This is a genomic window from Cellvibrio sp. PSBB023 (assembly GCF_002007605.1).
In the GTDB taxonomy this organism is placed as follows: Bacteria; Pseudomonadota; Gammaproteobacteria; order Pseudomonadales; family Cellvibrionaceae; genus Cellvibrio.
On sequence record NZ_CP019799.1, the window covers coordinates 403700 to 461370 of the forward strand.

The following is a 57671-nucleotide window of genomic DNA, read 5'->3' on the forward strand; positions in this document are numbered from 1 at the left end:
TTGATAATGCACTGGCGGCCTGGTGTATGAGTAAAAATGCTGACGATATTTTGCAATTACTTGAGCAAGCGCGAGTGCCAGCAGGCCCTATTTATAATGTGAAAGATATGTTTGCCGATCCGCACTTTGTGGCGCGAGGTATGTTTGAGCAAGTGGAAATTAATGGTAAGCCACTGCAACTGCCGGCAATTGCCCCACGGCTTGCGCAAACACCGGGCGCTACCGATTGGCCGGGGGGTGATATCGGCAGTCATACGCAAGAAATTTTACAAACGCTGTTGAATTTTACACCTGAGCATATCGAACATTTAAAAGCGTCCGGTGTGATTTGAGCTAGCTACAAAACCAAAGGTAAATTTATGTTGCTTCAACCGGGGTTGTATCGCCATTACAAAGGCAAGGACTATTTTGTTTTTCAGGTGGCCCATCACAGCGAAACACGCGAGCCGTTGGTTTTTTATCGCTGTTTGTATGGCGATTATTCGTGGTGGGTGCGCCCGCTGGCTATGTTTACCGAAACGGTTGAACTGGCAGGCGAAACCATTCCGCGTTTTCGGTTTGTGCGTGTGTTGGATGAAACAGAATTAACGGCTTTTTTAGCACCACAAGTGGAATATGAACAATCGTGAATAACCCGGATTCAGCAGAATACGCAGCGCCTGTATTTTCGGAGCAAGATAAGCAGTGGATGGAATATGCTTTTCAACTGGCGGCACAGGGTAAAGAATTAGGTGAAGTCCCTGTCGGGGCGGTTATTGTGCTCGATGGCAAGGTGTTGGGAGAGGGCTTTAATCAACCCATAACCCGTCATGATCCCACCGCCCACGCGGAGATTATCGCGCTGCGACAGGCTGCCCAGCAGGTGCAGAATTATCGTTTGGTGGGTGCCAGTATTTACGTCACGCTTGAACCTTGCACCATGTGCGTTGGGGCTTTAGTGCATGCACGTATAGCGCGCTTGGTATTTGGCACCACTGAGCCAAAGGCAGGTGCAGTAGTGAGCAAATCCCAGTTGCTGGACAATGATTATTTCAATCATCGGGTGAGTTATGCGGGTGGTTTAATGGTGAGTGAGTGCCAGCATCAACTAAGTGAATTTTTTGCGGCGCGGCGTGAGCAAAAACGGCAAGAAAAATGGGAGCGGCAGTCACAAGTTTCATCCACCAACAATGGCGGTGATGAGTAAATACTGCGTCCTTAAATGAGTAGGGGCCGCAATGCGGCCCCGTACAGATACTATCCCTTAGTAGAAGTAGTCAATTTGCTCGATATTCCTTTCGATTCCCTGACCGCCTTTCCTCCTGCGCTTGAGCAATCCTTTGATGTCTCCTGACATCGCCTCCTTAACAGGTGGGCGCATCCGTTGACCTTTCCTGGCCAGATCACATCATTGTCTACTTCCTTGATATGATCATTATGCGTTGGCGAAGGCAGTCAGAATAGTCGCTAAACGCCGTATCTTTTGTAGGATATTGACTACAACCTATAACCGAAATCCCTATTGGTCTGCTATTTAATAACTTTATAGCAAGGAATGTAGGCTCTTCCCGGTAACTTCATCCGGTTATCGCGGGCAAACGACTCCAGGAGTTCATCCACAGGGTGCATGATTTCCGGATCGCCATGAAGCTCAAAGTGACCATACTTTTCAATCGCACAAATACCTTCTTCCTTCACGTTACCAGCCACTATGCCGGAAAACGCACGGCGCAGGTTGGCCGCCAATTGGTTCACCGGCTGTTGTTTGTGCAGTTCCAGGTTGCGCATATTCTCGTGCGTGGGAATAAACGGTTGTTGCAAGTCGGGGCTGATTTTGAGTTGCCAGTTAAAATAGTAAGCATCATCACTTTGCTTGCGGAATTCGCGCACTTTCTTGATGCCTTCTTTCATTTCCCGCGCGACAGCTTCCGGGTCATTGACGATTATCTTGTAATGGGATTGCGCTTCCGCACCCAGGGTATCCCCAATAAAACGATCAATATGGGCAAAATAATCGGCTGAGCTTTCCGGGCCAGTGAATACCAATGGGAAAGGAATATTTTTGTTGTCCGGATGCAGGAGGATGCCGAGAATATACAAAATTTCCTCTGTAGTACCTGCGCCGCCGGGGAATACAATAATGCCGTGACCAAGGCGCACAAACGCCTCCAGGCGCTTTTCGATATCCGGCATGATAGTGAGCTGGTTAACAATCGGATTGGGCGCTTCCGCCGCGATGATTCCCGGCTCGGTAATGCCAATATAACGACCATTGGAAATGCGTTGTTTGGCATGGCCGATGGTGGCGCCTTTCATAGGGCCTTTCATGGCGCCGGGGCCGCAGCCGGTACAAATATCCAAACTGCGCAAGCCTAATTGGTAGCCTATTTCTTTAGTGTAATCATATTCAACACGATTGATAGAATGGCCGCCCCAACACACAACCAAATTAGGGTCCAGACCCGGCTTCAATAAATTTGCATTGCGCAACATGTGAAACACTGCGTCAGTAAGCCCCTCTGAACTCTCCAGATTAAATTTGGAGTTGCCATTAATTTCATCGTTGGTGTAAATAACATCACGCAATACAGTGAATAAATGTTCGCTAATACCGCGAATCATTTTGTCGTCAACAAATGCGTTGGCTGGCGCATTTTTTACGGCGAGTTTTATGCCGCGCTCCTGTTGCACAATACTGATTTCAAAGTCTTTGTAGCGCTCCAATAATTCTTTGCCATCATCGAGGTCGTTGCCTGTATTAAGCACGGCGAGTGAACAGTTGCGAAACAACTTATAGAGGCCACTTTGACTGGAATCTAACAGCTTTGCGACTTCCATTTTGGAGAGCACATTCAGTTGATCAATAGGGGAAATCAGTGCATCAACCGTTTTATAGACGCCAGGTTCTATCAAAATCGGATGATTCGGATTAAGGTTGCTCATAGTATTCCTTAGCATCGATGATGCAGTTATTCGTATTCAGTGAGTCTTGTTGAGTGATGTTAGCCGTGTTTCAAGTGTAGTGCTAATTGACAAAGATTGTATTAGTCGCGGCTGTATGCCCAATGAATAATGGATATTATTTTATGTGGTGCATATTTTTTGATCTATTTTTTACAGTGAATGAGTGATCTATGAATTATTTGCCCTGTGTAGAAATTGAAACAGGTGTGCAGCCAGTTTCGGCAAGTGTGATCTGGTTACATGGTTTGGGTGCGGATGGGCATGATTTTGCGCCGCTGGTGCCGGAATTGAATTTACCGGATGCTCTCGCGATTCGTTTTATTTTTCCCCATGCGCCTGCACGTTCCGTCACCGTCAATGGTGGTTATGTTATGCCAGCCTGGTATGACATTCTGGAAATGAATCTGGAGCGAAAAATTGATGAGCAGCAATTATTAGTGAGTGCTGCTGCCATACACGCATTGATTGAACGTGAAGTGGCGCGCGGTATTCGTACGGAACGCATTGTGCTGGCAGGTTTTTCACAGGGTGGGGCGGTGGTATATCAGGCCGGTTTGAGCTTTGCCAAACCCTTGGCTGGGTTGTTGATTATGTCCAGCTATTGCGCAACACAAGCAAGCTTGCAAATAGCAGACGCCAATCACGCCACCCCGATTGTTATTCAGCATGGCAGTGAGGACGGTGTAGTGCCTGAAGTTCTGGGGCAGCGGGCTTATCGTTTTCTCAGCGATCGTGGCTGTCCGGTTACTTATGAATCCTATGTGATGGAGCACAGTCTCTGCGCTCCGCAAATTTTATCTATTTCGCGCTGGTTACAAACATGGCTTGCGCCATAACTATTCTGTTAGGCATGCTGGATCAAAGAGGTAAACACCATCCAGCCAATCAATAATTTCCTGAGCGAAGGGGTTGCTGTGAAATTGTGAGTAACTGTGTCGTAAGGCCAGTTGTTCAGTGTCGCTCAGGTTTTTTAATCCCCGGTCTTGAAATGCCGCTAAATCGCGTGCCAATTGTTGTGCTAGCGCGCTGCCGCATAAATCGTTGCTGATCAGTGTAAAGGCTGATTCGGGTGAGTAGTTCTGCGCTTGTTGATAGGCGAGCGGCAAGCTTGCCAAAGGAATTTGTGACAGCCAGGGTTGGTTCATGGGGTTAACAGCGTGGCCCGCGACATGGCCTTCGAGTTGAGCGTGGGATTGTGTGAATGCACGCAGCTGCAATAAATTGGATTTTACCGCACCGTCGTTCACCGGATAGTTATCCCATAAAAAGGGTTTGCGGCCAATCAGCTCATCAACCAAGAGTAAGTGTTCGCGGGTGTAATCCGGTGAGCATACTTTTTCACCGGTCCAAAATATATCAATCTGCGAATCGAGTTTTTGGGCAAAGGTTTGCCAATAGTTGTCAGGCATCTTGCCAAACACTTTTTCCAATACAGGATCAAAGCTGTAATAAGTGGGGCAAAAAATAATGCGTGACGCTGTGCTAAGTGCTGCCGCCTCATGGGCGATATCTATTTGAATGTCTGCCAGTCCGGGTATATCACCGCGCATATCATCAAACAAAATACAAAGAATATCGGGTTGCAGATTGTTGAGTTGCTGAATCCGTGTTTTTAAGTGCTGCCGTTGGTCGCGTGAGTTGTCCCGATAGATTTCATGGGGGCTAAGTCCTATGCCGAATTGAATACCGGCATCTTTGTAGCTGCCGCGTAGTTCGATCAATTTCTGCTGTGTTGCTGTGGGCCAATCCTGTTGCCATTGCATGCGCAGGTGCTTGTCACTTTTTGGTGCATAGATATAAAAATCATAACCATGTCGTGCGAGAAAGGTGGCGTAGTTTGTGCGATCTTCCCATTGCCATTCGCGACCAAAGAAGCCTTCAATAATGCCCAGTGGCGTTGTGTGTTTTTTATTCGCTTGCATGGGGTATCGGCCTGTTTTTTTGCGGGTGAATAGTTTTTTGCGATAATTTTTTACACATCTTTTTTCGTGGTTGTAACGGATGCGATGCTTACCATTTTTTTACATTCTTGGCTGCGCTGAAAGGACCACAATTTGCAGAGTGCCGCTAGCGAGAGTGCTGCTATGCGAACCACGCGTTTCGCTGCATGGCGCCAGTGGCGTTAATTGACACTCTATGCCCATCTGCCTATCATAGCGACCTTTTTGCGCCGAGCAATTTTACTTGTTTTCGACGGTATTTCACGCAGGTTCAGCGCTATTCTGTGTGGTGCTATCGGCGGATATTTCTTGCGTCTTCTGGCTTTCATATTTGAATTGCTTTTTAACGCCGATCTCTAGGATGACCTGCAAGTTGTTAGGTGAATAGTAGGAAACTTATCTTTTTACGGCAGCGTTAATACTGTGCGCAGCGCGTGCAGCCGGATGGCAAAATCGGTAACGGCAATAATGCGGAAGGTTCCGCCGCCCCAGAGGCAAAACGGGTTTTCCCCTTTGCATCCAACTACTAGAATCGGAACCAGATTAAAAATCAACCGCCTGTATTTTTAGGTGCATCACCTATACAACATAGTTTGTGGAGTAGAAATGACCAAGCCTGACGTGCGTCCTACCGACTTACCTTCCTGGAAAGTGCTTGAAGCCCATGCGGCGCAAATGAAAAGTCGCCACCTGAAAGAATTATTTGCCGCTGACGACCAGCGTTTTGACAAGTTCTCCCTGCAGCTTTCTCCCTTCTTGTTCGATTACTCCAAAAACCTGATTACTGACGAGACCAAAGCCGCCTTGTTAGCCTTGGCACAGGAGTCTGGCGTTGAGAGCTGGCGTACTAAAATGTTCGCCGCTGAACATATCAATGCCACCGAAGATCGCGCCGTTATGCATGTTGCCCTGCGCGATAAATCAGCCAATCCAATGCTCATTGATGGTGCCGATGCTCGCCCGGCAGTAAATGCCGAGTTGGAGCGCATGCGCAAGTTGAGCGAAAAGCTGCGTTCCGGTGTATGGGTGGGTTATACCGGTAAAACCATCACGGATATCGTCAGTATTGGTATTGGTGGCTCCAACCTTGGCCCGCTGATGGTGTGTGAGGCGCTCAAGGCTTACAGCGACAAGCGCTTCAATATGCATTTTGTATCCAATATCGATGGCGTACAGATCGCCGAGGTGTTGGAAGGTTTGAATCCTGAAACAACCTTATTTGTTATTTCCTCCAAAACCTTTACCACCCAGGAAACCATGACCAATGCGCGCACGGCGGAGCAGTGGTTTATGGCGGCGGCGGGCGATAAGGCAGCCATCGCCAAGCATTTTGTGGCGGTGTCAACGAACCGCAAGCTGGTGACCGCATTTGGGATTGCTGAAGAAAATATTTTCGATATGTGGGATTGGGTGGGTGGGCGCTTCTCGCTCTGGTCTGCCATTGGTTTGCCCATAGTCTTGTCCCTTGGTTTTGAGTTGTTCGATGAGCTGCTGCAAGGCGCTTATGAGATGGACCAACACTTCCAAACCGCGCCACTGGCGGAAAATGCACCAGTAATGCTGGCGTTGGTCGGAATCTGGAATCGCAATTTCCTCGGCTATCCAGCCCATGCCCTGTTGCCTTATGACCAATGCTTGCATCGTTTCCCTGCCTATATGCAGCAGGCAGAAATGGAGAGCAATGGCAAGTCAGTCAATTGGGCGGGCGAGCAAATTACCTATGGCAGCGTACCGCTGGTATGGGGCGAGGTGGGTATTAATGGTCAGCATGCCTTCTATCAAATGTTGCATCAGGGGACAGATATTATTCCCGCTGACTTTATCGGTTCCATTGCCCCAACCGTGGCGGTTGAAGGGCATCACGATGCATTGATGGCCAACTTCTTTGCCCAGACCCAGGCGCTGATGTTAGGGATTGATGCGGATCAGGTGCGTCGTGAACTGAGTGCAAAAGGCGTGAGTGCCGAGCGTATTGAAGAGATTGTTGAGCATAAGGTTCATCGCGGTAATCGTCCTAGCAATACCCTGTTATTGAATAAGGTAGATGCACGTTCGCTGGGTGCCTTGATCGCGCTTTATGAGCATAAAATCTTTGTTCAAGGTATTATCTGGCGTATTCATTCCTTTGATCAGTGGGGAGTTGAGTTGGGCAAAGTGCTGGCCGCTGGTATCCAGCCTGAGTTGGATACCAACAAGGCAACCAATGCAGCCCATGATGCGTCTACTCGTAACCTGATCGACTATTACAAGCGCGCCAAGTCAGCCAACTAGACTGAATGCGATAAAAAATACAGACGCGCCGGGCAATGTACCCGGCGCATCCATCTGCAAACCATCCCGTTTGCAATAGGTGCAGCCCCAAGAGCAATGGTATCCACATGACTGAAGTGTTAAGCCTAGATCCAAGATTGGCCGAAATTACCGAGCGTATCATCGCCAGAAGCCGTGATACGCGCGCTGCCTATGTAGCGCGAGTAAACAAATTCCGCAATAAAGGGCCTGCGCGGCACCATTTGGGGTGTGCAAACCTGGCGCATGGTTTTGCTGCCTGTAACAGTGAAGACAAGCAGGCATTGGCGGAAGGCCAGTCGGCTAATCTCGGCGTGGTGAATGCCTACAATGAAATGCTCTCGGCGCACGTGCCTTACGGCGAGTACCTTGAGCCGATTAAAGCGGCTGCAAAAGAGATGGGCATGACGGCGCAAATGGCTGGCGGTGTTCCGGCGATGTGTGACGGTGTGACCCAGGGCTTTCCCGGTATGGAAATGTCGCTATTCAGCCGCGATGTGATCGCGATGAGTACGGCTATTGCCCTGTCGCACGATATGTTCGATGGCGCTATTTGCCTGGGGGTGTGCGATAAAATTGTTCCCGGCTTAATGATAGGTGCACTGTCGTTTGGTCAGTTGCCGATCATTTTTATTCCTGCCGGCCCTATGACGCCGGGCTTGTCCAATGCGGAAAAAGCCAAGGCACGCCAACTGTTTGCTGAAGGTAAAGTGGGTCGTAAAGAGTTGTTGGCCGCAGAAAGTGCCTCCTATCACAGCGCGGGCACCTGTACCTTTTACGGCACTGCTAATACCAACCAGATGTTGATGGAAATCATGGGCATGCATTTGCCCGGTAGCACCTTCATCAACCCCTACACCCCGCTGCGCGATGCATTGACTCGTGCTTCTGTGCACCAACTGGCAAAAATCACGCGTGATACCCCGGTGACTCTGGCAGAAATTGTCACTGAAAAATCGATTGTGAACGGTATTGTCGGACTGATGGCGACGGGTGGCTCAACCAACCATGCCATGCATATAGTTGCTATCGCCCGCGCCGCTGGTGTACAAATTAACTGGCAGGACTTGTCTGATATTTCGGATATAATCCCTCTGTTGTGTCGTATTTATCCTAATGGTCTGGCGGATGTAAACCGCTTCCAGGCTGTAGGTGGCATGGGTTACCTGATTCGCGAGCTGCGCAATGCCGGGCTTTTGCATGATGATGTAAAAACCATTATGGGCGAGGGCGGTTTGGCGGCATACACCAAAGAGCCATTCCTGGAGAATGGTGAGCTGGTATGGCGTGATGCTGTGACCGAGAGTCTGGATGACTCGGTGCTGCGTCCGGTCAGTAAACCCTTTGCCCCTGAAGGTGGTATGAGATTGTTGAAAGGCAACATTGGTCGCTCAGTGATTAAGATCTCTGCGGTTAAGCCGGATCACCGTAAGGTTGTGGCGCCAGCTATTGTGTTCCACAGCCAGGACGAGTTGCAGGCTGCCTTCAAGCGCGGCGATTTGGAAAAAGATTTTATTGCCGTTGTGCGCTTCCAGGGGCCAAAAGCCTGTGGTATGCCCGAGCTGCACAAGCTGACGCCGCCGCTGGGCGTGTTGCAGGATCGTGGGTTCAAGGTGGCCTTGCTGACAGATGGTCGTATGTCAGGTGCCTCTGGTAAGATTCCCGCTGCGATCCATATGACGCCAGAAGCGTTGGATAATGGTCCTATAGGCCTTATTCGCGATGGCGATATGATTGAATTGGACGCTGAAGCTGGCACTTTACAGTTGCTGGTCAGCGAGGAAGAGCTGAGTTCCCGTCAGCCCGCCGAATGTGATTTGTCAGCAGTTCACTATGGTATGGGGCGCGAGTTGTTTGCGCCTCTGCGTGCCACAGTGGGCCTTGCTGAAGAAGGAGCTACTGTATTTAACTGGTAAGTTAAATCCCCGACCCCGAACCTGCCGTTCGGGGTCTTCGTTTTTAGAAAGTAAATCCACTGTCAAGGTTCACAAACAGGATTACCCCTCATGCTCGATGCGTTTGATTTTGTTATTTTTGGAGGCGCTGGCGATCTGGCTCTGCGCAAGTTGATCCCCGGGTTATACCGTGCGCACCGCGAAGGCTCTCTGCCTGCCAATGCGCGTATTATCCCAACTTGCCGCAATACCCAAATGGTCGCTGAGTACAAAGACAAAGTGCGCGCCGCCGCGGAAAAACACTTGAATGCGGACGAGTTTGTCGCAGCCGATTGGGACGAATTTGCCCAGCGTCTTTTTCCTGTGTTCGTTGACATTGGTACAAAAGACGAGCACTGGGATGCCCTGGCGACACTGCTTAACAGCAGTGGCAATAGCCAGCGCGTGTTCTATCTCTCTACGCCGCCGTCAGTATTCAGCATTTGCTGTAAGCATTTGCATGAGACCGGCCTGATTACTACCAATGCCCGTGTAGTAGTTGAAAAACCGCTGGGTTATGACGCGAAGACCGCAGAAGAGATCAACAGCCAAATTGCTGAGTACTTCAATGAAGAAGCGATCTTCCGTATCGATCACTACCTCGGTAAAGAGACGGTACAAAACCTGTTGGCACTGCGTTTTGCCAACGGCATGTTCGAGCATCTGTGGGATGCCAAATCGATTGATCATGTGCAGATCAGCATTTCAGAAACCGTTGGCCTTGAAGGTCGTGCCGGTTTTTATGATGGCGCTGGTGCACTGCGCGATATGGTGCAAAACCATATTTTGCAATTGCTCTGTCTGGTGGCGATGGAGTCACCCAACAAAATGACTGCAGAGCGCATCCGCGCTGAAAAACTCAAAGTGCTGGAAAGCCTGCGCCCCTTAACGGGCAATACCGTTAAGTACAATACCGTGCGCGGTCAATATGTTGCCGGAGAAATGGACGGCAAGATGGTCCCCGGTTATCTTGATGAATTGGGGCAGCCCAGCAACACCGAAACATTTGTTGCTATTCGTGCCTACATCGACAATTCGCGTTGGGCTAACGTGCCGTTTTATCTGCGCACCGGCAAACGCATGAAACAGCGTTTTGCGGAAATCGTGATTCAATATAAAGATGTTGCACACCGCGTGTACCCTGAATCGGCGGGTGCGGCAACGCCGAACCGTTTGATTATTCGTCTCCAACCGGAAGAGAGCATCAAAATTATCATGGTCTCCAAAGATCTGGAGAAGCATGAAACCCATTTGCGCCCTGTTGTGCTCAACCTGAATTTCGCGGACACCTACAAAGATTTCTACTCTGATGCCTACAAGCGTTTGATGTTGGATGCGGCCGCTGGCGATGCCAGTTTGTTTATCCATCGCGCCGAGGTGGATGCAGCATGGTCCTGGATTGATCCTATTATCGAAGCTTGGCAGCGTCCGGAAAATAAACCCCATGGTTATATGGCGGGCAGTTGGGGTCCGCAGGCTTCATCACAGCTGATGGCCAGTGATCGTCGCCGTTGGTTCTCGATTGATGAAGTGCTATCAGGGGCGGATCAGGAATGGTAAGCGAGCGTTTATTTGAAAGTCGCGCAGAGATGATCTCTGCGTTGCAAGCTGAATGTGAAACCGCACTGCGCGATGCCGTTGAAGATCGCGGTGAAGCTACCTTTATGGTATCCGGCGGTAGCACTCCCGAGCCGCTTTACAAGGCATTAAGTGATGCAGATCTGCCGTGGGAATCCATTTACGTAGCGCTGGTTGATGAGCGCTGGGTAGAGTTTGATCACGACAAAAGCAATGAAGCCTTTACTGTCAAACATCTCATCCAGAATAAAGCCGCTGCAGCTAATTTGGTTGGCATGAAAAACTCGGCTGAAACCGCAGCTGAAGGTGTAGATGACTGTGAAAATGCCTATCAACAGCTAGCTCAGCCCTTTGATATCACCATTTTGGGGATGGGGTCTGATGGGCATACAGCGTCATTGTTTCCTCATGCGCAGGGGTTAGACGAAGCATTGAACCCTGAGTCGGAGCAATTGTGTGCCGCGATTATCGCCAAGCAAAGTGAGGTTACCGGCGCTATTACTGAGCGTATGACCCTGACCCTTGCAGGCTTGCTGCGCTCCAAATCGTTGATTTTATTGATTACCGGTGATGAAAAATTGGCTGTATTACGCGCAGCGCAAGCCGGGACGGATATTAAAGAAATGCCTATTCGCGCCGTATTGCAGCAGCAAACCGTGCCGGTTGTTGTCTATTGGGCACCGTGATTGTCGTGGCGTCTTGAAGGGGCCGTTAATTGGCTCCATTAATTGTTGAACTTATTTGAATTTGCGAGGGACATACCAGTGGCTTTAACTATTGATCAAATTGTAAGAATAGCGCCAGTCGTACCCGTTATGGTTGTTGAGCGTATCGAAGATGCTGTGCCATTGGCGACAGCCCTCTACAACGGTGGTTTGAAAGTATTGGAAATTACCCTGCGTACACCCTGCGCCCTGGATGCAATTACCGCCATGGTCGAGGCTTTGCCGGATGATGCGGTAATCGGAGCAGGGACTATTATCACTCCTGCCGATTTGGAAAAAGCGGTAAAAGCCGGCTCTACCTTTTTGGTTAGCCCAGGCACAACCCCGGCATTAATTGAGGCGGCAAAGGCCAGTCCAGTACCTTTGTTGGCGGGCGTTGCTACACCAACAGAAGCGATGAACCTCTATGTGCAGGGTTTCACCCATCAAAAATTCTTCCCTGCGGAAGCGGCGGGTGGTGTACCTATGCTCAAGTCCATTGCCGGACCTTTGCCACAAATTACTTTCTGCCCAACCGGCGGTATTGATTTGGCAAAAGCACCGAGTTATCTGGCTCTGCCTAACGTTCATTGTGTGGGCGGCACCTGGATGGCGCCAAAAGAATTGATGAAAGCGGGTCGTTGGGACGAGATTGAGCGTCTGGCCCGTGAAGCAGCCAGCTTGCCCCGCTAGTTGGCAACGATAAGAATCAAGAACTCACCCTTTTTGTTTTAGTGCCCGCTTCGGCCGGGCAATGCGATTAACTTAGGAGAATGTAATGACTATCAGAGTGGCAATTAACGGTTACGGTCGTATCGGACGCAATGTGCTGCGTGCCTTGTATGAATCAGGAAAGCGCGATCAAATTCAAATCGTTGGTATTAACGATTTGGGCGATGCTCACTTGAATGCTCACCTCACCAAATACGATTCAGTTCATGGTCAATTTAACGGTACCGTGAAGTTTGAAGGCGACACCATGTTTGTGAATGGTGATGCTATCCGCATTACTTCTGAGCGTGATCCAGCCAAATTGCCTTGGGGCGAGCTGAATGTTGATGTGGTGTACGAATGTACCGGTATTTTCACCAGCAAAGAAAAAGCTGGCTTGCATTTGGCTGCTGGCGCCAAGAAAGTCATTATTTCTGCTCCTGGTACTGATGTGGATGCAACCGTAGTATTCGGTGTAAACGACAAGGTCCTGAAAGCAACAGATACCATTATCTCTAACGCGTCTTGCACCACTAACTGCCTGGCTCCGGTTGCTAAAGTATTGAACGATAACTTCACTATCGTTCAAGGTTCTATGACCACCATTCACTCTTACACCAACGACCAAGTACTGTCTGATGTATTCCACAAAGACATCTACCGTGCGCGTTCTGCTACCCAGTCAATGATTCCAACGACTACCGGTGCAGCAAAAGCGGTAGGTTTGGTATTGCCTGAGTTGAAGGGCAAGATGGACGGTATCTCTGTACGTGTTCCTACCATCAATGTGTCATTGGTTGACCTGAACGTGTTGGTAGAGAAAGACGTAAGTGTTGAAGCAATCAACGCGGCGATGAAAAAAGCGGCTGAGACTGAAATGCCTGGCGTATTGGCATTTGTGGATGAACCATTGGTTTCTATCGACTTCAACCACAACCCGCACTCATCAAATTACGATTCATTGCAAACCAAAGTGTACGGCAAGTGGGTCAAGGTATTGGCTTGGTACGATAACGAGTGGGGTTTCTCAAACCGCATGTTGGATAACACCATCGCACTGATGAACGCCAAATAAGAGAATTTGTTATGTTAAGACGTACCAAGATCGTCAGTACGCTGGGCCCGGCTTCCGAGTCACCCGAAGTACTTGAAAAACTTATTCTTGCCGGCGTGAACGTTGTGCGTTTGAATTTCTCCCACGGATCACCGGAAGATCACAAGCGTCGTGCCGAAACCGTCCGTGCATTGGCTGCCAAGCACAACCGTTTTGTTGCTGTTTTAGGGGATTTGCAAGGTCCAAAAATCCGTGTTGCGCGCTTTGCTGAAGGCAAAATCCACCTGAAAGTAGGTGATAAGTTTGTGCTGGATGCAACCCTTGAGCGCGATGCGGGCAATCAGGATCAAGTTGGTATCGACTACAAAGAGCTGCCAAATGATTGTAAGCCCGGTGATGTACTGTTGTTGGATGATGGTCGCGTTGTTCTGCAAGTCGATAAGATTGAAGGTCCGCGTATCTACACTACCACCAAAGTGGCCGGACCTCTGTCGAACAACAAGGGTATTAACCGTCAAGGTGGGGGCTTAACCGCACCTGCACTGACAGAAAAAGATATTGCTGACATCAAAACTGCTGCAGAAATTGATGTGGATTATTTGGCGGTATCCTTCCCTCGCTCCGCTGAAGACATGAACTACGCACGCAAGCTGATGTTGGAAGCTGGTGGTCGCGCTGGTTTGGTATCCAAAGTTGAGCGTGCTGAAGCGGTTGCCGACGACGAAACGCTGGATGACATTATCCGCGCGAGCGATGCGGTAATGGTTGCTCGTGGCGACTTGGGTGTAGAAATTGGCGATGCAGCACTGATCGGTGTACAGAAGCGCATCATCGCCCGTTCTCGCGCTTTGAACAAAGTGGTGATCACGGCGACCCAGATGATGGAGTCCATGATTAACAGTCCATTGCCAACACGCGCTGAAGTCTTCGACGTTGCTAACGCCGTGCTGGATGGTACCGATGCGGTTATGTTATCTGCTGAAACAGCTGCCGGTAGCTTTCCGGTAGAAACGGTAGAGGCAATGGTGCGCATTATCCTGGGTGCGGAAAAGCATCCAACGGCCAGTTTTGACAACTACCGTATGGATCAAGCGTTCAGCACGGTTGATGAATCTATTGCGCTGGCATCTATGTTTACGGCGAACCACCTGGATGGCGTGAAGGCGATTCTGTCATTCACTGAATCCGGTAGTACACCGCGTCTTATGTCTCGCGTGGGTTCACAATTGCCTATTTTCGCGTTTTCCCGCCATGTGGGAACCCAGCGTAAAATGGCCTTGTATCGCGGCGTTCAACCTATTGCCTTTGATACCGACAGCACTCCTTGTGCAGACGATTTTGCGCGCGCAATAGAGCTGCTGAAAACTCAAGGTGTTCTGACGAAAGGTGATCTGGTGATTGTTTCCAGCGGTGATACCAACTTGTTGGGCGGCACCAATACCATGAAGATCCTGCGTGTTGAAGACAAAGCTGTCTAAGTACGTATGATCAAAAAAACGGCAGCTTGGCTGCCGTTTTTTTTGTCTGTTATTTGTTGTGGGTGATGGTTATGAAGCGCTTATGTCTCTTGTTGTTATGTCTGTCATTCTCGAGTTTTCCCGCGTTCGGGCTTGAGCTGCGCGGTAATTGGCAGCAGGGCGGTGTGATTATTGGCAAGGTTCCGGCAGCTAGCCAAATTGAATATCGCGGTAAAAAATTACATTTGTCCAGCGAGGGGGAGTTTGTGTTTGGTCTTGGACGCGATGCAGCCGGCCATGCAAGCCTGATAGTCATTGATAGCAATGGGCAGCGCACTGAGCATAAATTTGCGGTGAAGCAGCGCGACTACAATATCCAGCGGGTGACTGGTGTGCCCCAGCAGACTGTAGAGCCTGATCCCAAGCAAGTTGAGCGTGCTCGCCGTGAAGCGCAAATGGCTGCTGATGCGCGTAAGGGAGATTTGCCTTTGCGCTTTTTTGCCCAATCTTTTGTGTGGCCACTCACCGGCCCGATTACGGGAGTGTACGGTAGCCAGCGTGTTTACAACGGTGTCCCTAATTCGCCGCATTATGGGGTAGATATTGCCCGCCCGGTAGGAACTTTGGTCACGGCTCCAGCGGGAGGTGTGGTGACACTGGTGCACCCGGATATGTTCTTCTCCGGTGGCACATTAATCATTGATCATGGTCATGGTCTGTCTTCCACCTTTATTCACCTGAGTGAGATTTTGGTGAAGCAAGGCGATGAAATAGCCCAGGGGCAAGCGATTGCCAAGGTGGGTAAAACCGGCCGTGCCACTGGCCCGCATCTGGATTGGCGGATGAACTGGTTTGAGGAGCGTGTCGACCCGCAATTATTGGTTGGCGCTATGCCTGCGCACTAGCTGCATTTAAATCCCTAATTGCCGCAATAGCCCATGGGCTCTAGAGACAGGGCTGTAAAAGGCAGTGTAAGATACCGCCCCCTGCTGTCCTAATCGCGACCTAAGATCATGATAGATAAAAAGTTACTCAGTATTTTGGTGTGTCCTGTCAGTAAAGGCGAACTCGAGTATAAGCCTGAGCAACAGGAGTTGATTTGTTGGCAGAGTGGGTTGGCATACCCCATTCGCGATGGTATTCCCGTCATGCTGGAGCATGAAGCGCGCAAGCTGGGCGCGGAAGAAATTGAGCAACATCAGGCCTGATAGCAGGTGCTGATCGTAAAAATTGAACATTTAGTGGACCTATTATGAAGAGCGCTGAGATTCGCGACGCATTTTTAAAGTATTTTGAAAGCAAGGGGCACACGATTGTTGCCAGCAGTTCATTAGTGCCGGCCAATGACCCGACACTTTTGTTTACCAATGCGGGAATGAACCAATTTAAAGATGTGTTTTTGGGCGGTGACAAGCGCAATTACAACCGTGCCGTCAGTTCCCAGCGCTGTGTCCGTGCTGGTGGCAAGCACAATGACCTCGAGAATGTCGGCTATACCGCGCGCCACCACACCTTTTTTGAAATGCTTGGTAACTTCAGTTTTGGCGATTACTTCAAGCGCGATGCCATCAGTTTTGCCTGGGAGTTTCTCACCGCCAAAGACTGGCTAAATATTCCTGCTGAGAAACTCTGGGTAACCGTCTATGCCTCGGACGATGAGGCCTACGATATCTGGCAAAAAGAAATGGGCGTTCCCGCTGAGCGTATTGTGCGTATTGGCGACAATAAAGGCGCCCCCTACGCATCAGACAACTTCTGGGCGATGGGCGATACCGGCCCTTGTGGCCCTTGTACCGAAATTTTCTACGATCACGGTGCAGATATATGGGGTGGGCCACCGGGTTCTCCCGAAGAGGATGGCGACCGTTACATCGAGATCTGGAATAACGTATTCATGCAATTTAACCGTACCGCCGACGGTGTTTTGCATCCCTTGCCAGCACCTTCGGTGGATACCGGGATGGGGCTTGAGCGTATTTCTGCGGTGATGCAGCATGTTCACTCCAACTACGAAATAGATCTGTTCCAGCATCTGTTGAATGCAGCGGCAGAAGCTACAGGCAATCACGACATGGAAAATAAATCCCTGCGCGTGATTGCTGACCACATTCGCTCTTGCTCTTTCCTTATTAGTGACGGTGTTATCCCATCGAATGAAGGGCGCGGTTATGTGCTGCGTCGCATTATTCGTCGCGCCATTCGTCACGGAAATCAGCTGGGCCAAAAACAACCCTTCTTCCATAAGCTGGTAAAAGCCTTGGCAGAAGTGATGGGCGATGCTTACCCTGAATTGCACAAAAACCAGGCACAAATAGAGCGTGTATTGTTGCAAGAAGAAGAGCAATTTGAAAAAACCCTGGACAAGGGTATTGCTGTGCTTGAAGAAGCGCTTGCCAAACTCAGTGGCAAGGAGATCCCGGGCAAAGTAGTGTTCACGCTCTATGATACCTACGGCTTCCCTGTTGACCTGACCGCCGACATTGCCCGTGAGCGTGGATTGACTATCGATCAGGATGGTTATGAGGCCGCCATGGCAGAGCAGCGCGCCCGCGCCCGCGCTGCGGGTAGTTTTAAAGTCGATTACAGTGCAGCAGGCCTTGAATTGCCCGCAACAGAATTTCTCGGCTATAGCAGTCTGGCAGAGCAGGGCAAGATACTTGCGTTGCTGAAAGACGGGAAAAAAGTGGAGCGTTTGGTGGAAGGTGATGATGGCGTTGTCCTGTTGGATCGCACGCCATTCTACGCAGAGTCAGGCGGACAAGCGGGTGATTGCGGTTATCTGGAGCTGGGTGGTAATCGTCTGGAAGTGCGTGATTGTCAGAAACAAGGTGCGGCACATTTGCATCTGGTGCATGTGTTGCAAGGCGCTGTCGCTGTGGGCGACATCCTATCCGCAAAAGTGGATGCCAATGTGCGTCAGGCAACGGCATTAAACCACTCGGCAACCCATCTAATGCATGCTGCCTTACGTAAAGTATTGGGTGAGCATGTCACGCAAAAGGGCTCTTTAGTGGATTCCGAGCGTTTGCGTTTTGATTTCTCTCACTTTGAGGGGGTGACGGCGGATCAGTTAAAAGCCATTGAAACCCTGGTCAATGATCAAATTCGTGCCAACTCAGCTGTTGCGACCGAGCTCTGCGATATGGATGCCGCCAAAGCCAAGGGTGCCATGGCGTTATTTGGCGAAAAGTATGGCGACACTGTGCGTGTCCTGACCATGGGCGAGGGCTTCTCTGTCGAGTTGTGTGGTGGTACGCACGTCAATCGTACCGGTGATATAGGCCTGTTCCGGATAACAACCGAGTCAGGTGTGGCAGCTGGCATTCGTCGTATAGAAGCAGTGACTGGCACCAAGGCATTAGCTTTGTTTGATCAGGTTGAGTCATTGGTAGAAGCGGCGGGCCGCAGCTTGAAGGCAAATCGCGATTCGCTTATTGAAAAGCTTGAGGCACTGGTTGCCCACAATCGCAAATTGGAAAAAGACCTAGCCAGCCTGAAGACCAAATTGGCGACGGCTGGTAGTGGTGATGTGCTATCAAATGCAGTCGAGGTTGCGGGTATAAAAGTACTTGCACTTAACTTGGATGGAGCAGATGCCAAATCCCTGCGTGAGACAGCGGATCAATTCAAAAATAAGCTGGGTTCAGCGGTTGTGCTCTTGGCCGCTGTTGAAGATGGCAAAGTATCGCTGATTGCAGGCGTGACCCAGGATATTACCGCCAAAGTAAAAGCGGGTGACCTGATGGGTTATGTAGCGGGGCAGTTGGGTGGTAAGGGCGGTGGTCGCCCGGATATGGCACAGGGTGGTGGAACTAATGTTGCTGCACTGGATGCTGCTTTGGCCTCAGTTGTGCCATGGGTTAGCAGCCGTCTTGCTTAATACTTGTACGACAATGGATAAGAAGCGTTATAAAACCGTTTTTATCGTCCGTTTGGGTTAACTTTTATCGCAATCTGGTGTTTAATTGGCGCCTTTTTCGTGATTTGGTTAGTAAATATTAGCAATCGTCAATTGATAGAAGGATAGGCTGTAATGAGCTTATTGGTTCAGAAATACGGTGGCACCTCAGTCGGTTCCATTGAGCGTATAGAGCAGGTCGCCGACAAAGTGGCTGGTTTCCGTGCGCAGGGTCATGACATGGTGGTAGTGCTTTCTGCGATGAGTGGAGAGACTAATCGATTAATCGGTTTGGCCCAGCAAGTGCAGGAGACCCCGGACCTACGTGAGTTGGATGTATTGGTCTCAACGGGTGAGCAAGTGACTATTGCACTGCTGTGCATGGCGCTGAAAAAACGCGGTGTTGATGCCCGTTCCTATACCGGGTCACAAGTAAGAATTCTTACTGATAATGCCCATACCAAAGCGCGTATCCAGTCAATTGACGAAAAAAATATGCGTGCAGATCTTCAAGCTGGGCGTGTTGTTGTCGTTGCTGGCTTTCAGGGGGTTGATGAACAAGGCAATATCACCACCTTGGGGCGCGGCGGCTCTGATACAACCGGTGTGGCACTGGCTGCGGCGCTCAAAGCTGATGAATGCCAAATCTATACCGATGTGGATGGCGTATATACAACCGACCCTCGCGTATGCGAGCGTGCACGTCGCCTAGAGAAAATTACCTTTGAAGAAATGCTGGAAATGGCAAGTCAGGGCTCTAAAGTACTGCAAATTCGCTCTGTGGAATTTGCTGGAAAGTACAAGGTGCCACTGCGTGTGCTGCACAGTTTTAAAGAAGGCCCTGGAACCCTGATTACCCTCGACGAGGAAGATTCAACTATGGAACAACCTATTGTTTCCGGTATTGCATTTAACCGTGATGAAGCCAAAGTAACTGTTGCCGGTGTGCCAGATACCCCCGGCGTGGCGGCTAAAATCCTTGCACCTATTGGTGCTGCTAACATCGAAGTAGATGTTATTGTGCAAAACGTATCTGCTGATGGCACTACTGACTTGACCTTCACTGTGCATAAGAACGACATGAGCAAGGCGGTGTCTGTATTGGAAGGCGTAGCCAAAGAAATCGGTGCGCGCGAAGTTCGCAGCGACGATAAAGTCGCTAAAGTATCTATTGTTGGTGTTGGTATGCGTTCTCATGCTGGCGTTGCGTCAAGCATGTTTACGGCCCTTGCAGAAGATCGTATTAATATTCAAATGATCACAACTTCTGAAATTAAAATTTCAGTGATCATTGATGAGCGTTACTTGGAGTTGGCTGTGCGTAGTTTGCACACCGCTTTTGGTTTGGATGCCGAGCCGTCAGAAGGCCGTGTAAGGGGCTAAGTCTTCAATAGCGACGGTTTAGTTAAGGTGTGTGAGCTGCATTGCTGTCTGTGTTACTGCAGATAGAAAAATGTTGGGGTTTTCTTCCCTTTCGTGAAAAGTAGACGATACTTAGATCCAGGCATTCGGTTGTCAGGACGCGACAGGGGGTGTTCGGGGGTCGATGGTGGCAAGGGGTGTCTAAGTCGTACTCTTACAGGATGAGTGAAGGAGATTAAAGATGTTAATTTTGACTCGCCGTATTGGCGAAACCTTAATGGTAGGTGACGAAGTTACCGTTACTGTTTTAGGTGTAAAAGGCAACCAGGTTCGTATTGGTGTCAACGCTCCTAAAGATATTGCGGTCCATCGCGAAGAAATCTATCAGCGTATTCAGCGTGAAAAGCAAAATCAGGAAGAGCAAGACGACTAAGATCTTCTTATTCGGTTTGTTGTTCGGCGCTTTTCAATTACGCGGCGGCATGAGAAATCATCCGCCGCGTAGCTGTTTATGATGATTGGTTTTTTATTGAACGAAGTGTTTTCTCTGTAACTGTGTCGACAAAAAAACATTATTTTGTAGCGTAATTCTTCATTCAAGACTTTGATTTTTAGAGAATTATGGTATTATGCCGCACCTGCTGAGACGGAGCCTGCTTCGCTTCAGCAGACGTGGAGAAGTGGCCGAGTGGCCGAAGGCACTCCCCTGCTAAGGGAGCATACCTCAAAAGGGTATCGGGGGTTCGACTCCCCCCTTCTCCGCCATTGAATTCCAAAAAGCCCAATCGAAAGATTGGGCTTTTTTTCTGTTGCTTAAAAGTTTATCCCGTAGGTTGGTGCTGAGCGCAGCGATGCCCAACGCGATCTTCGACAGCACAAAAATCCCAATAAAAAAGCCGATGTTTTGCATCGGCTTTTTTATTAATCACTGATGATTAAAGATTACAGCGCGCTGATTTTTTGAATCTGCTCGCGTAATTTTTCTACTGCGATTTTGTTTTCTGCAACGCGGTTGCGCTCGTTTGCAACTACTTCTGCCGGTGCCTTTTCCACAAACGCCGCATTGCTCAATTTTGCTTCTGTACGCTCTATATCCTGGACCAATTTATTGCTCTCTTTGGTCAGGCGGGCGATTTCAGCATCTTTATCAATGAGGCCTGCCATAGGCACCAGTATTTCCATTTGACCTACCAGCGCGGTAGCAGACATTGGTTCCGAGTCTCCTGGGTTAAGCCAGGTGACACTTTCCAGCGAAGCTAACTTTTTCAGGAACTGCTGATTGTTATGCAGGCGCTGTTGGTCTTCGCTGGTGCCATTTTTAATCAGCACTGGTAAATCTTTGGCGGGTGATATGTTCATTTCACCGCGAATATTGCGCACGCCTAAAATCACGGATTGTAACCATTCAACATCATTCAATGCCTGTTGGTCGATTTTACTATCGTCCGCTTGCGGGTAGGGGGCGTGCATAATGAAGTCGCCTGTAACACCTGCGAGAGGTTTTATTTTTTGCCAAATTTCTTCAGTGATAAATGGCATCAAGGGATGTGCTAAACGCAGAATGGTTTCCAGTACGCGAATCAGGGTGCGACGAGTCCCTTTCTTTTGCGCTGCTGTTGCATCGGCATTCCAGAGAACGGGTTTGGATAATTCCAAATACCAATCGCAGTATTCGTTCCACACGAATTCATAAATGGCTTGCGATGCCAAATCCAGGCGATAGGTATCCAGGTATTCTGCTGCAGATTTTTCCGCCTGCTGTAATTTGCTAACAATCCAGCGGTCAGCAACGGAGAGTTCAAAATCAGTGGCGCCATCCTGGCCGCAATCCTGCTCATCGCAATGCATCAATACATAGCGGGTAGCATTCCAGATTTTGTTACAGAAGTTGCGATATCCTTCTACTCGGCCCATATCAAACTTGATATCGCGACCGGTTGAGGCTAGCGAGCAGAATGTGAAGCGCAGTGCATCTGTTCCGTAGGCTTGAATGCCTTCAGGAAATTCTTTGCGAGTTTGCTTTTCAATTTTTGCTGCATCTTTTGGATTCATTAGCCCGGTGGTGCGTTTTTGCACCAGGGTTTCCAAATCAATACCATCAATAATGTCCAGTGGGTCGAGCACATTGCCTTTGGATTTCGACATTTTTTGGCCTTGGCCATCGCGCACCAAGCCGTGTACATAAACTGTTTTAAACGGGATCTGTGGTGTGCCGTCTTCATGTTTCACCAAGTGCATGGTGAGCATAATCATACGTGCAACCCAGAAGAAAATAATATCGAAGCCGGTGACTAACAAATCAGTCGGATGGAATTTTTTCAAAAATTCCGTTTGCTCAGGCCAACCGAGTGTTGAGAAAGTCCACAGGCCGGAGCTAAACCATGTGTCTAATACGTCCTCGTCCTGATTTAAGCTAATATCGGCGGCGAGATTGTATTTGCTGCGCACTTCAGCTTCATTGCGGCCGACATAGACCTTGCCGCTTGCGTCATACCAGGCGGGGATGCGGTGCCCCCACCACAGTTGACGACTGATACACCAATCCTGAATGTCGCGCATCCAGGAGAAGTACATATTTTCATATTGTTTGGGCACAAATTGAATGCGCCCATCTTCTACAGCGGCAATCGCTGGCTCGGCTAAAGGCTTGGTGCTTACATACCATTGATCAGTGAGCCATGGCTCAATAACAACGCCCGAGCGATCACCGCGAGGTACTTTCAAACCATGATCGTCAATTTTTTCCAGCAACTCCGCTGCTTCAAATGCGGCAACAATTTGCTTGCGCGCTTCGTAGCGGTCAAGGTTGGCAAATTGTGCGGGTAGGGTTGCCTCTAATTCTGTATTGACGCTGCCATCCAGATTAAAAATTTGTGCAACCGCCAATACTGCAGCGTTTTTATCGAGCACATTAATCAGTGGCAAATTGTGACGCTTGCCGACTTCGTAGTCATTGAAATCATGCGCCGGGGTAATTTTTACACAGCCGGTACCAAAGTCACGATCAACATAATCATCGGCAATGATTGGAATCAAGCGATTAACCAGTGGCAGTAATACAAATTTACCAATTAGCGATTTGTAACGTTCATCTTCCGGATGCACTGCGACAGCACTGTCGCCCAGCATGGTTTCGGGGCGTGTAGTGGCCACAACCAGATAGTTCTGGCCGTCTGCTGTTGTTGCGCCATCTGCAAGCGGGTAGCGCAGGTTCCAGAGTGAGCCTTTTTCATCGTGGTTTTCTACTTCCAGATCGGAAATGGCGGTGTGCAATTTAGGATCCCAGTTGACCAGGCGCTTACCGCGATAGATCAGTCCATCATCAAACAGACGAACAAATGCTTCTTGCACCGCCTTGGATAAGCCATCGTCCATAGTGAAACGCTCGCGGCTCCAGTCTACTGATGATCCCAAGCGGCGGATTTGGCGGGTGATAGTGCCGCCGGATTGTTCTTTCCACTCCCAGACTTTTTCGAGGAACTGTTCGCGGCCCAGATCATGGCGGCTTACACCTTGTGCAGCCAGTTGACGTTCGACCACCATTTGCGTAGCAATCCCGGCATGGTCGGTGCCAACTTGCCATAAGGTGTCGTCACCTTTCATGCGGCGATAGCGGATTAATGCATCCATGACCGCATTATTAAAACCATGGCCCATGTGCAGGCTGCCCGTGACGTTTGGTGGCGGGATCATAATGCAGTAAGGATTGCCTTCGCCGGCTGGTTTAAAGCAGCCTTTTTCTTCCCAGGTTTGATACCACTGGCGTTCAATAGCATGGGGTTCGTAGGTTTTTTCCATAGCGATGATTGGCTCTCTCGGTCTGTCGCTGACGTATAGCATGCCAGCTGAATGGCTAAAAAATTGCTTGTGATTATAGCCGTTTAGGCTATTAAGTCCCACAAAATCGCGGTTTATTTGGCGGAAATGAAAGGTTGGTGCGGTGTAATATGGTGGAGAGAATTCCAAGTGTTGTATGGAGAAAATTATGGCAGGTCTAATGGATTGTGAGCCAATTGATGCCGTCATTTTATGGGTTGATGGTGCAGATCCTGAGCATGCAGCAAAGCTAAATCGCTACCTTCAATCAATAGGTGGTGTGCGACCTGCCGCTGCCGATAAAACGCGCTTTCACAATGCGGGTGAAATCGATTATTGCGTTACTTCCTTGCTGAAATTTGCACCATGGTTGCGCACTATTTACATAGTCACTGACAATCAGCGCCCATTGTTAATGGATAAAATTGAAGGAAGTGTATTTGCTCAAAAAGTTCAGGTTGTCGATCACTCCGTCATCTTTTCCGGTTACGAGGACTGTTTGCCTAGTTTCAATAGTATGGCAATCAGTAGTCTCTTGTGGCGAATTCCCGGTTTGGCAGAGCAGTTCCTATATCTCAATGATGACTTTGTTCTCATTAGGCCTGTTGCTCCCGATGATTTCTTCAGTGATGGTAAGGTTGTTTTGCGCGGACGATGGAAGTTGCTGGACTCAGTTATTCCGGGGAATCGTTTAGTTAAAACGATACGCAAGCTGTTCAGTGCAAGGCAGAAAAAGAGTCGTGTTAGCTTTTGGGGCTTGCAGCAACAGTGCGCTGAGTTGTTGGGATATAGATGGTGTTATTTTCGGCTCCCCCATGTCCCTCACGCATGGAGGCGGTCCAGCTGGGAGCAGATATTTGCACAATTCCCTGAAGCAATGTTGAAAAATATTAATTCCCGGTTGCGCAGTGGGGATCAGTATGTTCCAGAGGGGGTGTCGGCACATTATCATGTGATACATGAGCTTGCTGTGACTCAATCGGTCTGCACTAATTTACAACTAAAGCCATCTATTCAGTCCCTGTGGCGGATCAAAACCAAATTACACAGTACCGAGTGCAATGAGCGCGTCGTTTTTGCTTGTGTGCAGAATATTGAAACAGCGAGCCTGAAAAAGCAACAGCTTATTTTTGCGTGGCTGGATCAGCGAGTGGGTCGGCTGGAAGATTTGCTGACATAAGTCATATATTGGCTTTAGCTCTGTGCGTATCTCGATTGCACGGGTTTTTCTTGCATGGCGCGCGCTAAAGTCTGCTTCAAATTTTGGTGTTCATTACTATTGTCAGTGTTTATTTGCGCCTCTTTTTTCATAAAATACAATGCTTCATTTTATTGTAACCTCATTCATGTAATTACAGTGTTAACAATTCCTTCCTGAATATAACCTTGCAGCGCCAATAGTTTTTCACAGTATTTTTGCAATTCTTTTGCTCGTAGAGTGATTCTATTGTGGCCGTAGGGTTCAGTGGTAATTCTCGGAGTCAGCTATGAAAGTGCTTTTTATAAAGCAATATCTTGATCGATCAGAATTGGATCTGGTGCTGCGTCTACATTCTATGGGAGTCTATATCCGCGTATTAAGTAGCAGTACAACAATGGGTAAAGCGCAGCTTATGGACGCAGGCATTTATATTGAATCCCGGCGCTACAAAAGCAAGATTGCTCCCGGTTTCATATGGCAGGTTCGTCAGTTATTAAATCAGTATAAGTTCGATATTATTCATTCAACCGATGGGAAAGGATTAGCCAACGCTATTTGGGCATCTTATTTCAAAACCGTAAAAATTATTGGTTACCGCGGCACCTTAGCCAAAGTTAGGCCTACAGATCCGAGTTATTGGCTTGGTCTTTTAAATCCGAAAGTCGATCATGTAGTGTGCGTTAACCGTTCGATTTATGACTATATGCACAAGTTTTATCCGGCGGAAAAGTTAACGCTAAATTACAAAGGATATAGTTTGGCCTGGGCAGAAGAGGCGGCTAATGAACAAGTTGAACCTATGGTATTTCCGCCTGGTGCTTTTGTTGTGGGTTATATTGCTACTACCTATGGGCGTCCACATAAGGGATTAGGTGTATTGGTGCAGGCTATGCATTTGTTAAAAAATCCCAACATACACTTATTATTTGTCGGCAGTTACGATAATGAGGTAAAAACCCTGGCAACCCAAGGGGCAGCGGGGGACAGAATACATTTTATTGGCCCTCGTAAAACAGGAGCCAGTTATTTGCGTTATATTGATGCTTTTGTCTTGCCTTCTCTGAGGGATGGATTGCCCAGAGCAGTGAAAGAAGCTATGGCTCAAGCAGTACCCATCATTACGACTAATATCACTGGTCCAACAGAACTGGTTATCCACGAAGAATCCGGTCTTTGGGTCGAACCTGATAATCCCGCTGCGATTGCCCAGGCAATTACTCGCCTTTATGAATCACCGGCACTGTGCAAGCAATTGGGTGATGCAGGGCGGCAGCGGTTGATCGATCATTTTTCTGCTGAAAGCTTTGTTGCAAAAACCTATGCGCTTTATCAGCGCATGGCTGTAGATTCCCCTAATAAATAAATCGGTGCACCAGAAATAGAAGCTGCTGTTAATTCCTTGCCATCGCGGTCAATAATTTTTTCATAATTAATGCTGGCAGGAATAACACTTGTATTGTTGTCCGATCTCCAAGCTACGATAATTTTCCTTTCTTCAGCATCAAACTCCAGTGCATAGACATTGCTTTCTGTGTCGAGCTTACGCACAAATCTAGCCGTACCAATGAGTCGTAACAGTTGTGCCAATGCATAAAATGCTGTGCGTGGCATGAAGTTATTGCGATCATCAACCAGCCCATAACCATGCGCTGACAGGCGCCACCAAAATACTTGTTCGATATGCCCTGAGCACAGGGTAATTAAATAATAACGCAGCATGTAATTAGCATAGTCATCATCATTTTCGCCCGGTTCATCGCGACGCCATTTCGGTGTCTCATAAGGGCAACCAATCGGCGACCAGATTCCTGCGTGTTTTACCGGCCAATTCACTTCCGATACGATGACTTTATCTGAACAGCGGTCTGACCATTGGGCCAAGGCTTTTAATAACGCTGATTTTTCCAGCGTTGAAAATTGACGCCCTTGGGTAGCCTCGGGCGCACCGCGTCTGTCGACATAGAGTAGGTGTGAGAGCGCGGCCAAGGGCTGTGTTTTGGGATGTGTATCCAAGGCGGCAATAACCGGTAAATATTCAAAATCAATGCACGCTGGACCAACGAGGCGAATGTGTGGAAAACGTTGTTGTAATTCCAGTGCTGGCACCATTAATTGTCGATATTCATCACTGCTCCAAATCCCCCATTTCAAACGATTGCTGGCATGGGTAATTTCGATGTGTGCAACCTGATCGCCAAGGCTTTCGATAATTAATGTTAAAAATTGCTTCCATGAATCTGGTTGTAATAGAGCCTGCCGGTCTTGTAGTACGGCAAGCATAACCTCCAGGCCCTTACTGCGAAGTTGCTTCACGAGTGCAATAGTTCGATTCCATTCTGTTGCTGTTTCATGGTGACAAAAGCGAATAAGTACAGGTGGGTTACCCAGTTGCTCAAGCAGTTGCAGTTCGGTTTCTGTGTAATCAGGGTGAGGGTGTAATGCAATACCTATGCGCCCTTTCATTTCAATAGGGGTGGTATAGCTTTGTGTTAAAAGTTGCTGATAGCGTCGATAAATGCCCGGTGCAGCACACACACCTTGCCACACCATTGAAAATAGATAGCGCCACTTGCGATAAGCATGTTTTTCCTGGCGACTGGGCACAATCATAGGTTGGGCTGATTTTTCATCCCACAGCCATATATCCTGAATGGGGGGATAAACAGGCTTGCTAGCGGCGCGCTTTTTATTTTTCCAATGACGTATAGGGTGGCGCCATTTGACGCTGCGTCTATGCCCCCAAAAGCGTTTTCGTGCTTTCTGCTCCAGACTCTCAAAATCCGCTGGAAAATCCTGATGATTGTTGTAGATAGTTTTAAATATTTTTAAATAGGCGCCGGGTAGCGCAATGCGCGCCAAATCAAATGCACGCTGTTTAATTGTGAGCGGTTCACTTGAATATTTAGCCCTGTTTAAATCAATAAATTGTGGCTGAAGCCATGCTCCGGTTTCGCTGCGCGGCAGTAATATATTTTGATTGCCCATGTCACCATGCATAAAGCCTGCGTCGTGCATGGCACGAATCGCCGGTGCGACAATATGAAGTAAGTCGATTAGTGGTGCATTGTTTCTTTGATTGTAGTAAATATCTGACAGTGCATCGCGGAAACTGGTGCCGGGTTCAAATATGCAGAGATAATAACTTTCCATTAAGCGCGTGCCATCCCAGCGCTCTAACCACGCAATGGGAACTGGCGTATTAATTCCGTTGTCTTGCAGGAAGCGCGCTGCATGGAATGAGCGCTCGGCTTTGGATTTATTTTTATGGTCGTATTTATCTTTCCACCAGGATTGCGGCTTAAAAACTTTAATGGCAACGGCGATCTCCCCCTGGTCGGCTATCAATGGATATTTCACTACATAGTCGCCGCCATTAGAGAGTTTTACTGCCTTCTCTGAGCAGCATAGATCTTTCAATGCTGCCAATTGGTCAATAACCACATGCTGATTAAAACGGTTGCTAATTAGGCCTGTAAAACCGGTTATTGCAAGGGTGGAATAGCCTAATGTATTACTCATAATAACCACTCAAACGGTTGCCGAATTTATGTTGCCTGCCAGATGCTGATATAAATTCACATAGGCATGAATATTTCGTTCCAGCGTAAAGCTGGTTGCGTAGTTCTTCATATCTTCCTGCTTTTGTTGATCTTGTTGCATCAGCGGCAAGTGTTCGTGCAGGGTTTTACTAAGGTAATCTGTTTCAAAGTTATCCCATATAAATGCATAGCCACCACTGACTTCTGGCAAGCTGGTCATATTCGACGTGAATACCGGTGTGCCAAATTGCATGGCTTCCAATATGGGTAGTCCAAATCCTTCGAACAGCGATGGAAATAAAAAGGCCTCCGCGTGTTGATAAAGCCAGATTTTTTCTGCGGCGGTGATAGGGCCGACCAAGGCCACATTGGTTAAGTTCAGTTGCTTGATACGTGCTTCAAGCTCATGGGCATAATCAAGGTGGTCTTTGTTGCCGCATATATACAATTGATATTCTGGAAATTTCTGCATCATATCAACTAACACATGGAAATTTTTCTTGCGGCGCATTGCCCCCAAAGCAAAGAAAAAGGGTTTATCTTGTGTATGAAATGCGGGTTTCCGAGCCTCTTTTCCCTGTAGGTTTTCTACTGCGTTGTAAATCACTTCCAGCGGCTTGTTTTTAATATCAAGATGGTTGCGAATGTCATTGGCAACAAACTCGGAAATAGCAACTAATGCATCAGCTCTATCGATTCTGCGCTGCATTTTACGTAAATGCTTTTGGGCTTTAGTCGGGCGCTTTTCGTAAAGAAAGTTTAAATCATGGATGGTAATAACCTGTTTGGTGTTGGCTGTCTTTCGGAAGTAGCGAAAGTGCTGGTAACTGGAATGCCAAACATCGGCAACAGGTAAGCTGGCTGATACATAGCGTTGCCATTTTTTCACGGGTGTAAAAATGGCGTTGCTGGCTGGTAACGTTGTGGGTGTTTTGTATCCCTTGGGAACCAAAAAGTTGAATTCAACAGACGGGTGGTTGTGTGCTTGCAAGCCACTGACCAGTGACTTGGTGACATTCCCTATGCCAGTGGTTTCACGGTTGATAAGGGTAGCATCGACTACAATTTTCAACATTATTTACAACCTATTTCCAATAGTTCATTTGACGGCGTAGTTTGAATTTTCGCCACAGATTTAAGGGTTTGCTCTTGGGATTTTTCCCGCCGTTTTCAATAAAGCGATCAATTGCTTCAAGAATGCGTAGTGCGGACTTTCCATCGCGTGCAGGGTGGATAGAACCACCAAAGCTTTCGATTGAATCCATTAACGCTTTGGGGCGAGATAAGGCTTGGCGGATTGCCGGCTCAAAGTCTTCGGGCTTGTCGATGTCGATTAGTTGTGGCCCCGGGCGGCGATTTTTGAAGGTGACGACAGGTTTGCGTGTTAGCAAAAATTCGCTCAGGGCAGAGGATGTGTCTGAACACATTACGTCGGCATCGGTAAATAGCTCAAGGATGTTATCTGCCTCGGAAAACTGGAGGTTTTCATTTTCCAGTGCTTTGAATTTGTTGCGTGTTTCGGCATTTGTTTTGGGGTGTAGTGTTACTACCCATTTCCATTCGCCTGTTTGGCTCAAGCGTTTTACTTCCGGGTACAGAATTTCTGCAGCACTCCAGGAAGGCGAGAAGGTGGAGTGGTAGAGAATAGTTGGCGGTTGCTTTACTGGCGCTACATTGGCTGGCAGTTGAGTAAAAAAATAATCCAGCTTTGGCCAGCCTGTTTCTTCAACATGGAAATGTTGTAATTTTTTGGCCAGCGCCACAAATTGTTCGGTGTCTTTCGGCCCGGTAGTGCAGTACAAATCAAAAAAACCACGGATATAAATGTGCCGTGGTTTGCCAGCGTCAAAACCATGGAAGGTTTGTACTTTTACGCCAGGAAAAAAGTGCGGAACAATATTGTTTGGGGTAATGACCGCAATAGGGTTCCAGTTATTCACTTCTTCTACGCTGGTTAATAATATGTCATCACTTTGCAAATCTTCCGCGCCGGGGCCATTGAAAAACCAGGCTACCTTATCGCCGCGCGCTTTAATTGCCGCATCAATAGGACGCATGATGGCTTGGGTATAACGCTCTGAACCATAGAATAAATAGTGTTTGCTCTTCATATACATTACGCTCCAGAGCGTTCATCGAACCAATACAGGGTTGAGCTTATTTGCTTTTGAGAAAGCGCGACATTCTTTCAATGTTGTCGGTCAGTATCTGTGGTGGCAATTGCAGGTGATCGACCGGTTTGTAGTTTTGATCCACTGCATCTATGTCGCCCAATGGGTTGATTAGGAACAGGTGGTTATCATACAGCATTGCCCTGTCTGACCAGGATTCCATCAGCAGCCCACGATTATTGTCTGGTAACGCAAACAACGAATAGCCGGTTGAATAGTCGGCTACAGGGTTTGAGCAGCCAAAGGCTTCGCTGAGTAGCGTAGGTATAAGATCCTCGTGGGAGCTCAGTGTATCGGTGATTGTTGCTTCGCGCCCTGGCCAGAGTAGCATTAACGGAACCTTGGTTTGCCACAGGCTGAAATTACTGTTGTGACCCCAAAAGTTTTTACCGGTTTCATTAAACTCTTGGCCATGATCGCTGGTGATGATGACAAGGGTGTTATCCAACAGTTCTTGTTGTGCGAGTTGATCCATAATTTGTTGAATCAAGCTATCAACATAGTGAGCGGTAGTTTTGTACAAATTTAAAAAGGGTACAGGATCTGAATTTTTGTTGAGTTTAAGGTAATTAACCTGTTCCAGCATGGGTTCAAAACGATGGGGATAATTCTCAGGCAGTGAGAAACCGTGCGGCGCGTCAAAAAACAGAAAACCAAAAAAAGGTTTTTCTGGCGAGCGCTGCTGCAGGTCTGCGATGAAACGCTGGGCGATATCCAGATCATTATCGGCACTGGTTTTAGCATTGCCTTGCTGTAGCTCCTGGCGCAAGCGCGAGAAAATAGTGCGGTCAAATTCAGGGAAGGTGAGTGTACTGCTGCCATAAATAAAGTGTTGGTAGTTGTGTTGTGCGGTGATGTCGAACAACAGGCTGCCTTGTTCGGCGGCCAACATGGGCTTCCAGTAACTACCGGAAAGGCCATACATCATACTGAACAGACCGTAGCGCGTTGCATTGCTGCTACTGTAGTGATTGTCAAAGACTTGTGATTTTGCACGCAGTTGGAAACTGTGTGGCATTACTTCGGTAGTCAGTTGATCGGCCCGTAGTGAGTCGACGACTAACATCAGAATGTTTAATGGTTTTTGCGTATCACACTGCAAGGGGTTGCGAGGGTAGTTCAGCCCTTTCATCGCGTCGGGAAGGGTTTGGCCTTCAGCTTTTTGTACTACCTCAAAACCCATTTTCTCCAGCGATGAGCGCATGGTGGTGGTTGGCATCCAGGGAATATAGCGGTTTTGTGCCGTCACTGTGTTCCAGCCAAATGCATCTGCACAGCCATTGAATAATTGCAATCCAATGTAGGCGCTCAAGAATAACCCGCTCATCTGGCGATTGGTTAGCTTGTGGGTATTGGATAATTTGCGGCTCAGGGCGAGCAGAATAAGTTGTCCGGCAATCGCTATTAATAATACTGCACCAATGGACAGCCACATCACCCAGGAAAAGGCGATATTCTCCAGAAGGGCGCCGCTTAATACGAGGTTGACTACCATGCCGTTTAAATGGAAGTGGTACAGGCTAAAGACTTTTACGTTAGTGATAATAATTAATTGCGCAATCACAAACAGCACTGTAGCAATTGGGGCGTAGTATTTTTGGATGCGTAATAAAAAGCCAAGAACAACAATCAAAAATACCAGTAACAACGACAGTACAGAAAAGTGCAGGAACATACCCAGTACAAGGTAAAGCTGGCCGCTGGTAGCTTCGGGCCATGGGCTATGAGTCAGGGTGACGGCGGTCATGATCAGTGCATTGAGCAGGGCAAACATTGCCAGCCAACGACGGGAATGGCGATGGGTTTCTATGCCCAGCGGGCGCGACAACAGCATGGTGATTTTCCTTCGTGCAGAATCAGTAATGAGCGATTTTCTTTTGCAGTTCAGCCCACACCTGAGTGGCTTTGATATCGGCCATGCATTGCGGTGTGTCCTGGCTATTTTCAGGTAGCCATTTGCAGTGGCGTTTATGGCAAGGCATGCAGTCGAGCGCTTCGCTCAATTGCAAATTCCGGGTGTGATCGCCAATGAGGCCTACTTTGAGGGGGGATGTTGCACCATAGAGTGCAATTGTGGGTGTTTCCAGTGCGCCTGCCAAATGCGAGAAGCCAGTATCCAAACCAACTACGCCTGCAGCCTCCACCAGTTTTTCAGCGATGGTGGTGATTGAAAGGCGTTGCATTGGACGCGTTGCCTGCGGGCAGGCATTGATAATTTGATCGGCAATCGCTTGTTCTTCCGCGCTGCCCCAAATAATTTCGACTGCAAACCCGGCGTCTACCGCTGTGCGTGTCAGGGTTTGCCATTCGCTGGTGGCCCAGAGTTTGGTCACCCAACTGGTGCCAATAATAAAAATTAGTTTGCGCGGATTTTTCTGGATATGGGTGAAGTTTTGGTTGATACCAAAATTCAATTTGGGTTCGGGTATGTAGCCCAGCGCTTTGCCGACTAACTGGCGTGTGCGTTCCACTGCATGTTGATTTTTGTCGACTTCATGGGGGCGTTTGTAAAACCAGTGGGTGATGCCTTCGCGCGCTGAATGCTTGTCGTAGCCGTCGATTCCCTTTCCCTGTGCGCACTTGGCGACAATAGCGCTTTTTAATAATCCTTGCGCATCGATAATGTAGTCATAATTTTCCGCGCGCAAGGCTTTGCGCCAAGCTTTGAATTCCTGCCAGCTTTGTTTGTCGCGCTGTTTCATCCAGCGGCGCAAATGAATGGGAATAGCTTGGCGCACTTGCGGGTGCCATTGCACGATTTCTTTAAAACTGTCTTCCACCACCCAGTCAATCTCGGCATTGGGAAACTGTTTTTTGATATCGCTAATGGCAGGAAAGGTATGAAAGATATCGCCCATGGAGGACATTTTGACGAGCAGTATGCGCATGGGCGAGTTCTTCATCCAGAAAGTAAAACCGGGAGTGGCTTATTGATAATCTTTGTAGGATTTTTCTTCGATTAACTCGGAGCCAAACGCGAGGTTAATGTCTTTTTTCACCTTGGCGCGTTTGTCGTTGGTGACATACACCGCGCGTGCGAGTTGGATAAATTTATCGCTAAAATCCTTCACGTATTCACAGTCGCGAATGTCATCTTCAATCACCCAGAGTTCCTGGTTGATATCTTTAAGCGCTTGTTTCAATGGCGCGAGTGTGGCCTGACCAGCGCTATCCAGCAGCTCATTAACCTTGTTATTCAGGATGGTTAATTCGTGGGTCACGTTTTTAAGTTTGGCTTCGTCACCGATGTTGACGGCTTTGATTTCCAGAATGGTGATTTTGTCAATAAGTTCGCCGAGGGAAATGGGGGCTTGAATCAGCATGGTGATCTTCTCTTGATGATTTTTGTGGCGGCGATTCTAGCAAATCAGGGCGTATGTGGCGAATAGGAAAATCCCTCTGCGCCTACTAAACAAAGGGAACTAACGCCTCCCCTCTGAAAAAGAGAAGGCAGGGAGGTGATTAGGGTGTACAAGGCGGGGTTTGTTGATAGTGATAGGCGTAATAAACCACCGGGATCACCACCAATGTCAGCACAGTCGATACCAATAGGCCGAAAATCAACGAAACTGCCAAACCGCCGAAAATCGGGTCATCGACGATAAAAAAACCGCCCATCATGGCTGCCAGGGCGGTCAGGCCAATGGGCAGGGCTAATGTTTGCCACACGCACGATTCGCCGGTACCGCTATATCCATCAGTTTTGGGTTGGGTAATTTCAGGTTGCTCATGAGCTCCACATAAGCCGCAGTATCTTTTACTTGTAAGCGTGGGTTGTGCGCTTTTTCTTCGCCGATGGTGCTGCGTGTCCAACCTTTGTAGTCGTGGCCGGGGTAAACCCAGGTGGTTTCGGGTAATACCAATAATTTTTCAAACAGGCTTTGATATTGGTCGCGTGCACTGCCATTTTGAAAGTCAGTGCGACCTGTGCCGCGAATTAATAAAGTGTCGCCGGTAAATAAATACTGTTCGCCACCCTCAATGAGGTGAAAGGTGTAGGAGTCATCGGTATGGCCGGGTGTATACAATGCGGTGAGCGTTAATTCGCCTACAGGAATCTTTTCTCCATCGCGTAAGGGGTGGGAGACGCAGGTGGAATTTGCTTCTTCGCCTAGCAATGTAGTGCAACCCGTTAAATCGCGCAGCTCGCCTGCGCCGGTAATATGGTCGGCGTGGGTGTGTGTATCGAGTGCGCACACGAGCGTGAGATTCAATTCGCGCAACAATTGGATATATTGTGGAACGTCGGATTTCACCGTATCAATCAATGCGGCTTTGCCTGTTTTTTCACAGGCTATGAGATAGGTGTAAGTGGAAGATTCTTGTTCAAATAGTTGACGGAAAATCATAATTGCCTCGCAAGGGTAATAGTTGTCACAACCAACAAACTCACCGCAAATAGCTTTTGCAGCAACACATTCGCCACTTTATGGCTGACGGCTTGCCCGATCATCATGCCCATCACGCCGCCGGCAGCGACGAATAACAGCCAGCTCCAGTGGGGCGTTGTGCGCATTAATAAATGGCTAATAAACCCCGAGCTACTGATCAACGCAATAATAAATAGGGATGTACTCACTGCTTGCGCCATGGTGACGGCGCTGAGTGCCAACAGCAGTGGCACAATTAAAAATCCGCCGCCGACACCGAATAAGCCCGACAACACGCCAACCACTAAACCGCCGATGAATAACCCGCTCACACAGCGTGGACGCAATTCAAATTGGCCAGTGGGATTCAAGTTACACAGGTGTTCCGGCGTGGGTGTGTTGGAAAAATTTCCGGCGCGTACAATTTTGGTGGAATCGGGATTGTGTTGCGCGCCAAACCACATGCGTATAGCAATTACTGCCGCGAGCAAACAGAAGCCACTGATTAACCATAGTTCATTTACGTGCATTCCTAACCATTTGCCTAATGGGGCGGTTAATGCGCCGCTAATGGCCAATATCAATCCCGGTTTCCACAGTACATTGGGCGCTGCGCGAGAAAAATAATTGCGCATACTTGCGTAGAGCGTTGTAGCAGCAACGGCTCCCAGTGAGATGCCGGTGGCATCGCTCATGGATAATCCACCAAGTAATAGCAGCAGCGGTACAGCGAACACCGAGCCGCCAGCGCCAGTGAGTCCGAGGATTAATCCAATCAATAAACCAATCAGCAGCAACACATGTTTACTCCTCGTGTGAGGTTATCAATAGCTTGCGCTATTTATTCCAAGGCGCCTTGGCGATCAGCATTCCCATGGCACAGATGTCAGTAACGCCAGCGAACACCAACCCCGCGCCTACAAAAGCCGATAAGCCGTAAAACGCCGGATTAACCCAGGTGCCCAGAGCTGCGCCGGTAATCACCAACATGCCCGCTACAATACGAATTTGTCGCTCTAGCGGTATAACGTTTTTCCCTTGTTCGGCGAGCGGAATATTGGATTGCTTCACGGCATTCATACCGCCTTCAATAATCACCAGCTCGGCATTGAATTTACCTTTGAGTTGGTCTGCCGCCATTTCAGCGCGTTTGCCGCCCTGGCAGAGCAAGTAAACCTGAGCACCATTTTTGCCGCTTTTCTCTATCTCGGCCTGTAAGCGCTCCGGTGTTAAATCATGCAGTGGAATATGCAAGCAATCCGGCAAACCAGCGGCTTTTACTTCGGCGGCGGTGCGCACATCCAGAATGCAAATGTCAGCGGTTTTGTTCGCCATTAAATCAACTGGGTGAATGCGTTTATGGCTCATGGTGTTACCTCGTGCACAGGGTTAATAGGATTAAGAATCAACAGGGCAGTAGATGGATTGCAATACCGCAATCACTTTGGTCGCTTCATCACCCTGTAAGCGGTAGTACACGGTTTGCGCTTCTTTGCGTGTGCTGACCAGTCCCGCCTCGCGCAAGCTGGCCAAATGTTGCGACAGGGCCGACTGGCTCAGCGGCACTTGTTCATTTAATTCACCGACGGACATCTCGCCGCCCATCAGGGTGCAGAGAATCATCAAGCGGTTTTCGTTCGCCAATGCCTTGAGTAGTGCGGCGGCGCTTTGTGCGTGTTGTTGCATGTCATCCAGACCGGCGATTCCAGGGGCGGCCATATTCATTTGGTGTCTACCTCTTGTGGGCTTGATTTTATTATATTAGATAAATATAAATTAGCAATATATAAATTAGTGGGATTGATTTAAAAGCCGAAACCAGGCTTTTAATCAGCACGAATGACCCTTTACCTGCATTCGCTGTAAATAGCTGCGCGGCAATTTGTCGCGCTGCTGTTTTATTTCAAATTGATATATATCAATTCGCCGACTTTTCCCTTGTAGCAACCTAGGTTCGATGGTGCTGTAGCAGCACGGAGATGGAGTCAAATGTTGAAACGCTTACGAGAACAATTGCCGGAGGATTCGCTGTTTCGCAAGCCGCTGGTATTTGAAATATCCCTGGTACTGGTTATCAAGCTGGTACTCATCACGGTGTTATGGCATGTCGCCTTTAAGCCGCTTAAACCCGTCGTTACTCCTGATATTCACCTCAAAATGGGCTTGCCTGCCTCCCAAATAGACTTACCTGCTAACCCGCCAAAGGACGTCACACTATGAACGAACTTGCTGTGGATTTGTCGCGCCTGCAATTTGCACTCACGGCCATGTACCACTTTATTTTTGTACCGCTTACGCTGGGGCTGAGTTTTATTCTGGCGATTATGGAATCCGTGTATGTCATGACCGGAAAAACCATTTACAAGGATATGACCAAGTTTTGGGGAAAGTTATTTGGTATTAATTTCGCACTGGGTGTTACCACCGGTTTAACCATGGAATTCCAGTTCGGTACCAACTGGTCTTATTACTCCCATTATGTGGGCGATATTTTTGGTGCGCCGCTCGCCATTGAAGGCCTGATGGCATTCTTTCTGGAATCCACATTTGTGGGTTTATTTTTCTTTGGTTGGGATCGCCTGACCAAAGTGCAACATTTAATGGTGACCTGGCTGGTTGCGCTGGGCAGTAGCTTGTCGGCGCTGTGGATTTTGATTGCTAACGGTTGGATGCAAAACCCCGTCGGTTCGGAATTTAATTATGAAACCATGCGCATGGAAGTGACTAATTTTGCCGAGGTGATTTTTAACCCGGTGGCGCAGGTGAAATTTGTGCATACCGTATCGGCGGGTTATGTCACTGGTGCGGTATTTGTATTGGCAATTTCCTCTTACTATTTATTGAAAAAACAGGATGTGGGTTTTGCCAAGCGCTCCTTTGCCATTGCCTCCGCATTTGGTTTGGCCTCGATTATTTCGGTGATTATCCTCGGCGATGAAAGCGGTTATGAAGTGGGCGATGTGCAAAAAATGAAGCTTGCCACTATCGAAGCAGAATGGAAAACCCATCCGGCGCCTGCTGCATTTACGGTCGTTGGTTTTCCTGATCAGGAAAAAGAAGAAACAACAAGCGCGATAAAAATTCCTTATGTGCTCGGATTAATTGCAACACGCTCTATTTCCGAACCCGTTCACGGTATTCAGGATTTACGTGAACATGCCCGTGCGCGCATCGTGAATGGTATGCAGGCCTACGCGCTGCTGAAAAAACTGAAAGGTGGTGACGATACACCGGAAAATCGCGCGGCATTTGAGCAAGTCAAAAACGATTTGGGGTATGGTTTATTGCTCAAGCGCTACACCGATAATGTGGTGGATGCAACGCCCTCGCAAATTGATATGGCCGCGCGCGATACAGTGCCAAAAGTTGCGCCTATGTTTTGGTCGTTCCGCGTGATGGTTGCTTGTGGTTTTGCGATGTTGTTGATTTTTGCCTACGCCTTTTGGTTAAGCACCAAACATCAGCAAGAAAAACCGCGCTGGTTTTTAAAGCTTGCTCTTTTCTCATTACCGCTGCCGTGGATCGCTTGCGAAACCGGTTGGTTTGTCGCGGAGTATGGCCGTCAGCCTTGGGCGATTGCTGAAATTTTGCCTACGCGCATGGCGGCATCCAACTTATCGCCAGATCAGGTGTGGACCTCTTTAATCGGCATCATTTTGTTTTACACCCTGTTATTGGTCATTGAAATGTATTTGATGGTTCGCTTCTCCAAACAGGGGCCAAGTTCGTTGCACACAGGCCGCTACGATTTGGAAAACACTGCAAAAACCGAGGTGGTATAAATGGACTACGAAACATTACGTGTAATTTGGTGGGTACTTATCGGCGTGTTGCTGATTGGTTTTGCAGTGACCGATGGGTTTGATTTGGGGGTGGGTGCGCTGTTGCGCATCATCGGCAAAACCGATGACGAGCGGCGGGTAATGATCAACACCATTGGCCCTCATTGGGATGGTAATCAGGTGTGGTTTATTACCGCCGGTGGCGCATTGTTTGCGGCATGGCCGCTAATTTATGCGGCGTCTTTTTCCGGATTTTATTTTGCGATGTTAATCGTGCTCGCCGCTTTATGGCTGCGCCCGGTGGGGTTTGATTATCGCAGCAAGTTGGAGGATCCGCGCTGGCGCAATGCCTGGGACTGGGCATTGTTTGTAGGTGGGTTAGTGCCTGCGCTGTTATTCGGCGTCGCTTTTGGCAATTTATTTTTGGGCGTGCCTTTCGCTTACGATGAAATGCTCAAGCCCAGTTATGACGGTGGCTTGTTTGGTTTATTGCGCCCCTTTGCGCTACTGGCCGGTTTGGTAAGTGTGAGCATGTTGCTGATGCACGGTGCCAGTTGGCTGCAATTAAAAACCGATGGTTTTATTCGTGCACGTGCCCAGCGTGTGGGTGTGGTGTTGGGGATTACCACCGCCGTGTTGTTTGGTGTGGCGGGTATTTGGGTGGCGCAATTACAGGGTTATCACTTGGTGGGCAGCATAGACACTAACGCACCCTCTAACCCCTTGAATAAAACTGTGGAGCTGGTCGTGGGCGGCTGGGTAAAAAATTACAGTATTTATAGCTGGATGCTTATCGCACCCGCCTTGGGGTTACTGGGCTCACTCGCCTGTAGCCTGCTCAGTGTGAAGGGCAGGGCTGGTTTGGCCTTTGTGGCATCGAGCCTGGCGATTGCCGGCGTCATTCTCACTGCCGGTTTTTCCATGTTCCCCTTCCTGATGCCAAGCAGCCTACAAATCAATTCGTCACTAACCCTGTGGGACGCTACCTCCAGCTACACCACCTTGGTGATTATGTTTGGCGTAGCCTGTGTGTTTGTGCCCATTATTTTGGGATACACCCTTTGGGGCTATTGGGTGATGCGCGGCCGCTTAAATGAAAAAGCGATTATGGCCAACAGTCATCAACTCTATTGAACCGCGAATCTGTTGATCCCTATTTCTTGTTGAGGAGAAAAAGCATGTGGTATTTCACCTGGATTCTTGGCGTCTTGCTCGCGTGTTCGTTCGGTATTATCAATGCCATGTGGCTGGAAAATACCATGGGCGATGAGCAGCCACGCGATGAGTGATTCAAATCCATCACAACAAAAAGTATCACTGGAGTCGCTGGATCAAAAACCTGCGCCGCTGGGTAGGGCGCGGTTTTTTATACTTTGCCTCTCGCTATTGGTAATGGTGTTGATCACGGCCTGGCCGCACTTTCTTGGCAGTACACCGGAAACCATGAACCACAACGCTGCCATGGTGCTGATGCTCGGTATGAGTTGCGGTTTTGTGTACGGCATAGGTTTTACCCCCAAGCTGCGCATTTGGCGCTGGCTGTTTTCAGCTTGGAGCGCACTGGGGTTAATGCTGTTGGGAGTATTAATGCGGGTTATGGTGTGACCATTGGTAAGGAAAGGTAAAGCATGAGGGGGTGTGATCCCCGATTGTGTTTGGCACGTAAAACTTCCTCTTGTCTTGAGCAGAGGATTTTTTATGGTCGGTACTTATAACTGGATGTTGGTATTTGCGTCCTACTGTGTGGCAGTGATTGCGTCTTATACCGCTATTTATTTCGGCACCCGTGTATTTAGCCTCAGTGGCGGGACGCGCCATTTTTGGTTGGGTATGGGCGCATTTTGTTTGGGTAGCGGTATTTGGTCTATGCACTTTGTAGGCATGAGCGCTTACACCATGCCGATGCATATGCACATGACTTTCAGTGCCACCCTGACATTACTTTCCTGGGTTCCCGCTGTGCTGGCGTCGGCGCTGGCACTGTATGTGATTACCCTCCCCAAGGTCTCCGCAAAAACCATCGCGGCCAGTGCGTTTATTATGGGCACCGGTATTTTTGCCATGCATTACGGCGGCATGTATGCGATGCAAATGCACCCCGGCATAGAGTACGACACCCTGTTGGTGATCCTCTCCGGCGTAATTGCTGTTGTAGCTTCCGGTGCGGCACTGGTGATTTGCCGTAAAGTGCGCGATGTTCCGCCGCAGTATGCCCTGGCATTTAAGGTGTTGGCGGCGCTGGTGATGGGCGCAGCGATTTGCGGCATGCACTACACCGGTATGGCGGCGGCCAGTTACCCCATGGGTTCACAGAGTCACCCCGATAACTTATTGCGCGGCGATTGGATGGGCATTCCCACCGCGATTGCCGCCAGTATTTTATTGTTGCTGGCACTGTATTCCGCCTATACCGATTTCCGCGCCATGGAGCGTGCCCGTCAGGAAGAGCGCAATCGCAATGAAGCTGCGCGCCAATCGGCGTTCTTTGATTCCCTCACCGGCCTTGCCAACCGTTCATTGCTGGAAGCCAAAGTGTTGGAAAAGCTCACGGTGTCTGCCACCAATACCTCGCCTGCGCCTTTTATGCTGGTTTATTTTGAGCTGACCGATTACCGCGACTTATGGCAGCGCCATGGCGAGGTCTATGCCCAGGCTTTAACCAAATATGTGGTGACAGAGTTGCAAGCGCAACTGCCAACCGCAGAGCTGGTTGCCCGTTACAGCGGCAGCAGTTTTATGGCGATTATGCCGTCCAACGATTTGCAGGTAATTACAGCGCTGGTGCAGCGTTTATCCAGCCGGTTTAGCGCAGCGGTGACAATCAATGGCACCGCCACACGCTGTAACTGGGGGTTTGGGTTCAGCGAATATCCCAAATCCGGCACTAACAGCCGCAATCTGATCCGCGCTGCCCAGCGTATTCGCCGCTCATCCAACGATTCCGCCAGCGAAAGCCAATTGGCACTGGTGTGATGGTTGTCGCGTTATGAAGAGATGGGCAATGCGCATGTCTTTTAGCGCGACAAATTAATTCGGGTAGTGTTTTATCCGTACGTCCCACTTTACCGAAGCCCCTGTGGCACAAGGGCTTCGGTAAATGCCTAAGCTGCGGTATTTATTGGAAGTTTTGGTTTATAACCGGCTTTGTCTGTTTGTTGCTTTTGCCTTTTCCTGTGTTTCTCCCCCGATGATGCTCACTTTTTGAATCCCATGACAGTGGGACGACAGCCGCTTTTTGTCGCCCTAGACTGGCTGCAAGTGGTACCCCTACGCAGTGCCGGTCAGGCCACTTACGCAGCGAAGCGAACAATAATAAATGGCTACAGCTCCACAGGCTTGCCGGTTGGCTAGATCGAGCAAGTCTGGTTCCCGTATTTTTTTGCACACTAACAATAACGACAAACAAAGAGGAAACATCAGATGCGAATCATGCAATTCGGTCGACGTATTCTGTTTGCGCTAGCAACCTTCACCAGTGTCACGGCGGTCGCGCAAATCATTAATATCAACCCTGTTTCAGTCACTGGCAGTACCAACTTGCAGCCCGCCAGCTATGCCATCGATAACATCGGTAGCACGCGCTGGGAGTCCAACCATGGGGTATCACCCAGCTCACTGACGCTTGACTTGGGGCAAGCCTATGCACTCAATCAGGTCGTGATCCTGTGGGAAGCGGCCAATGCCGAGAGCTATACCGTACTCGGTTCCAATAACAACTCCACCTGGACACAGTTGAGTTCACGTACCGGTGGCGTCTTTGGTGATCGCACCGACACAGTGCCTTTAGCGGGTACCTATCGTTACGTGCGTATTAACGCTTTAACCCGCAGCGCCGGTAATAACTGGGGCTACTCCATTTATGAAGTGGATGTATTTGGCACCTTGCCGGTGGCTTCATCCAGTTCATCTGCTGCACCCAGCTCATCCGGTAGCTGCGCCCTGGGTTGTGTGACTACCTTAAATAGCACCACCATGCGCGCCACTGTAACCGGCGGCGACATAGTGGACATCCATTACACGGTCAACGGCGGCGCCCAGCAAAATGTGCGCATGAACCTCGCCAATGGTGTGTGGACTTACGATATTGGCGGCCTGCCTGCCGGTGCTGTGGTGCGCGCCAACTTCACCATTATCAAAAATGGTGCCGGGCAGGATACTGAATGGAAGAACTACACCCTGGGTGCAGTGGCTTCCAGTACACCCAGCTCGTCGCGTTCCAGCAGTTCAGTGCCCAGCTCATCACGCCCCAGCAGCAGTTCCGTTGCACCGCCACCCAGCTCCAGTTCGGTGGCAAGCAGCACGGCGCCACTGGGTAACATAGTGCCGCTCTATAACAACACCACGGCGCTGGAACCGGTGATCAAGTTTGATCGCGGCGATGCCCTGATCACCCGTATTGCCGACCGCGCGCGGGATCGTCATGCCAAGGAAAACCATTTCCAGGCTTACGATCACTACCTCACCTTCTATTGGGAACAGCGTACCGCCACCATCGAGATTGTGGACTACGTCGCCAAGGGCGGCACCACTGTGCGGATGAATGTGGTTACCCAAGGCCGTTTGGATGACCTGCAAGCAGAGAACCGCTGGTTCTACATCGGTATGAATACCCTGGCTGAATACTGCGGCAATGGGGTGATGAACCGTGTCAACGACTTCAACTACTGGAAAGAAGCCAGTTGGAACTGCCGTGAAAATCGCCCCATCCAAATTGGTGATCGCCTGGAGTTTGAACTCAGCCAATTCCTCGATAAGAACGGCGTTATCCGCGGCCGCGACAACTATTACGGCACAACCTTCTTATATATAGTCGGGCAGGGCATAGTGCCCTGGGATGTCACCGACAAGGTTCCGTTTGTAGGTGGTGTATTCAAGCAGCGCGATTCCATGCCTGTACCCGTCAACGCCCGTCTGGGTGGCGATACCAGCTTGCACGTGCAAATGACCGCTGAGCCAGACGGCCACTTCCAGCAAATGGCAACCAACCTGAGCGCTGTTAATGGCCAGGCGTTTGTGCTTGGTCGTCGCGTACACCACACCTCCTTTGTGGATGGCGGTCACGACGAAAATCCCGAAAACGGTATCTTCAATGAAATGGTGGGTAAGTCCGGTACTCGCTATGTGAGCGATCGCTGCTCGCACTGCCACGAGCGCAATGGTCGTGCGCCTATGGCTGCCGTGGGTGAGCCTCTGGATCGCTGGGTATTCAAGGTCGGCAACGCACAGGGCAATCCGCATCCACAACTGGGTCGTGTACTGCAACCTAAAGCCAATGGTGGCGCCACCAGTGAAGGTACTCCCTCTATTGCTTTCTGGACTGAATCAGGCGGTTTGCGTTCACCTAACTACCAATTCACTGGCTTGCGTCCGGAAACCTTCTCCGCGCGTTTGGCGCCACAGTTAGTGGGTATTGGTCTGCTGGAAGCGATTCCGGAATCCACCATCCTCGCCCGTGAAGACATTAACGACGCCAATGGCGACGGCATTTCCGGTCGTGCGCAGCGTATTGTTGACCCGGTAACCGGCCAAACCCGTTTGGGACGCTTTGGTTACAAAGCCGCGACTACCAGCGTGAAGCATCAAGTGGCATCGGCATTCAATACGGATATGGGGGTGATGACCTCTATGCTCCCCAACCCGGATTGCGGCAGCAGCCAAACCAACTGCGGTCCCAGCGGTGCAGAGATTGCAGACCAACACCTGAACAACCTGGTGAAATACGTTGCCCTGCTCGGTGTTCGTCCACAGCGCGACTACAACAATGCGCAAGTGATCAACGGGCGCACTGTGTTTAACAACATCGGCTGTGCCGCGTGCCACGTGGAAAGCATGACCACCAGCGCCTTCCATCCATTTGCGGAATTGCGTTCACAAACCATTCGTCCCTACACCGACTTGCTGTTGCACGACATGGGCCCAGGCCTTGCGGACAATCTGGGTGAAGGTCAGGCCAGCGGTGCTGAATGGCGTACCGCGCCGCTCTGGGGCTTGGGTGTTTCAGCTTGCGTCACCGGCGGTGTGACCGGTCAACCGGGCGGTGTGCCTTTTGGTGTGGATGGCAACGAAGTCTGTGTGCCTAAAGCCAGCTATCTCCACGATGGCCGCGCGCGCACCATCGAAGAGGCCATCCTCTGGCACGGCGGTGAAGGTCAAAACGCGAAAAATGGCTATGTCGCACTCTCTGCGAGCCAAAAACAGGACCTGCTGCGTTTCCTACAATCACTTTAATGTCATGAAGTGATTTTCTCCCCCTTATGCCCCGGCTTGCCGGGGCTTTTTTTTCTCCCGCCGCCGCATTCAAGCGTATAATGCGCGCCTTTTTCCTGTTCCCCATTTTATCGATTCGCACAAAAGGCCATTCCATGTCTGAAGTCCGTACCCGTATTGCCCCATCGCCCACCGGTGACCCGCACGTAGGCACCGCCTATATCGCCCTGTTCAACCTGTGCTTTGCCCGTCAGCACGGCGGCAAATTCCTGTTGCGCATTGAAGATACCGACCAAACCCGCAGTACCCCCGAATCCGAACAAGCGATTCTGGACAGTCTGCGCTGGTTAGGCTTGGAATGGGATGAAGGCCCGGACGTGGGCGGCCCACACGGCCCTTATCGCCAAAGCGAGCGCATGGACATCTACGGTAAATACGCGATGGAGTTGGTGGAAAAAGGCCATGCCTTTTATTGTTTCGCGACTGCGGAAGAGTTGGACGAAATGCGTCGCGAACAACAAGCGCGCGGTGAAACGCCCAAGTACGATGGTCGCGGTTTGAAATTATCACCCGCCGAAGTGCAAGCGAAACTCGATGCAGGCGAGCCTTACGTTATCCGCATGAAAATCCCGGAAGAGGGCGTGTGTGAAATCGACGATATGCTGCGCGGCAAGATCGAAATCGAATGGTCGCAAGTGGATATGCAAGTGCTGCTCAAAGGCGACGGCATGCCCACCTATCATCTCGCCAACGTGGTGGACGATCACCTGATGCAGATCACCCACGTGATTCGCGGCGAAGAGTGGATCAACTCCGCGCCCAAGCACCTGAAACTCTACGAATACTTCGGCTGGCAGGCGCCGGTGCTGTGCCACTTGCCGCTGCTGCGCAACCCGGATAAATCCAAACTCAGCAAGCGCAAAAACCCCACCAGCATCCTCTATTACAAGCGCATGGGCTATCTGCCGGAAACCATGCTCAACTACCTTGGCCGCATGGGCTGGTCAATGCCGGACGAACGCGAGAAATTCACCCTCGCCGAAATGCAGGAACACTTTGACCTGCTGCGCGTGTCATTAGGTGGCCCGATTTTCGATGTCGAAAAACTCAACTGGCTCAGCAGCCTGTGGATTCGCGAGAACTTCACCATTGAGCAACTCGCCGAGCGTTTGCACGGTTGGGCACTCAACAAAGAAACCCTGCTGCAAGCACTGCCACACGCCCAATCGCGCATGACCACCCTGAGCGATTTCGCCCCACTGGCCGGCTTCCTTGTCAGCGGCATGATGCCCGTCACCGAAGCCAGCTTCGCAGGTAACAAGCTGGACGTAGAGAAACAAAAAGAATACCTGCAATTCGCCCTCTGGCGCCTGGAAGCCCTGCGCACTTGGGAGCGCGACAACCTGTTCGCCGAACTCAAATTGCTCGCCGACCAAATGGGCATCAAAATCAAAGACGCCCTCGCACCAGTCTTCGTCGCCATCGCAGGCACCACCGCCAGCTTCTCGGTCGTGGACTCCATGCAGATCATCGGCCCCGACATGAGCCGCGCCCGCATCCGCCATGCCATCAACGCCTTGGGCGGCTTTGGCAAAAACAAACAAAAGGACTTGGAGAAAGTCTTCGATAAACTGGGCGCCCCCCAGGAGGAATCAGCGGTTAATAGTTAACCGCTTGATTTATCGATAAAAAACCGGAGTACAAGCCCAAAACTTTTGCTTGACACTCCGGAGGCAGCTGCATAAAATGCGCGCCACTCAGAGACAGGATGTCGACGAATCTGGGGCTATAGCTCAGCTGGGAGAGCGCAACACTGGCAGTGTTGAGGTCAGCGGTTCGATCCCGCTTAGCTCCACCAAATACTAAACCCGCGTTTCTCACGAAACGCGGGTTTTTTATTTGCGCGAAAATAAATGTTCGATGTGGGGCTAAGTGGGTGAGAAGTGCTGATGCGGTTCAAAAAACGGCAGGACAGCTGTTTTGCACAGCGAAGCTGCCCGCAGGACGAGGCACATGGATGTGCCGAGTGCATCCCGCGGTCGGGATGGTATAAGCTAGGTCTATGGATTGGCAGGATTATAGGGTGGAGTATTCTTAGCTTCACCAAATTAAAAACCCGCTTATCGCAAGATCAGCGGGTTTTTTGCTTTGCAAAAAATTTGTAAGTACGATGTTAATTTAGGAACATATGTTCATCTTTTACGTTTATTATTGAAACCCGCTCATTACCTCCATAGCCAACCGAATAGGAACCGCAAAATTCGCCACCTGATTGACGATGATAATTTTGCCCTGTAGTAATAAGTTCGTAACTTAATCGTATACGAGCACTCGATATTGTTTTGCGGTCATCGAGATATTCAAGCTCCTCCGTTCGCTCCACAATGATTGAGGCTATTGGATCGCCTGGATCGGTGTTAATTTCTGCAGGGTAGACTTGAATAACATATATTCGTGGCGTGGCACTTTTATCTTTGGTGTAGGGGAGCGTGATTGAGGGTAATGACATCATGGTTACTCTTGTTGGGCACGGGAAAGCCAGTCAATAGAGTTTTTATTCTGCTCGCAATATATTTCTGCCGAAATATCCAGATAGGCTCAAAGATGGCGCGCGAAGGTATTTTTTATCTTGCCGCTTAATCGTCAGCGGTTACTTTCCACCGGTTTGCACCTTCCAGTGGAAAATAACTCACTTAGCAAAGGGCGATTAATGATCGGAATATACTCGCCGATAAATTGCAACGCACGTTCCTATCGGAAGCCACAGACGTGCAGGGTTCGCCTCATCCATAACCAAGAATCCGTGCTTCTTATAAAATTCATCTTTACCTGGTTTCGCATCCACCACCAACCCAATAACTGGCGCTGGTGAAAACTGCTCTATATCGATCTTCGCGACAGCGCAGATCGCATCAATCAACATATATTCGCCATGCCCTTGACCTTGATATTTTTTATCAGTGGCCAAGCGACTCAACAGTAATGCAGGCAGCTTGTGTGGGTACTTTTTATAAAGCTTGCTATCCACAGGTGCCGTCACTTCTGCAAAGCTCAATGTGTAGTAAGCCACAACTTCAGCTGGTTGTTGCTCATCCACTAACACATTGGTACGTGATATTTTTTTTATTCCGGCACTACTGGCCTGCTCTCTCAAAAACTTATTCAGCGCGTCTACGCCACAATCAAAAGCCTCACGTTGGTGAGTGTCTTTGTCCAATAATTCGATTTTCATAATTCTCCCGTTTACGCTTGTATCTGTCAGCTGCGGCTAACAGTGATGAATTAGGTGCGGGAGGGTTCTCAAGTGCATCAAAAAGAGCATTCGCGCTCTGCAGACTCAATTTTATCGAGTTCATTGAGTCGATTAGTGCATTAGCTTTTGTGACCGCTGCATCGACAATAAACTGTGAAATTGTTGCGCCTGATAACTCCGCCGCACATTTAATCAACTCTTGTACATCGGCAGAAGCTCTGGCCACTAGGCGTGCTTCTTTCGTTGTTACTGGTTTCATTTATCGCTCCGTATATTTTAATAATTGCAAGTACTTTGATTTTGATAGCTAGCCCATGGGAATTACCTCCGTCGAAACTATTTAGTAGTGGTGCCATTATGGCACACACAGTACTTTGCAATCAAGTTTGTTTGCCACTATGGCACACGCTAGGTTTCACGTTAATTATCAAAATGTATACATTTTGATAATATACATTTGACACTCTCAAAACTACCCTCATAATTAAATTATCAAATCCCCTAAGAGTTATTGAGAGCCATGCCTAGAGTTGGATATGCCCGCGTTAGTAGCACAGGACAGAGCTTGGAGCTTCAGCTTGATAAGCTAAAAGAGGCTGGTTGCGATAAAGTCTTTCATGAGAAGCTAAGTGGTGCCACAGCGCAACGCCCACAATACAAGGCATGTATGGAGTATCTACGGGAAGGCGATTGCCTGGTCATTACCCGGCTCGATCGACTTGCAAGGTCGGTGCTTGATCTGGCCAAAATACTTGCTCGATTTGAGCGGGAAGGTATTAACTTACTGGTGCTTGACCAAAGCATCGACACAGCCACGTCTAGCGGAAAGCTGCTATTTAATATGCTGGCCGCCGTTGCTGAATTTGAGAATGCACTGCGCCGCGAAAGGCAGCAAGAAGGTATCGAGAGAGCCAAAGCTAATAAAGTGAAATTTGGTAGACGATCAAGGTTGAATGGTGAGCTCATCAGTAGAATTGTTACCGATAAAAATGCTGGCCTACCCATGAAGGAGCTTAAGCAGCGCTATGGTCTTAGCCAAGCCACCATTTACCGCGCTATCGCTGCTCATACCGCAAAACAACAGTCGGGTGATGAACATGTCTTATAGACCACTAGTGCAGTTGAAATTTACACTCATCACATGACGACTGTTCACATCGAAAGTTTCTTTGTTTGCGTTTACCATGATTAAACTCCAAGCTTGGTTGATTAGGGAATCCCCCTAAAAGTCCTGCTAAAAGGCCTTTAGGAGGACTCCCTAATCGCCGAAAGCGAAATCAGGGAAAGCTCAAACTTACTTGCAAAACTTCTCTCTGGCCATGTTCATTCCAAAGATGTGGCCATGCTCTCTCAAAAATTCAACACACTCGTTATATTCCTCAAGTTTTAGGCCTGTGGCTTTAAACGAATTCTCAGGAACGCGAGAATCAACAGATACCATGGAGATTGTTACTCCAAACTCTGCTTCAACAGTGCGAAATTCAGAAAGATTGAATGTGGATTTCATTGGGTGCTCCTGGATTTAACTAAATAAATCGAAGGAGCTAAGGCCAGCCCGGGCGGGGAGGGTTAGGCTCCCCGATGGGTGGTAAGGATTAGGCCAGACTTTCGTCTTGCTGCATTGCGAACCTGTGTGCAGCTAAATTAAGGGTCAGTGAAGATGTCACTGGGCATAGGCGAGTGACCGCGCGCGAAAGCTTAGATGTGGGTATATTTTGTGATAATTCTTGATTGGGGGCGCCGTGGGTGGCCTAGGAAGCGTTTTGGGGAGGGTTGGCGAATGGCTCGAATCACATTTGGCGATTTAACAAATAAAGTATTTTCACCAACATTTAACAGGTGACATCATAACCTTACTCACCATTTAACTAGAGAGATTAAAGCAATTGAATAGCCATCAGCGCCTAACAGAGATTCACTTAATAAAAGCACGAGAAAAAGCACTACGTTTATTTGCCTGCACAAGTAGTGTAATACCTGGGGAATGGTCGTCAGTATGGAATGAAATGATTGTTCCTGATTTATTAGAATTCGCATTCCATGCAAGAAAAGTTAATGAATTTTGCAAGCTAATGAACAGTACTTTTCCAAGCATTGACGTAAAACTGGTCACTATAACATCCGGTGATCCGGGGATGTGGGAAAGCAATTATATTCATGCGCTGAATGCAGTGATGCATATGCAAGGCTTTAGTATTGGGCAGGCACATGCTGACCACCGAAAAATATTTATAAATTACGAAGCAAATCTAATTACGACATATATTAAAGTTTCAACAGATAAATTCCCTGAGGAAAAAACAATTAGTATTTACGGGCTTGTTGAATGCTTTTTATTTTATGTAATACCAAAAGTTAAGGATAAAAACCCAAACCTGCGATTCTAATGGTATAAAGATAGCACAAAACGACTATTTTAAAGATGGGCGTGTTGCTAAAAATAAACTAGAAGGACCGATAAGAAACTGGGATTTATAGATAACAAAATTTATTTACAAATAAACTAATTTTTCATCAAATAAGTATTTAAATAGCTAACTGGTAAAATTTTAATTTCTACTGAAAAACCAAATACAACACAGCAATTAAAAACAGGTTAATTTGATGGTGAAAATTTCAACATTTGACATTACAAACTATATATTATATGACCACGAATGTTTTGGCCTAACGTTCAATCAAATTCCCGCATTGGAGCATTTTCGACAGCATGTCGTAAAACCGTCCATTCGTGCTCTTGATAATAAGTTGAATGATCTCAATGTGAGTGATGATCCTAGTTCGGTATTCCTTGTGTCTCACATAGAAGAATTAAGGAAGCGTACGATTGAAGGGTACATGCTCACCTTGCAATCTATGTGGGAGCGTGGTTTTCGAGGGATGTTGGCAAATTGCGAGTCGAGACTGCACAAAGGCGCAGCATTGGAATCCATAAAAAAAGCAACTTGGAATGGTAAGTCTAATATGTGTGAATAGGGGAAGCTGCAACGGTTCCACTTATTACTAGCCCTGCGCCTGCCGCTGTCACTTGTTTAGCGATTAATCCAATGCGTTGGAGGGTAGGGCTTTGTTGTTGCTCCAAGCCCTTTTGATAGCCCTGCAGGGTATTGATACCCAGTTCGGCAAATACGCGGCTTGGTGAGTGAATTCCGAGAGTGTCTTTAAACCATGTGATGGCATTGTTACCTAAATTAATGATCCCGGTCTTGAGTTTTTCCATTCCACCAAATAAACCACCAAGCAATCCATCTACTACTGCGCCGCCGAGTGTTTTAAATTTCTCCGGGAGATCAATGCCCAACTTTTCCAGCGCCCAAACAACACCTTTGTAGATCAAGCCGAGCGGTGACCAGTCGAGCAATACTTTAGTGATGCCACCAATGCCCTGGTTAAAGGTTGCTTTCACATCTTCCCATAAACCAGAAAACCATTGCTTGATGGGTTCCCAGTTTTTCCAAATTAAATAAGCTCCGGCTGCGATAGCAGTAATTAATAATCCAATGGGGTTTGCCAGCAATAAGCGGCCAAGCCATAGCAATAGCTCTGTGGGTAATGGAATGAATCTCGCGTTGTTTGATCAAAGCAAGGCTCAAGGTATATCAGTTTGCGAGCATTATGTTTCTAAAGTGGCAATTAGTTCTGAATATGTTCCGTAGTGTTACACTAGCAAAAAATCGTAGCAACAAGGCGGCAAAAAAGCCGCCTTTCCTTTATCTACTCTACGGATCCACCCCTAAATCATTTTTCTTATTTGATAAATCCACAGGGCGAACAATCCATTCGCGGATGTGGGTTTTAATCGTTTCAACACCCTGAAAACAAGGCCCGATTAATTTCTTGATCACTTTGCCGTATTTATTGGGTGTATCTCTGGCAACGTGTAACGCGCGCAAAAGTTGGCTTTTGAATGGGGCGCACGCGCCGCCAGATAATTCAACAAAGGTTTTAAAGTCGCCTTTATCGCTTGCGTCGATTATTACGCTCAGTTGTTCGCCGCCAATGCGCTCTATTGTTTCCGGAGCGGCTTCTGATGTAGTAAAGCGGCGGGCTTCGCTCCACGCATCGTTACAATTTATCCATTTCTAATAGGGGCGGGTAAGCACATCATGCAATTACGGCGTTCAGTGGAACTCCGCAGTGCGTGATATGCTAAAACAGGTGACTCTCTTGGATTCTTGAATGCAGCGTTATGTGCCAATTGTTGTTTTTGTACGACGTATATTGTTGTTTATGCGACAGATATGGTTATTTATGTTGAATTAATATTTTTATAATAGATACTCAATGTACGTTTTTTTAAATTTAATTTTGTGTTGAGGCGCGGGGCGGCATATGTAAACATGCCCCGAAGGGTTTTTCATTTGCTGACTAAGGGATAGTCGGTTATTCCTAAGGATAGCGGTTGGTTTTTTATCCGAAGGAGCACTAAGGATGTCTTCTCTAAAAAATAATCATTAAACGGGATTAATTAATAATGAAATTATTCAAAATAGCATTGCCCTTTGCGTTACTTTTATCACTTCCTCTGTCTGCTTCTGCAGATGATTGCACATGGACCAACTCAGTTGCAGTGTACAGTCCTTCCAGTGCAAACGTAATTTATTCCTGTACTATTAGCGGTTCAGTAGTAGCAACCAAAACAGTTGGCACTAGAGCTGTAGGTGTTTCAACTTGTTCCATTTCATTGAATAATGGGGTTTATAATCAAGGTACTTGCGATTCGCCCAATATCACTACTGCGGCGTGCCCGAATTCAGGGCAGGTCTACGGGGTGTTTTTGTCAAGTCAGTGGTCCAATCATGTCAATTCCTTTGTGCAATTTTGCGGGGCGTGCGGATATGACGTATCGCTTGCCACTCCCCCCGGGGCGAATGAAACACACCTACGAGTTACTTGTAGGTAAGTTGCATTTTTAGTGTAAAAGTATCACAGGATTAAATTTTGTTTTGAAAGCCCTACATAGTTAGGGCTTTTCAGTAAAAGCTTTTTGTGAAAGTAAACATTTGCTGCGCATTGAAAATCTCCATTACCCTCATTAATCCCATCCCCATTAATTTAATAATTTACGCGACGTAATTGTCGCGCAATAGATTATTTCCTCTCAAACAGTGAATTTTTCACATAAAACGCGGCATTAATTAACCCTGCTTTTTGATGTGCTGGCCTAGGATTTTAAATGGCAGTTGTGATGTCGCCAGTTTTTGGGATGCAGGTTAATGGGTGGTTGGCGTTATTTATCACTTGTTAGATTTGCAGTTAACAATGCTTAATAAATTTTTGAGGTGAACATGATGTTTACAAGTAACTCAATAGGTGGTTCTGATCGAAATCGCTGCAGAGGATTAGTTGGTGCGTTTCGATATGTGTGTAAGTCGCTGTGGATGCTGAGTGTTTTTGGGGTGCTTACTTATGCGCCTTTATCATTCAGTCAGTCGCAGTCTGATGAAAAAGTGACTACACCTGCGGCAGTGATTGATGTGGTTTATGCCCAGCAATTTTTTCTGCGCGAAGGTTACACACATTTCTGGCGCGAGGAAAAACCCATCGTTAAAAATGGCACTTTAGTGATTTTTAAAGTGAATCCATTGCTGGTTGTTCCCCGCAATATTGCTGAGCCCGTTTTGTATGTGGGAAACCAAACCGCGGAGCGTTTGAATAGTGGTAGTGAATCCGGGTATGTGGTTGCTATTGTTCCCGGTGATGTTGACCTTGCAAAAAGTCGGGCCTGGTTTGGCAGTGCAGAGTTGCCGGAGCGGGTTAATGAAAAAGTTATTGCGCAGGAAACGGAGCTGGCAAATAAGCAAAAAATTGCATCGTTAAATGCAGATGTGGTCAGGAGTGTGACCCAACAACCTATAGAAATGCCAGATTTGGCAACATTGCTGCGCGATCATGTGGCGGAGTTGGTGCTTAAGTATTCGCCCTCTGAGAAGGCGCTCGTAGATGCATGGCGTTTACCCGTGGCAATACGTTAACTCATTTCTCATTTTATTAAGGAGTAATAATATGAAAACACTGACTAAAACATATGGCTGGGCGCAGGCGATGTTTTCTGCTGCGCTTTTTTGTTGTGCTTCGGGAGCCTCTGCCGCTATTACAAAAATGGAATTGGCAGGCAATTCCTTAGCTGTCTATCCATTCTTTGAGTATATAAAAGCAGTTAATGTAAATAGCGCGCTCAAAATTGCGATTGATCCGACACGATTTCCGGCCATTGCCGGACAGACGTGCGATGTGTATGTCGTTGCCGCTAAAAAAACAATTGGCTGGGATGTTGATCAAACATTAACAGATGTCACCACTGGCGGTGCACTGACAGTGACTTTCAGTGCTGCCAATATCCAGGCAAATACTTATCAGGTGGCGGCACCTTTTGAACTCAATGCCAATGCGGGAATGGGCTTGGGTGTGGGCTACGATGTGGTGTTGGATTGCAATCAGGATGGCATTCTAAATGGCGATGATTACATCGATGGACGCAATAATGAGTCGGGGTTTTATGCAGTTAGTGATACGACTGCACCTGGCCCTATGGCGGTAACTGAGCTGGATTACAATTTGAGTAATGCCGTCAGTACTACTTATGGCATCAACGCGGGTTTGCGTAGCCAGAATCTTTTTTATCCCACCAATGTGGCTGCCGCTAATATTGATAAAAATGGTGACGGTAATCCTGATGGCTTGCCGTTGATTATTATCAGCCACGGCAATGGGCATAATTATGCATGGTATGACCATATAGGCCGGCATCTGGCGTCTTATGGATATGTTGTTGTGAGCCATAGCAACAACACAATGCCTGGTCCTGTATCTGCATCCCAAACCACTCTTGCGCATACGGATGCATTTATTGATCAGGTGGCTGCTGGTGTTATTGCAGGCGGTGCACTGACCGGCCATTTGAATAGCAGCAAAATTACATGGATTGGTCACAGCCGTGGTGGTGAAGGTGTGGCGATTGCTTACGACGCGTTGTTTGATGGCACTGTCACGCCGGTAAATTACGGCAAGGCGAATATCAAATTAATCAGTAGCATGTTGCCAACGGATTTTAATGGTACGAATATCGCCAATCCTCAAGATGCGAATTTCCATTTGTGGACGGCTTCTGGTGATGCGGATGTGCATGGTGGTGCGGATAATAATATTGCTCAAACATATCATTTACATGATCGTGCCACAGCCAATCGGCAATCTACGACTGTTCAGGGAGCAGGGCACGGATGGTTCCATAACAATCCCGCTGCTTCCGCTGCATTTACCGGCCCTTGCTCCATTGGAATTGCCAATACTCATTTAATTGAGTTGGGCCACTTTTTACCTTTGGTGAAACGTTATGTGGAAGACAATATTCCCTCGCTGGATTTTTTAACACGCCAATACGAAAGTTTTCGGCCCATTGGTGTTCCTACGGGGAATCCTTGCATTGTGGTCAGTCATGAATATCGCGATGCATCTACCGGTGTAACGCCACCGGGCGGTGCTTTTCCTCCGGGTGTTAAAAAGTCTGTTGTTATCGATGACTATCAATCCCAATTTGCGACCAACCTCAGTTCGATAGGCGCACCGGTTAATTTTAATGTGACTAACCTGACTGAAGGGCGGTTGGACGATAACAATACAGATTTTGCCTGGACACCAAGCGACCCATTTAATGGCGCAACCCAGGCGGGGCCATTAGATACCAGTCGCGGTGTGGTGTTTGATTGGAATGGTGTGGACAGGTTTTATGAGTGGGAGATTCCCGTTGCCGAGCAAAACTTTGTCGATAATCTCATTCTGTCATTCCGCGGTGCCCAGGCTACCCGTCACCCCAATACGGTTGCTGCATTGGGCGACCTGACATTCAAGGTGACACTGCGCGATACATCCTCGGTCACCAGCTCCATTAATATTGGCGCATTTGGCGGCGGTTTGGAGGAGCCCTATCAACGTTCGGGCGGATGGCACAACGAGATGGAAACCATCCGTATTCGCCTGACGGATTTTTTAAATAACGGTTCTGGTTTGGATCTCAGTCACATTGCGGCGATTCGTTTGGATGTCGGCCCGTCACACGGATCAGCAGAAGGGCGAATTGTGATTGATGAACTGATGTTGACCAATGATCGCGCTGTTTATGATGCGAATGATAATGGCGACCCTCACCTAAAAACAGTGAATGGTGTTCATTATGATTTCCAAAGTGCAGGTGAATTTGTGTTGTTGCGTGAAGGTAGCGCGATGGAAATCCAGGCGCGTCAAACACCGGTTCCCTCTGCAGCTGCTATTACAAATCCCTACACAGGGTTAAAAAGTTGCGTCAGTGTGAATACGGCTGTTGTGGCGCGTGTCGGCAAGCATCGGGTGTCTTACCAGCCTAATATTTCCGGCGAGCCAGACCCCTCAGGTATGCAGCTCCGTATCGATGGCAAGTTAATTGATATGGCTACCCTGCAAAGCATCAATCTGGGTTCAGGTGCTCGAGTCAGTAAGTCGCCAACGGGAAATGGTATCGAAATTAATTTCCCCAATGGCACCAGCTTGATTGCGCTTCCGCAATGGTGGGGATATCAACAAAAATGGTTTTTAAATCTGACGGTATTTAATACACCGGCCACTGAGGGCATATTGGGTTATATCCACAATGGTGATTGGTTGCCGTTGTTACCCAACGGCACTTCATTGGGCGCTCGCCCCGCATTGCTGGCGCAGCGGTATATCGATTTGAACCAGACCTTCGCGAACGCCTGGCGCGTGAGTGAAAAAAGCAGTTTGTTCGATTACTTGCCCGGCACATCAACCCATACTTTCACCTACAAGGATTGGCCGGCGGAAAATTCCAGCACTTGCGTGGTGAGTGGTAGCCCGCAAGTTGTTCCCATTGCTGAAGATGTTGCACGCAAACTTTGTGCGCGTGTTAGCGATAAAAACCATCACGCCAATTGTGTTAAAGATGTCGCTGTCACCGGTGAGAAAGGGTTTGCCCAAGCATTTTTGGAGAGTCAAAAAGTTGATGCAGGTGCAACTATAACGGATGTGTTGGTGAAGCAAGATTCATCGAAAGTCTCGCTGGCAGCGGTGATCAAATACCATAAAACGGAAGAAATCATCACTCGCGATAAGACACAAGAAAAGCCCATAGGAGTAGTGCAGTTCATGATTAATGGAGAAAAAGTGAGTGAGCCCATTGAGTTGGAAGCCACAGGTGTTGCACGTTGGGCAACCAGGCTGGATGTTGGCAAGTACAGGATTGGTGCCGTATTCACGCCAGCCAAAGAAGGAGACCTGCTGCCAAGTACCAGTCAGGATACAGACCTTACCGTACAGAAAACCAAACGATAGCTAATCACTGGCTAGCCACACTAGCGAGGGCCTTCGGGCCCTTTTTTATTGTCCTATTGTTCTATCCCTCCCTGCCTTCAGTGATGCAATGCCACTGCCTTGTTCCTATTTGACAGCCTTGGTTTATTGTTCTAATTA

General features: G+C 48.5%; 49 protein-coding genes and 2 tRNA genes (1 of these 51 cut by a window edge). 32 read left to right on the forward strand and 19 right to left on the reverse strand.

The window, feature by feature from the left end:
- The 3 genes in view from B0D95_RS01830 to tadA are tightly spaced (at most 59 nt apart) and all read left to right on the forward strand, a layout consistent with a single transcriptional unit that may run on beyond the window.
- Window positions 1-332: the 3' portion of a CaiB/BaiF CoA-transferase family protein gene (locus B0D95_RS01830; protein ID WP_078042312.1), read on the forward strand. Its footprint begins 883 nt before the window's first position; only the last 332 of its 1215 coding nucleotides appear in the window; its start codon lies beyond the left edge, outside the window; it ends in the stop codon at window positions 330-332.
- 27 nt (window positions 333-359) lie between these two features.
- Entirely contained in the window at window positions 360-629 is a 270-nt protein-coding gene (locus B0D95_RS01835) for a DUF1653 domain-containing protein (RefSeq protein ID WP_078042313.1), read from the forward strand.
- A 59-nt stretch (window positions 630-688) separates the two neighbouring features.
- Window positions 689-1186, forward strand: coding sequence for a tRNA adenosine(34) deaminase TadA (gene tadA / locus B0D95_RS01840; RefSeq protein WP_305763987.1), 498 nt, complete (start codon window positions 689-691; stop codon window positions 1184-1186).
- A 323-nt stretch (window positions 1187-1509) separates the two neighbouring features.
- Here the strand turns inward: tadA and ppnN are convergent, their stop codons facing one another.
- Window positions 1510-2922, reverse strand: coding sequence for a nucleotide 5'-monophosphate nucleosidase PpnN (ppnN, locus tag B0D95_RS01845; protein ID WP_078042315.1), 1413 nt, complete (start codon window positions 2920-2922; stop codon window positions 1510-1512).
- Between the two features lie 191 nt (window positions 2923-3113).
- Here ppnN and B0D95_RS01850 point away from each other — a divergent pair, with 191 nt between their 5' ends.
- The gene (locus tag B0D95_RS01850) at window positions 3114-3779 is read left to right on the forward strand and encodes an alpha/beta hydrolase (protein WP_078042316.1); all 666 of its coding nucleotides are present in this window, start codon (window positions 3114-3116) and stop codon (window positions 3777-3779) included.
- On the opposite strand, the gene B0D95_RS01855 is transcribed toward B0D95_RS01850, so the two are convergent.
- The gene (locus B0D95_RS01855) at window positions 3780-4865 is read right to left on the reverse strand and encodes a beta-N-acetylglucosaminidase domain-containing protein (protein ID WP_078042317.1); all 1086 of its coding nucleotides are present in this window, start codon (window positions 4863-4865) and stop codon (window positions 3780-3782) included. It abuts the gene before it with no gap.
- Between the two features lie 624 nt (window positions 4866-5489).
- Here B0D95_RS01855 and pgi point away from each other — a divergent pair.
- The 13 genes from pgi (at window position 5490) to B0D95_RS01920 (ending at window position 20635) form a co-directional block, all read left to right on the forward strand.
- Entirely contained in the window at window positions 5490-7154 is a 1665-nt protein-coding gene (gene pgi, locus B0D95_RS01860; protein WP_078042318.1) for a glucose-6-phosphate isomerase, read from the forward strand.
- A 107-nt stretch (window positions 7155-7261) separates the two neighbouring features.
- Complete coding sequence (gene edd, locus B0D95_RS01865) at window positions 7262-9088, forward strand: phosphogluconate dehydratase (RefSeq protein WP_078042319.1); 1827 nt, start codon at window positions 7262-7264, stop codon at window positions 9086-9088.
- A 90-nt stretch (window positions 9089-9178) separates the two neighbouring features.
- Window positions 9179-10666, forward strand: a complete 1488-nt coding sequence (zwf, locus tag B0D95_RS01870; RefSeq protein ID WP_078042320.1) for a glucose-6-phosphate dehydrogenase — start codon at window positions 9179-9181, stop codon at window positions 10664-10666.
- Window positions 10660-11370 (forward strand): 6-phosphogluconolactonase, encoded by a 711-nt coding sequence (pgl, locus tag B0D95_RS01875; RefSeq protein ID WP_078042321.1) that lies wholly within the window; start codon window positions 10660-10662, stop codon window positions 11368-11370. Before zwf ends, pgl begins: the two co-directional genes overlap by 7 nt.
- 78 nt (window positions 11371-11448) lie before the next feature.
- On the forward strand, window positions 11449-12081 hold the full coding sequence (locus B0D95_RS01880) for a bifunctional 4-hydroxy-2-oxoglutarate aldolase/2-dehydro-3-deoxy-phosphogluconate aldolase (RefSeq protein ID WP_078042322.1): 633 nt from the start codon (window positions 11449-11451) through the stop codon (window positions 12079-12081).
- Window positions 12082-12166: 85 nt separating this feature from the next.
- Window positions 12167-13174, forward strand: coding sequence for a type I glyceraldehyde-3-phosphate dehydrogenase (gap, locus tag B0D95_RS01885; protein WP_078042323.1), 1008 nt, complete (start codon window positions 12167-12169; stop codon window positions 13172-13174).
- Between the two features lie 11 nt (window positions 13175-13185).
- On the forward strand, window positions 13186-14631 hold the full coding sequence (gene pyk / locus B0D95_RS01890; RefSeq protein WP_078042324.1) for a pyruvate kinase: 1446 nt from the start codon (window positions 13186-13188) through the stop codon (window positions 14629-14631).
- A gap of 71 nt (window positions 14632-14702) precedes the next feature.
- On the forward strand, window positions 14703-15515 hold the full coding sequence (locus B0D95_RS01895) for a M23 family metallopeptidase (protein WP_078042325.1): 813 nt from the start codon (window positions 14703-14705) through the stop codon (window positions 15513-15515).
- A 108-nt stretch (window positions 15516-15623) separates the two neighbouring features.
- Window positions 15624-15818 (forward strand): Trm112 family protein, encoded by a 195-nt coding sequence (locus B0D95_RS01900; protein ID WP_078042326.1) that lies wholly within the window; start codon window positions 15624-15626, stop codon window positions 15816-15818.
- Window positions 15819-15862: 44 nt separating this feature from the next.
- The gene (alaS, locus tag B0D95_RS01905; protein ID WP_078042327.1) at window positions 15863-18490 is read left to right on the forward strand and encodes an alanine--tRNA ligase; all 2628 of its coding nucleotides are present in this window, start codon (window positions 15863-15865) and stop codon (window positions 18488-18490) included.
- A gap of 153 nt (window positions 18491-18643) precedes the next feature.
- Window positions 18644-19891 carry an aspartate kinase gene (locus B0D95_RS01910; protein WP_078042328.1) on the forward strand — a complete coding sequence of 416 codons (1248 nt, stop codon included), beginning with the start codon at window positions 18644-18646 and terminating at the stop codon, window positions 19889-19891.
- Between the two features lie 220 nt (window positions 19892-20111).
- Window positions 20112-20303, forward strand: a complete 192-nt coding sequence (gene csrA / locus B0D95_RS01915) for a carbon storage regulator CsrA (protein ID WP_007642906.1) — start codon at window positions 20112-20114, stop codon at window positions 20301-20303.
- 241 nt (window positions 20304-20544) lie between these two features.
- Window positions 20545-20635, forward strand: a tRNA-Ser gene (locus tag B0D95_RS01920).
- Between the two features lie 177 nt (window positions 20636-20812).
- Here B0D95_RS01920 and B0D95_RS01930 read toward each other — a convergent pair.
- Window positions 20813-23668, reverse strand: a complete 2856-nt coding sequence (locus tag B0D95_RS01930; RefSeq protein ID WP_078042330.1) for a valine--tRNA ligase — start codon at window positions 23666-23668, stop codon at window positions 20813-20815.
- 187 nt (window positions 23669-23855) lie between these two features.
- Between B0D95_RS01930 and B0D95_RS01935 the strand changes: the two genes are divergently transcribed.
- On the forward strand, window positions 23856-24866 hold the full coding sequence (locus B0D95_RS01935) for a stealth family protein (RefSeq protein ID WP_078042331.1): 1011 nt from the start codon (window positions 23856-23858) through the stop codon (window positions 24864-24866).
- 307 nt (window positions 24867-25173) lie between these two features.
- The gene (locus B0D95_RS01940) at window positions 25174-26250 is read left to right on the forward strand and encodes a glycosyltransferase family 4 protein (protein WP_078042332.1); all 1077 of its coding nucleotides are present in this window, start codon (window positions 25174-25176) and stop codon (window positions 26248-26250) included.
- Here the strand turns inward: B0D95_RS01940 and B0D95_RS01945 are convergent.
- The 11 genes from B0D95_RS01945 to B0D95_RS01995 form a co-directional block, all read right to left on the reverse strand.
- On the reverse strand, window positions 26217-28406 hold the full coding sequence (locus B0D95_RS01945; protein ID WP_078042333.1) for a lipopolysaccharide kinase InaA family protein: 2190 nt from the start codon (window positions 28404-28406) through the stop codon (window positions 26217-26219). The genes B0D95_RS01940 and B0D95_RS01945 overlap by 34 nt on opposite strands.
- 9 nt (window positions 28407-28415) lie before the next feature.
- Window positions 28416-29501 carry a glycosyltransferase family 1 protein gene (locus B0D95_RS01950; RefSeq protein WP_078042334.1) on the reverse strand — a complete coding sequence of 362 codons (1086 nt, stop codon included), beginning with the start codon at window positions 29499-29501 and terminating at the stop codon, window positions 28416-28418.
- A gap of 10 nt (window positions 29502-29511) precedes the next feature.
- The gene (locus B0D95_RS01955) at window positions 29512-30537 is read right to left on the reverse strand and encodes a CDP-glycerol glycerophosphotransferase family protein (protein WP_078045584.1); all 1026 of its coding nucleotides are present in this window, start codon (window positions 30535-30537) and stop codon (window positions 29512-29514) included.
- 46 nt (window positions 30538-30583) lie between these two features.
- Entirely contained in the window at window positions 30584-32431 is a 1848-nt protein-coding gene (locus B0D95_RS01960) for a sulfatase-like hydrolase/transferase (RefSeq protein ID WP_078042335.1), read from the reverse strand.
- A 22-nt stretch (window positions 32432-32453) separates the two neighbouring features.
- On the reverse strand, window positions 32454-33485 hold the full coding sequence (gene waaC / locus B0D95_RS01965; protein ID WP_078042336.1) for a lipopolysaccharide heptosyltransferase I: 1032 nt from the start codon (window positions 33483-33485) through the stop codon (window positions 32454-32456).
- Between the two features lie 39 nt (window positions 33486-33524).
- Window positions 33525-33920: a DUF6165 family protein gene (locus B0D95_RS01970; protein ID WP_078042337.1), complete on the reverse strand. Its 396-nt coding sequence runs from the start codon at window positions 33918-33920 to the stop codon at window positions 33525-33527.
- Between the two features lie 139 nt (window positions 33921-34059).
- Window positions 34060-34266, reverse strand: coding sequence for a hypothetical protein (locus B0D95_RS01975; RefSeq protein ID WP_246841697.1), 207 nt, complete (start codon window positions 34264-34266; stop codon window positions 34060-34062).
- The gene (locus tag B0D95_RS01980; RefSeq protein ID WP_078042338.1) at window positions 34251-34946 is read right to left on the reverse strand and encodes an MBL fold metallo-hydrolase; all 696 of its coding nucleotides are present in this window, start codon (window positions 34944-34946) and stop codon (window positions 34251-34253) included. Before B0D95_RS01980 ends, B0D95_RS01975 begins: the two co-directional genes overlap by 16 nt.
- Window positions 34943-35767, reverse strand: coding sequence for a sulfite exporter TauE/SafE family protein (locus tag B0D95_RS01985; RefSeq protein WP_078042339.1), 825 nt, complete (start codon window positions 35765-35767; stop codon window positions 34943-34945). The genes B0D95_RS01980 and B0D95_RS01985 overlap by 4 nt, the downstream gene beginning before the upstream one ends.
- Window positions 35768-35804: 37 nt before the next feature.
- The gene (locus B0D95_RS01990; RefSeq protein WP_078042340.1) at window positions 35805-36335 is read right to left on the reverse strand and encodes a rhodanese-like domain-containing protein; all 531 of its coding nucleotides are present in this window, start codon (window positions 36333-36335) and stop codon (window positions 35805-35807) included.
- A 30-nt stretch (window positions 36336-36365) separates the two neighbouring features.
- Window positions 36366-36692 carry a metalloregulator ArsR/SmtB family transcription factor gene (locus tag B0D95_RS01995; protein ID WP_244904674.1) on the reverse strand — a complete coding sequence of 109 codons (327 nt, stop codon included), beginning with the start codon at window positions 36690-36692 and terminating at the stop codon, window positions 36366-36368.
- A gap of 264 nt (window positions 36693-36956) precedes the next feature.
- Between B0D95_RS01995 and cydP the strand changes: the two genes are divergently transcribed.
- The 9 genes from cydP (at window position 36957) to B0D95_RS02040 (ending at window position 46814) form a co-directional block, all read left to right on the forward strand.
- Window positions 36957-37187, forward strand: coding sequence for a cytochrome oxidase putative small subunit CydP (gene cydP, locus B0D95_RS02000; RefSeq protein WP_078042341.1), 231 nt, complete (start codon window positions 36957-36959; stop codon window positions 37185-37187).
- Window positions 37184-38749 (forward strand): cytochrome ubiquinol oxidase subunit I, encoded by a 1566-nt coding sequence (locus B0D95_RS02005; RefSeq protein WP_078042342.1) that lies wholly within the window; start codon window positions 37184-37186, stop codon window positions 38747-38749. The genes cydP and B0D95_RS02005 overlap by 4 nt, the downstream gene beginning before the upstream one ends.
- The gene (gene cydB, locus B0D95_RS02010; RefSeq protein WP_078042343.1) at window positions 38750-39883 is read left to right on the forward strand and encodes a cytochrome d ubiquinol oxidase subunit II; all 1134 of its coding nucleotides are present in this window, start codon (window positions 38750-38752) and stop codon (window positions 39881-39883) included.
- Between the two features lie 44 nt (window positions 39884-39927).
- Entirely contained in the window at window positions 39928-40038 is a 111-nt protein-coding gene (gene cydX / locus B0D95_RS02015; RefSeq protein WP_078045586.1) for a cytochrome bd-I oxidase subunit CydX, read from the forward strand.
- Window positions 40031-40354, forward strand: coding sequence for a cyd operon YbgE family protein (locus B0D95_RS02020; protein ID WP_168172382.1), 324 nt, complete (start codon window positions 40031-40033; stop codon window positions 40352-40354). The genes cydX and B0D95_RS02020 overlap by 8 nt, the downstream gene beginning before the upstream one ends.
- A gap of 93 nt (window positions 40355-40447) precedes the next feature.
- A complete protein-coding gene (locus B0D95_RS02025) occupies window positions 40448-41722 on the forward strand; it encodes an MHYT domain-containing protein (protein ID WP_246841698.1) in 1275 nt (424 codons plus the stop codon).
- Between the two features lie 447 nt (window positions 41723-42169).
- Window positions 42170-44977, forward strand: a complete 2808-nt coding sequence (locus B0D95_RS02030; RefSeq protein WP_246841699.1) for a di-heme oxidoredictase family protein — start codon at window positions 42170-42172, stop codon at window positions 44975-44977.
- Between the two features lie 134 nt (window positions 44978-45111).
- Window positions 45112-46626, forward strand: a complete 1515-nt coding sequence (gltX, locus tag B0D95_RS02035) for a glutamate--tRNA ligase (RefSeq protein ID WP_149867846.1) — start codon at window positions 45112-45114, stop codon at window positions 46624-46626.
- Window positions 46627-46738: 112 nt separating this feature from the next.
- Window positions 46739-46814, forward strand: a tRNA-Ala gene (locus B0D95_RS02040).
- Window positions 46815-47129: 315 nt separating this feature from the next.
- Here the strand turns inward: B0D95_RS02040 and B0D95_RS02045 are convergent.
- From B0D95_RS02045 to B0D95_RS02055, 3 genes are all read right to left on the reverse strand, one after another.
- Window positions 47130-47468 (reverse strand): hypothetical protein, encoded by a 339-nt coding sequence (locus B0D95_RS02045; protein WP_078042346.1) that lies wholly within the window; start codon window positions 47466-47468, stop codon window positions 47130-47132.
- Between the two features lie 195 nt (window positions 47469-47663).
- Window positions 47664-48188: a GNAT family N-acetyltransferase gene (locus B0D95_RS02050; RefSeq protein WP_078042347.1), complete on the reverse strand. Its 525-nt coding sequence runs from the start codon at window positions 48186-48188 to the stop codon at window positions 47664-47666.
- A complete protein-coding gene (locus B0D95_RS02055; protein WP_078042348.1) occupies window positions 48148-48468 on the reverse strand; it encodes a DUF1778 domain-containing protein in 321 nt (106 codons plus the stop codon). Before B0D95_RS02055 ends, B0D95_RS02050 begins: the two co-directional genes overlap by 41 nt.
- Window positions 48469-48774: 306 nt before the next feature.
- Between B0D95_RS02055 and B0D95_RS02060 the strand changes: the two genes are divergently transcribed.
- Window positions 48775-49317, forward strand: a complete 543-nt coding sequence (locus tag B0D95_RS02060; protein ID WP_246841700.1) for a recombinase family protein — start codon at window positions 48775-48777, stop codon at window positions 49315-49317.
- Between the two features lie 186 nt (window positions 49318-49503).
- On the opposite strand, the gene B0D95_RS02065 is transcribed toward B0D95_RS02060, so the two are convergent.
- Complete coding sequence (locus B0D95_RS02065; RefSeq protein WP_078042350.1) at window positions 49504-49716, reverse strand: hypothetical protein; 213 nt, start codon at window positions 49714-49716, stop codon at window positions 49504-49506.
- Between the two features lie 379 nt (window positions 49717-50095).
- On the opposite strand from B0D95_RS02065, the gene B0D95_RS02070 reads away from it, so the two are divergent.
- Window positions 50096-50596 (forward strand): hypothetical protein, encoded by a 501-nt coding sequence (locus tag B0D95_RS02070; protein ID WP_078042351.1) that lies wholly within the window; start codon window positions 50096-50098, stop codon window positions 50594-50596.
- 572 nt (window positions 50597-51168) lie between these two features.
- On the opposite strand, the gene B0D95_RS02080 is transcribed toward B0D95_RS02070, so the two are convergent.
- Window positions 51169-51726, reverse strand: a complete 558-nt coding sequence (locus B0D95_RS02080) for a hypothetical protein (RefSeq protein ID WP_149867847.1) — start codon at window positions 51724-51726, stop codon at window positions 51169-51171.
- A 1846-nt stretch (window positions 51727-53572) separates the two neighbouring features.
- On the opposite strand from B0D95_RS02080, the gene B0D95_RS02085 reads away from it, so the two are divergent.
- Together B0D95_RS02085 and B0D95_RS02090 are read left to right on the forward strand one after the other, a co-directional pair.
- Window positions 53573-54184, forward strand: a complete 612-nt coding sequence (locus B0D95_RS02085) for a hypothetical protein (RefSeq protein ID WP_149867848.1) — start codon at window positions 53573-53575, stop codon at window positions 54182-54184.
- Window positions 54185-54215: 31 nt separating this feature from the next.
- Window positions 54216-57533: a hypothetical protein gene (locus B0D95_RS02090; protein WP_078042355.1), complete on the forward strand. Its 3318-nt coding sequence runs from the start codon at window positions 54216-54218 to the stop codon at window positions 57531-57533.
- Window positions 57534-57671: the final 138 nt, after the last annotated feature.

Bases quoted from the DNA above. Each gene is read 5' to 3' on its own strand.
- B0D95_RS01990 (WP_078042340.1), bottom strand. From the start codon at position 36,335: ATGAGCCATAAACGCATTCACCCAGTTGATTTAATGGCGAACAAAACC.
- cydX (WP_078045586.1), top strand. From the start codon at position 39,928: ATGTGGTATTTCACCTGGATTCTTGGCGTCTTGCTCGCGTGTTCGTTC.
- B0D95_RS01995 (WP_244904674.1), bottom strand. From the start codon at position 36,692: ATGAATATGGCCGCCCCTGGAATCGCCGGTCTGGATGACATGCAACAA.
- B0D95_RS02030 (WP_246841699.1), top strand. From the start codon at position 42,170: ATGCGAATCATGCAATTCGGTCGACGTATTCTGTTTGCGCTAGCAACC.
- B0D95_RS01855 (WP_078042317.1), bottom strand. From the start codon at position 4,865: ATGCAAGCGAATAAAAAACACACAACGCCACTGGGCATTATTGAAGGC.
- B0D95_RS01950 (WP_078042334.1), bottom strand. From the start codon at position 29,501: ATGTTGAAAATTGTAGTCGATGCTACCCTTATCAACCGTGAAACCACT.
- B0D95_RS01910 (WP_078042328.1), top strand. From the start codon at position 18,644: ATGAGCTTATTGGTTCAGAAATACGGTGGCACCTCAGTCGGTTCCATT.
- B0D95_RS01955 (WP_078045584.1), bottom strand. From the start codon at position 30,537: ATGAAGAGCAAACACTATTTATTCTATGGTTCAGAGCGTTATACCCAA.
- cydB (WP_078042343.1), top strand. From the start codon at position 38,750: ATGGACTACGAAACATTACGTGTAATTTGGTGGGTACTTATCGGCGTG.
- B0D95_RS01970 (WP_078042337.1), bottom strand. From the start codon at position 33,920: ATGCTGATTCAAGCCCCCATTTCCCTCGGCGAACTTATTGACAAAATC.
- B0D95_RS01895 (WP_078042325.1), top strand. From the start codon at position 14,703: ATGAAGCGCTTATGTCTCTTGTTGTTATGTCTGTCATTCTCGAGTTTT.
- B0D95_RS01900 (WP_078042326.1), top strand. From the start codon at position 15,624: ATGATAGATAAAAAGTTACTCAGTATTTTGGTGTGTCCTGTCAGTAAA.
- B0D95_RS02050 (WP_078042347.1), bottom strand. From the start codon at position 48,188: ATGAAAATCGAATTATTGGACAAAGACACTCACCAACGTGAGGCTTTT.
- zwf (WP_078042320.1), top strand. From the start codon at position 9,179: ATGCTCGATGCGTTTGATTTTGTTATTTTTGGAGGCGCTGGCGATCTG.
- gltX (WP_149867846.1), top strand. From the start codon at position 45,112: ATGTCTGAAGTCCGTACCCGTATTGCCCCATCGCCCACCGGTGACCCG.
- cydP (WP_078042341.1), top strand. From the start codon at position 36,957: ATGTTGAAACGCTTACGAGAACAATTGCCGGAGGATTCGCTGTTTCGC.
- B0D95_RS01930 (WP_078042330.1), bottom strand. From the start codon at position 23,668: ATGGAAAAAACCTACGAACCCCATGCTATTGAACGCCAGTGGTATCAA.
- B0D95_RS02065 (WP_078042350.1), bottom strand. From the start codon at position 49,716: ATGAAATCCACATTCAATCTTTCTGAATTTCGCACTGTTGAAGCAGAG.
- B0D95_RS01850 (WP_078042316.1), top strand. From the start codon at position 3,114: ATGAATTATTTGCCCTGTGTAGAAATTGAAACAGGTGTGCAGCCAGTT.
- B0D95_RS02045 (WP_078042346.1), bottom strand. From the start codon at position 47,468: ATGATGTCATTACCCTCAATCACGCTCCCCTACACCAAAGATAAAAGT.
- B0D95_RS01940 (WP_078042332.1), top strand. From the start codon at position 25,174: ATGAAAGTGCTTTTTATAAAGCAATATCTTGATCGATCAGAATTGGAT.
- B0D95_RS02005 (WP_078042342.1), top strand. From the start codon at position 37,184: ATGAACGAACTTGCTGTGGATTTGTCGCGCCTGCAATTTGCACTCACG.
- pyk (WP_078042324.1), top strand. From the start codon at position 13,186: ATGTTAAGACGTACCAAGATCGTCAGTACGCTGGGCCCGGCTTCCGAG.
- waaC (WP_078042336.1), bottom strand. From the start codon at position 33,485: ATGCGCATACTGCTCGTCAAAATGTCCTCCATGGGCGATATCTTTCAT.
- B0D95_RS02025 (WP_246841698.1), top strand. From the start codon at position 40,448: ATGGTCGGTACTTATAACTGGATGTTGGTATTTGCGTCCTACTGTGTG.
- B0D95_RS01980 (WP_078042338.1), bottom strand. From the start codon at position 34,946: ATGATTTTCCGTCAACTATTTGAACAAGAATCTTCCACTTACACCTAT.
- B0D95_RS01935 (WP_078042331.1), top strand. From the start codon at position 23,856: ATGGCAGGTCTAATGGATTGTGAGCCAATTGATGCCGTCATTTTATGG.
- csrA (WP_007642906.1), top strand. From the start codon at position 20,112: ATGTTAATTTTGACTCGCCGTATTGGCGAAACCTTAATGGTAGGTGAC.
- B0D95_RS02020 (WP_168172382.1), top strand. From the start codon at position 40,031: ATGAGTGATTCAAATCCATCACAACAAAAAGTATCACTGGAGTCGCTG.
- pgl (WP_078042321.1), top strand. From the start codon at position 10,660: ATGGTAAGCGAGCGTTTATTTGAAAGTCGCGCAGAGATGATCTCTGCG.
- ppnN (WP_078042315.1), bottom strand. From the start codon at position 2,922: ATGAGCAACCTTAATCCGAATCATCCGATTTTGATAGAACCTGGCGTC.
- B0D95_RS01960 (WP_078042335.1), bottom strand. From the start codon at position 32,431: ATGCTGTTGTCGCGCCCGCTGGGCATAGAAACCCATCGCCATTCCCGT.
- pgi (WP_078042318.1), top strand. From the start codon at position 5,490: ATGACCAAGCCTGACGTGCGTCCTACCGACTTACCTTCCTGGAAAGTG.
- B0D95_RS02055 (WP_078042348.1), bottom strand. From the start codon at position 48,468: ATGAAACCAGTAACAACGAAAGAAGCACGCCTAGTGGCCAGAGCTTCT.
- B0D95_RS01835 (WP_078042313.1), top strand. From the start codon at position 360: ATGTTGCTTCAACCGGGGTTGTATCGCCATTACAAAGGCAAGGACTAT.
- tadA (WP_305763987.1), top strand. From the start codon at position 689: ATGGAATATGCTTTTCAACTGGCGGCACAGGGTAAAGAATTAGGTGAA.
- B0D95_RS02090 (WP_078042355.1), top strand. From the start codon at position 54,216: ATGAAAACACTGACTAAAACATATGGCTGGGCGCAGGCGATGTTTTCT.
- B0D95_RS01945 (WP_078042333.1), bottom strand. From the start codon at position 28,406: ATGAGTAATACATTAGGCTATTCCACCCTTGCAATAACCGGTTTTACA.
- gap (WP_078042323.1), top strand. From the start codon at position 12,167: ATGACTATCAGAGTGGCAATTAACGGTTACGGTCGTATCGGACGCAAT.
- edd (WP_078042319.1), top strand. From the start codon at position 7,262: ATGACTGAAGTGTTAAGCCTAGATCCAAGATTGGCCGAAATTACCGAG.
- alaS (WP_078042327.1), top strand. From the start codon at position 15,863: ATGAAGAGCGCTGAGATTCGCGACGCATTTTTAAAGTATTTTGAAAGC.